The following is a 57,317-nucleotide window of genomic DNA, read 5'->3' on the forward strand; positions in this document are numbered from 1 at the left end:
GACCATCGAGACGAACCGGGACCGGCGGTCCCGGTGCTCCCGGAACGGAACGGGGGAATGGCCGTGAGTGATCTGGACCGTACCGGCCTCGCGACGGCGGGCCCTGCCGTACCGACCCAGGCGAGCGTCCCCGGCCTCGCCGCCAACGACGAAGCGCACCCGAAGGACGCCCACCGGATGAGCCAGCCGACCGAGCCGACGCCCGAGTCGTCGCCCGATCAGTCGCCCCCGCCCGTGCCGTCGGCCGCGGACCTCCCGCCGGCCGACCGCCCGGACGGGGGCCCGGACAGCGACGGCCCGGAGGACGGGACCGCCGCCGAGGCGGCCCGGGCGCTGCGCGCCGCGGTACCCGCCCAGGGTCCGCAGCGCAGCGGTGCCCCGGACCGCGAGGCGGCCCGGGCCCTGTTCGTCCGGCTGTCCGCGCTGCCCGAGGGCTCCCCGGAGCGCGTCGAGCTGCGCAACCAGCTGGTGCGGATGCACATCCCGCTGGTCGAGCACCTGGCCCGGCGGTTCCGCAACCGGGGCGAGCCGCTGGACGACCTCACCCAGGTCGCCACCATCGGGCTGATCAAGTCGGTGGACCGCTTCGACCACGAGCGCGGGGTCGAGTTCTCCACCTACGCGACGCCGACCATCGTCGGCGAGATCAAGCGGCACTTCCGCGACAAGGGCTGGGCGGTCCGGGTGCCGCGCCGCCTCCAGGAGCTGCGGCTGTCGCTCACCACGGCGACCAGCGAGCTCTCCCAGCGGCACGGCCGCTCCCCCACGGTGCACGAGCTGGCGGAGCACCTGGGGATCTCCGAGGAGGACGTGCTGGAGGGCCTGGAGTCCGCCAACGCGTACTCCACGCTGTCCCTGGACGTGCCGGACAACGACGACGAGTCGCCGGCCGTCGCGGACACCCTGGGCGCCACCGACGAGGCCCTGGAGGGCGTCGAGTACCGCGAGTCGCTCAAGCCGCTGCTCGCCCAACTGCCGCCCCGGGAACAGAAGATCCTGGTGCTGCGGTTCTTCCGGAACATGACGCAGTCCCAGATCGCCGCCGAGGTGGGCATCTCCCAGATGCACGTCTCCCGGCTGCTCGCCCGGACGCTCGCGCAGCTGCGGGAGAAGCTGCTGGTGGAGGAGTAGGACCGGGAAAGCAGGACCGACGGCCGCCGGGCGGCGGCCGTCGGTCGGTGCGGTACCGGAAGGCGGCGGCCCTCCGCGCTCAGCCCTCGTGCGGAGCGTAGAGGGCCGCCGTCGACTTCGGGCTGAGCAGCGCGCCGATGCCGACCAGGCCGAGCAGGCCGACGCCCACCCCGACGGCGGCCATGGTGCCGCCGCTCTGCCACATGTAGTAGGCCACCGGCAGGCAGATCGAGTTGGTCAGCACGGCCGGGCTGCGGCCCCAGCGGCGGCCCTGGAGCAGGGCCCGGGCGGCGAGCAGCGGCAGTACGCCGAGCAGCACGATCACCAGGCCGCCGAACTCGTTCAGGGCGAGTTGCTTGGACTGGCCGGACAGCGCGGCGACCATGTCCCAGACGCCCACGACGGCCAGCGCGGCGCCCGCGACGGCCGTGATGGCGGCGCCCACGGTGAGGGCGGTCGGACGGCCGGCACCGGGCGCGGGTACGGGTGCGGAGGATTCTGCGGTCACTCCAGCAGGGTAGCCGCCGGGAGGTCCGTACCGACCCGTAGGCTGAGCACATGCGCGCTCTCCTGGTCGTCAACCCGAAAGCGACCACCACCAGCGGCCGCACCAGGGACGTCCTGATCCACGCCCTGCGCAGCGACCTCAAGCTGGAGGTGGCGCAGACCCAGTACCGGGGCCACGCGCGCGACCTGGCCCGCGAGGCGGTGGAGGACGGCGCGGTCGACCTGGTGGTGGCCCTGGGCGGCGACGGCACCGTCAACGAGGCGGTCAACGGCCTGCTTTCGCACGGCCCGGGCGAGAAGGTCCCCCGACTGGCCGTGGTCCCGGGCGGTTCGACCAATGTGTTCGCCCGCGCGCTGGGTCTGCCGAACGACCCGGTGGAGGCGACCGGCGCACTGCTGAACGCCCTGGAGAGCCGGCGGGAGCGCCCGATCGGGCTGGGCAAGGCGATGACCGAGGGACTGCCGGACCGCTGGTTCACCTTCACCGCGGGACTCGGCTTCGACGCCGGGGTGGTCGGCCGGGTCGAGGAGCAGCGCCGGGCGGGGCGCAAGTCCACGCACGCGCTCTATGTCACCCAGGCGCTCCGCCACTTCGTCACCCAGCGTGAGCAGCGCAGATCAGGCCCGGTTTCCTTGCAACTGGCGGGCCGGGGGCCGGTGTCCGGCCTGGCGCTGGCGATAGTCAGCAACACCTCGCCGTGGACGTTCCTGGGCAACCGCCCGGTCTATCCCTCGCCGCTGGCGTCCTTCGACGCGGACCTCGACGTCTTCGGCATCACCCGGATGACGGCGTTCGGCACTGCTCGAACGGTCCGTCAGATCCTGCGGTCGCACGGGCCTTCGAGCGACGGCGCCGCGTCGCCGGGACCCTCCGGGAAGCACGTCGTCTCCTATCACGACGTCCGGCACTTCACCTTGGTTTCAGAGGAACCGGCCCCGTTCCAGGTCGATGGGGACCACCTTGGGTCCAGGAGTCGCGTCAGTTTCACAGGCGTACGGCGGGCACTGCGTGTGATTGTGTGACTAGAAGGGCCCTTCGCCCTTCTTCTCGAACGCACAAGCCCCCTTCACTCCATAGAAGTACTGGCTGTGAGCTAGGCGACACCGAAGAATCAAAAATTCCTCCCTGAAGGGGGTTGTATCCGGGCCCGAGGTTTGCGAACCTCTACATGGCGATCGGGACACATCGCAGCGACGGCAACCGCAGAACCTGTTGGATGCCGACCGCGGGGTGTCCCTCGAATCGCCGAATCCCTCCCCAGCACAGACCTCCCGGGCCCCATGGGCCTTTGGTCTCTTTTGCTGTTGCGGGATTCGTGAAAGCGTTCACATTCACAAGGACCATCGATGTGCCGTGCGGGCGACCCCCGTCGGCAGGAGGAGTTGGACGACCATGGACTGGCGCCACCGCGCTGTCTGCCGCGAAGAGGACCCGGAGCTTTTCTTCCCGATCGGGAACACCGGTCCTGCTCTGCTGCAGATCGAGGAAGCCAAGGCCGTGTGCCGCCGCTGTCCGGTCATGGAGCAGTGTCTCCAGTGGGCCCTCGAAACCGGCCAGGACGCCGGCGTCTGGGGCGGCATGAGCGAGGACGAGCGTCGCGCGATGAAGCGCCGCGCCGCCCGCAACCGCGCCCGCACGGCCTGACCAACAGCGGCTGATCACACGCCGTAGTACCGGCGGTAACCACCGCTCCGATCAACACATGATCAAAGGCTTCGCCTGCACTTCCTGGTGAAGCCTTCCGTACAAAGGGCCTTGCCCGACAAGGTTCTGCGACACTTGCCCGCCCAGCCACTTGATACTGTTCACTGAGAGCAATATTGTGGAGCTGTGGCGCTCACCGTGTGCAACGCACCGGCGAGTGGCGCGCTAATAGAGCCCCCGTTCCGGCCGACTCCCCCCGACGGCCGGAACGGGTTGAGAGGCCCTGTCGACCCACCCCCCCCGGTCGACAGGGCCTCGTTTTTGTCTTCCGCCGTCCTCACACCTCGGACGGTGGTGAAGGAGCGGGCCACCGGCGCTCACGCCAGTCGCACGCTCCCCCCGCACCCCGGTACGCCCTCGGACCCCTCAGCGAACCGGGATCTCCAGGACCACCTTGGTGCCGCCGTTCGGGCCCGCCACCATGTCGAAGGTGCCGCCCAGCTCCCCGGTGGCCAGCGTCCGGACGATCTGCAGCCCGAGATTGCCCGCCTGCTGCGGGTCGAAGCCCTCCGGCATGCCCTTGCCGTCGTCCTGCACGGTGATCAGCAGGTACTCCTCCGGCCGCACCCCGCCGTTCCAACTGTCCGACCAGCCCATACCGGTGGCCGGCGCCCGGCCGCGCAGCGCGCTGACCTCCAGGCTGCCGGAGGCGCTCGGCCCGAAGGCGTGCTCCAGCGCGTTCTGCAGCAGCTCGGTGAGCACCATCGCCAGCGGGGTGGCCACCTCGGCCGAGAGGATGCCGAAACTGCCGCTGCGCCGGGTCGCCACCCGGCCGTCCTGGGACAGCTCCACCACCATGGCCAGCACCCGGTCGGCGATCTCGTCGAAGGCCACCTTCTCGTCCAGCGCCTGGGAGAGCGTCTCGTGCACGATCGCGATCGAGCCGACCCGGCGGACCGCCTCGTCCAGGGCGGCCCGGCCGGCGTCCGACTCCATCCGGCGGGACTGCAGGCGCAGCAGCGCCGCGACCGTCTGCAGGTTGTTCTTCACCCGGTGGTGGATCTCCCGGATGGTGGCGTCCTTGGTCATCAGTTCGCGGTCGCGGCGGCGCAGTTCGGTGACGTCCCGGCAGAGCACCAGTGAGCCCGTCAGAGTTCCCTTGGGCTTGAGCGGGATGGCCCGCAGGGTCACCACTCCGCCCTGGACCTCCACCTCGGTCTGCCGGGGTGCCCAGCCGCTCGCCAGCTTGACCAGCGCCTCGTGCACGGCCGCCCGGGAGGGCGGCACCAGTTCGGCGGTCGCCCGGCCCAGGTGGCTGCCGACCAGGTCGGTGGTGAGGCCGAGCCGGTGGTAGGCGGAGAGCGCGTTGGGGCTGGCGTAGGTGACGACGCCGTCCGCGTCGAGGCGGATCAGGCCGTCCCCGACCCGGGGCGCGGCGTCCATGTCGGTCTGCTCGACCCCCGGGTAGGGAAAGGTGCCGGCGGCGATCATCTGGGCCAGGTCGGAGGCGCTCTGCAGATAGGTGAGCTCCAGCCGGCTGGGGGTGCGGACGGTCAGCAGGTTGGTGTTGCGGGCGATCACCCCGAGCACCTTGCCCTCGCGCCGCACCGGGATGGACTCGACCCGGACCGGCACCTCCTCGCGCCACTCCGGGTCGCCCTCGCGCACGATCCGGCCCTCGTCGTAGGCGGCGTCCAGCAGGGGGCGGCGGCCGCGCGGGACGAGGTGGCCGACCATGTCGTCCTGGTAGGAGGTCGGGCCGGTGTTGGGCCGCATCTGGGCGACCGAGACGTACCGGATGCCGTCCCAGGTGGGGATCCACAGGACCAGGTCGGCGAAGGACAGGTCGGAGAGCAGCTGCCACTCCGAGACCAGCAGGTGCAGCCACTCCACATCGGCACCGGTCAGGGTGGTGTGGCGGCGGACGAGTTCGTTCAGCGAGGGCACAGGGCGAGCGTAGCTCCAGGGGCGCGCGGCCGGGCGGGGCGCACCCCCGGGCGGCGGGTGTCCGCAGCCGCTCCCCAAGTTGTCCAGACCAATTTTGGGGTCGGCCTGGACAAGCCAGATTGGTCTAGTCCACAATGAAAGGGCACCAAGGAGAGGCCCTCCGCGCAACTGCCCTGACCGCGCGAGGCCCCTTCTCGGTCGGACGCCGCCGAGCGAGGACCCCGCACAGTTCTCGGTCATACACGGCGCCCGACGACAGCTCCGGGCTGCGGTGCCGCATGGGTTGAGGGTCCCGTGTCGGCGCCGTGGCCCGTAGTGCTTTCCAGGCCCGGGCTGCGGTGCCATGGGCCCCTCCTGCCCGCTGGCGGGCAAGGAGGGAGGGTTGAGGGTCCCGTGTCGGCGCCGTGGCCCGTAGTGCTTTCCAGGCCCGTTCCGCCCCGAGGGGCGACAACGCCGAGACCCCCGTCCACAGGCTGTGGACGGGGGTCTCGGCGTTGTCGCGTTGTCCGCGTCAGTGGGTCTCGGTGACCTTGGCGAGGGCGCGGGGGGCGTCCGGGTCCTGGCCCCGGGCGATGGTGACCTCGTAGGCCAGCAGCTGCAGCGGCAGGATCTCCAGGATCGGCTGGACCTCCTCCGGCACGCCGGCCGGCAGCGCGAAGCCCGCCGAGGCGGACTCCACCTGCGCCTGCTGGCCGACCACGACCAGGTCCGCGCCACGGCCGCGCAGGCGGTCCAGCACCGGCTGCAGGGCCTCGCCGCCCTTGCCGTCCGGGACGATCGCGATGACCGGGGAGACGTTGTCGACCATGGCCAGCGGGCCGTGCAGCAGGTCGGCGCCGGAGAACGGGGAGGCCGGGATGTAGGTGGTCTCCATGAGCTTCAGCGCCGCCTCGCGGGCGGTCGGGTAGCCGTAGCCGCGCGAGGTGATGACCAGGCGCTGGGCGAAGCGGTAGCGCTCGGCCAGCGCCTTGACCTCGTCCTGGCGGGCCAGGATCCCGGTGGCCAGCTCCGGCAGGCCCTTGGCGGCCGCGCCGTCGCCGCCGCGCAGGCCCTCGACCAGCAGGTAGAGGGCGAGCAGCTCGGCGGTGTAGGTCTTGGTGGCCGGCAGCGCCTTCTCCGGGCCCGCCAGCACGTCGATGTGGAACTCGGAGACCTCGGCCAGCGGCGAGCCCGGGTTGTTGGTGACGGCGAGGGTGATGGCCCCGGCCTCGCGGGCCGCCTTGGTGGAGGCGACCAGGTCGGGCGAGCCGCCCGACTGGCTGACGGTGATCACCAGCACGTCGGTGAGGTCCGGCCGGGCCCCGTACGCGGTGGTGGTGGACATCGAGGTGAGACCGGCCGGCTTGCCGAGCAGGATCTCGATCAGGTACTTGGCGTACAGCGCCGCGTTGTCGGAGGTGCCGCGCCCGGTCAGCAGGACGAAGCGCGGCTTGCGTGCGGCGATCTGCCCGGCGATCTCGAAGATCTTGGGGGCACCCTCGTCGAGGATGCGCTGCAGGACGGCCGGCTGCTCGGCCATCTCCGCCGCCATGATCCGGCCAGGGACGGTCTGCGTGTCGGACATCGTGGGGTGCCTCCGATGAGATGGTTCCACCCCGCCCGGGCGGGAATGCCCGGCGGGGACCTCTACGGCGGCGAGTCCGCACACTCGCTCCGGTGATTGCTGCGGCAATCCTACGGGGACCGCCCGGGTGCGGCACATCCGAGGAGGTGGCCGCGCCGGGTCCGGCGGTCGCCGGGGGTGCCCCCGGGACGGCGGAGCCCCTCCCGGCGGTGCGGGGAGGGGCTCCGGACCCGGGGTGGCGGCTGCTCAGCCGGCCTTGTTGATCAGCTGGTCGATGGCGGCGTCCGCCTCCTTGGTGGCCTGGTCCACCGACTTGCCCTTGAGGATGGCGGTCAGCATGTCCGGCAGGATCTTCTGCTTCTCCACCAGGCCCCAGCCGGGGGCCAGCGGGGTGAACCAGGCGTCCGGCACCGCGTTGGCCGCGGCGGCGGTGGCGGGCTTGCTCTTCAGCGGGTTCAGCTGGGTGAGGTTGTTCGGCAGGATGTCCTTGTCCGCCAGCGCCTGCTCGGACTTGGTGCTGGTGAACATCCGGACCCAGTCGGTGGCCAGGGCCGCGGCGGGCGACTTCGCGGTGACGCCGAGCGCCGAGCCGCCGATGAAGGTCGGCAGCGGCTTGCCGCCCGGTCCCGGCATCGTCGCCACCCTGACGGCGTCCTTGAGGCTCGGGTCGCCGGTGACCGGGGCGGTGACACTGGCGGCCTCGTAGCCGTTGCCGTAGAAGGCCGCCGCGTGGCCGCGGGCCATCGCCTCGTACTGGTTCTGCTCGTTGAGCGTCAGGTCGCCCTTGTTGTACTTGCGCACCAGGTCGACGAAGTGGCTGATGCCCTGCTGCGACTTGGGGTCGTTCAGGGTGCCGTGCCAGGTGCCGCCGCTGTCGAAGCGGGCGATGGCGCCGCCGTACGCGGAGACGTAGCTCATCGCGGCGTACCAGTACGGGCCGGGCAGGTAGAGCGCGGAGTAGGTGCGGTCGGCCTTGTTCTTGTCGGCGACCCGGTCCAGGACCGTGCGCAGCTCGTCCTCGGTCTTCGGGAAGTCGGCGCTGCCCGTCGCCTGCTGGAGGGCCGCCGAGTTGTAGACCGCGACCCGGGCGCCCGCGTAGTAGGGCACGCACCAGAGCTTGTCCTGGTAGGTGCAGGTGTTGGCGAGCGCCTTGATCCAGCTGTCCGCGTTGTCGAAGGTGTTCCGCTCGACCGGCGCCAGCGCGCCCGAGAGCACGTACTTCATGGTCTCGGTGTTGCCGAGCTCGACCACGTCCGGGGCGGTGCCGTCGGCGAGCGCCCGGTCGAGCTTGGCGACCTTGTCGGCCCAACCCTGGTAGGCCAGCCGCAGGGTGACCTTGGGGTACTTGGCCGCGAACTCGTCGTTGACCCGCTGGACGAGGTCGGGCCAGCTCTTCTGGGCATCGTCCATCAGCCAGACCGTGACGGTGCCGGTGGCGGACTGCGGGTCGGCCGAGGCCGACTTGCCGCCGGAGGCCGGACCGCCCGACGAACAGGCCGTCAGGCCCGCGGCCAGCGTCACGATGCCGACCGACGCCATGAACCGACGCTTTCCCACGCCATCCTCCGAGGTGTTTGAGCTGTACCCGCCGGCAGCGTGCTGGCGCCCGTCGGGACGGTGTCCGGGAAGGGCGGCGAAGAGCTTCGGGGTGGGCCGATACCACATCCGGTGAAATTGAAATTCGAACCGGATGGACTGGAGCCTGGCCTAGACCACTTCTGGTGTCAACGCCAAATGGCCTGGCAGGAACCGCCGTTGCAGACCTGTTGTACCCCGTGGGCGATCAGTTGCCCGGCGGTCACCCTCAGTAGGATTTAAGGGTGCCTTAAGGGAGATTTGAGGGAACACCGTCAGATCGGCCGAATCGGCGGGTCGGCCGGCCCACCGCGGTCCGGGGACGCCGACGGGCCCGCCATGCGCCATGCGCATGACGGGCCCGTCGGCGGGGCGCCTCGCGGCCCCGGTGTCGCGGTCCGGCGGGGACTCAGCCGACCGCCCCCGGCTGCCCGGTGAGCACCTCGACGGCGGCCAGGCCGCAGACCCGGGCCGCACCGTGGGTGGCGATGTGCAGCGCACCGACCGGCTCGGACTGCGGCAGGCCCATCTCGACCACCGCGGCGTCCGGCCGGGCCGCCACCAGGCGGGCCAGCGCGGCCGACATCCACTCGTGCCGGTGGGCGTCCCGGACCACCAGCACCAGGCGGCGGTCCGCGGCCGCGGCCAGCACCTCGGCCACCACCGCGTCCAGCACCTGCGGCGCGGCGGCCTCCGGGCCGACCTCACGGGTCCGGGTGCCCGGGAAGCGGTCGGCCAGCATGCCGGCCACGCCCCACGGGGTGACGTCGCCGACGGCGATGTTGGGCTCGGCGGAGAACGAGGCCACGAAGGGGCGCTCGGTCACCGGCAGGACCTCCCGGCCCGGCGCCCGGACCACCCGCAGCGCCCGGCGGGCCGCCCGCAGGCCGACCGCGAGGTCCGCCTCCGGCCGCTCGCCCTGGGCCGCGATCCGGCCCCAGCTGCCCAGCGCGCGCACCCGGTCGGCCGCGTCGGCGAGCCGCTCCTCCGGGAGCCGGCCGGACTGCACGCCCGCCACGATGGCGTCCCGCAGCATCAGCACGGTCGCCTCGTCGGCCAGCCCGCCGCCCACGCAGATCGCGTCCGCGCCGGCCGCCAGGGCCAGCACGGTGCCCTCGCCCATGCCGAAGGTGTCGGCGATGGCGCCCATCTCGATCGCGTCGCTGACGATCAGGCCCTGGTAGCCCAGGCCGCCGTCCTGCGGGGCCGCGCGCAGCAGGTCGCGCAGCACGGCGGGGCTGAGCGTCGCCGGCAGCTTCGGGTCGAGCGCCGGGATCATGATGTGGGCCGTCATCACGGCCTTGGTCCCGGCGGCGATGGCGGCCTGGAACGGCACCAGGTCGCGGGCCCGCAGCACGTCCAGGTCGACGTCGATGACCGGCAGCCCGTGGTGCGAGTCGACGGCGGTGTCGCCGTGGCCCGGGAAGTGCTTGGAACAGGCCGCGACGCCGGCCGACTGCAGTCCCTCGACCCAGGCGGCGGTGTGGCGGGCGCACAGCTCCGGGTCGGCGCCGAAGGAGCGGACGCCGATCACCGGGTTGCGCGGGTTGGAGTTGACGTCGGCGGTGGGCGCCCAGTTGTAGTTCACGCCGGCGGCGGCCAGGGCCCGGCCCAGTTCACGGGCGACGTCGCGGGTCAGCGCCGGGTCGTCGATCGCGCCGAGGGCGAGGTTGCCCGGCCAGGACGAGCCGGAGCCCGCCTCCAGCCGGGTGACGTCGCCGGACTCCTCGTCGATGGCGATCAGCAGATCGGGGTTCTCGGCCCGGAGCGCGGCGGTGAGGGCGGCCAGCTGCCCGAGGTCGGCCACGTTGCGGTCGAACAGGGCGACCGAGCCGAGGCCGGCCGCGAGGTGCCGGCGCAGCCACTCCGGCGGCTCGGTGCCGACGAAGCCGGGCTGGAGGACGGTCAGCGCGTCGCGGTGCAGCTGGTCGGAGGCCGGGAGGGTGGGAACGAGGATGCTCACGATGGGATCAGCCCTTCACGGCGCCGTCGGTGAGGCCACCGACCGCCTTGCGCTGCAGGAAGACGAACAGGATCAGCACCGGGAGGGCGAACAGCGTCGACGCCGCCATGGTGGCGCCCCAGTCGTTGCCGAAGGCGGTCTGGAACGAGGACAGCCACAGCGGCAGGGTCTGGCCGTCCGTCTTGTTGATGATGAGGACGAGCGGGAACTCGTTCCAGGCCGTGATGAAGCCGAACAGCGAGGTGGACATCAGGCCCGGCGCCAGCAGCGGGAAGATCACCTTCACGAAGGCCTGGGTGCGGGTGCAGCCGTCCACCATGGCCGACTCCTCCAGCTCCTTCGGGACCGCCGCGATGAAGCCGCGCAGGGTCCAGATCGTGAAGGGCAGCACCATCATCATGTAGAAGGCGGTGAGCGGGACGAGGCTGTTCAGCATCTCGTTGTCGCGGGAGATCAGGTAGACCGCGATGGTCATGACCTCCCAGGGCGCCATCTGCGCGGCCATGATGACCAGCACGAAGGCCTTGCGGCCGCGGAAGCGCATCCGCGCGATCGCGAAGGACGCCAGCGTGGCGATCACCAGCGAGAGCACCACCGCGAGGATGGTGACGATGAAGCTGTTGGCGGTGTACGTCCAGAACTTCGGCACGTTGACCGCGGTCTTGAAGTGCTCCAGGGTCGCGTCGAACGGCACGAACACCGGCGTCTTGCTGATGATGTCCTTCGTCGGCTTGAACGCCGTGCTGATCATCCAGTAGACGGGGAACGCGAAGAAGACGAAGAGGACGACCGCGACGACGTTCGGCCAGGTGCGTCCGATGAGCGAGCGCCTCACAGCTCGTCCTCCTGCTTGAGAATGATCCGGAAGTAGTACGCCATCAGGACGCCCAGGATCAGGATGGTGAGCACCGCGATCGCGGCACCGCTGCCGTAGTGCTGGCGGCCGGAGCCCTCCAGGAAGGCGTGGATCGGCAGGGTGCGGGTGAGCCCGTCGGGGCCGCCGGCCTTGATCGCGTAGATCTGGGTGAAGGCCTTGAAGATCCAGATGACCTCGAGGAAGGTCGTGGCCAGGAAGAACGGCTTGAGGTTGGGGAACATCACCGCGGTGAAGATCTTCACCGGCCCGGCGCCGTCCATCCGGGCCGCCTCGTAGAGCTCCTTGGGGATGGTGGTCAGCGCGGCGTACATGTTGAACGCCACGAACGGGATCGAGCCCCAGACCAGCAGCAGGAGGATCACGAAGAAGGTCGAGTACTGGCTGCCGGTCCAGTTGTAGGTGGCCATCGAGTGCCAGCCCAGGGCGTCCAGGAGCCAGTTGACGACGCCGAACCTGGTCTCGAACAGCCAGGTGTAGACCGTGGTCGAGGCGACCACCGGCATCGCCCAGGCGAACAGCAGGCCGATCGACAGCAGCAGCCGCATCTTCTTGCCGAGCCGGTTGAGCAGCAGGCCGACCAGCGCGCCGCCGACCATGATCAGGAAGACGTTCAGCGCGGTGAAGGCGACCGACCGGCCGGTGACGGCCCAGAACTGCGGGTCCTTGAGCTGCTCGGTGTAGTTCTCGAAGCCGTTCCACTCGGTCAGGTGCTGGACGAGCTGGCGCGCGTTCAGGTTCTGGAACGAGACCAGGACGGTCTTCAGCAGGGGCCAGCCCAGCAGACCCAGGGTGGCCACGGTGGCCGGCAGGAGCAGCAGGTACGGCGCGAGCCGGGCGCCGAGGCTCCGCCCGTCCGCCGGTCTGGCGCTCTTCTTCTTCGCGGTGCCGGCGCCGCCGCCACGGGCGGCGCTCGTCTCAATAGTGGCCACAGCGGCGTTCCCTGACTCCGGGGACTGTGTCTGCACCCGCTCCGAATGCACAGCCATCGTTCTCTCTTCCTGACAACCCGACCACGACGGACAGGCGTCGCTCACCGGCCCCCCGCCGGGGGCCGGTGAGCGACGCCGCTCGACTGCTACTGCTTGGCGTTGAGACGCTTGGCGATCTCGTCGTCCGCCTTCTTGGCCGCGGCGGCGTAGTCGCCGGTCAGGGCAGCGGTCAGGAACTCCTTGATCGGGTTCGGGTCGTTCTCGACGCTCGCCCAGTTCGGGGTGGTCGGCGTGATGCCACCGACACCCGCCGCCAGCTTCGCGGCCGAGGCGAAGTCGCCGACGACCTTGTCGTTCAGCGAGGCCTTGTTCGGGATGAGGCCCGTGGCGGCGACCGCGCCCTCGTTCTTGTCGTTGAGGGCGACCTTCAGGAAGTCCTTGGCCATGTCGGTGTTCTTGCTGGCCGAGGCGACGGCCAGGTTCGAGCCGCCGAGGAACACGCCGGAGGGCTTGTCGGCGGTCTTGCCCGGGAGCGGGAAGAAGCCGATCTTGTCCTTGGCCATGGCCTTCTCGTCCGGGAGCTCCCAGCCGAGGCCGATCATCGCGCCGACGTCACCCTTGCCGAAGACGTCCTTCTGCTGCGGCTTGGCCTCGTCCTTGTCCTTGGCACCCGTGATCGAGTAGCCCTGGAGCTTCTTGTAGGTCTCGAAGGCCTTCTGCGCCTCGGGGGACGACAGACCGCCGGCCCACTTGTCGCCGTCCTTCTTCGCCAGCTTGCCGCCCTCGCTGGTGAGGAGGCCGAAGTAGACGTACCACTCCTGGCCCGGCATGTAGATCGGGTCGGCGACGCCCTCGGTGGTCTTGAGCTTCTCCAGCGCCGTGTAGAACTCGTCCAGGGTCTTCGGGACGCTCAGGTTGGCCTTGGCCCAGAGGTCCTTGTTGTAGGAGACGACACGGTTGGTGACGTACCACGGGGCGGCGTACTGCTTGCCGTCCAGGATCGCGGACTCGCTCTGGTTGGCGGCCCAGTCGGCACCGCCGATGGCGGCCTTGTCCTTGGTGATGTCCAGCAGACCACCGGTGGCGGCGTAGCCCGCCGTCTGGGTGTTGCCGACCTCGAGGACGTCGACGGAGCCCTCGGAGAGCGCGGCGGTGACCTTGGGGCCGATGCCGGTCCACTCCTGGATCTGGAAGTCGACCTTGGAGCCCGGGTAGGTGGACTCGAACTCGGTCTTCACCGAGTCCTCCCAGCCCTTGGGGGCCGAGCCGGTCATCAGCCACACCTTGAGCGTCTTGCCGTTGTAGTCCTTCTTGCCGCCGGCTGCGGCGGACGAGCTGCCGGACGCGGAGTTGTTGCCGCTGTCGTCCTTCTTGGCGTCCGAGCCACAGGCCGCAAGACCAACAACCATGGCCGCGACGCCGACCGCCGCGATGAGCTGACGCTTCACGCCATCCTCCTGAGGGATGCCTGGTTACCCCCGTCGGGTGGCAGCGGCATACCCACACGAGGTGGGAGGAATGGTGCCGCGGACTCCAGCGAACGGGTGGGGGGATTCATAGTGACCGGCCTAGTGGTGTAGACCAGATGCCTGGAGCTTGGCCTAGACCAATGGGCCTGTCAACGGCTGTTCGACCGATCAGGACCACCCGTTATCAAGCCGACACCGCACATCGTTCATCGCGTGATGAGGTATTCGTTCCGTAGCCATACATGCAACGATGTGAGCCGTTAATGAAGTGGCGAGGCTCCCCAGGGGCCCCGCGAGAAGCGGGAGACACGTCCGATGAGCAGCGACGGGGGCAGCACGGCCCAGGTCAACGACCCCCAGGTGAAGAGCCTCGCCGCCCAGGGCGGAACGGACCCCACCACCAGGGTGCCGAAGTACTACGGCCTCAAGCGCCACCTGTTGCAGCTCACCGAGACCCAGCCCGCCGGTACCCCGGTACCGCCCGAACGGGCACTGGCGGCCCAGTTCGACACCTCGCGCACCACCGTCCGGCAGGCCCTGCAGGAGCTCGTCGTCGAAGGGCGGCTGGAGCGCATCCAGGGCAAGGGCACCTTCGTCGCCAAGCCCAAGGTGGCCCAGGCCCTCCAGCTGACCTCCTACACCGAGGACATGCGCGCCCAGGGGCTGGAGCCCACCTCCCGGCTGATCGAGATCGGCTACATCACCGCCGACGACCGGCTGGCCCCGCTGCTGGACATCAAGCCCGGCGGGCGGGTGCTGCGGATCGAGCGGCTGCGGCTGGCCAACGGCGACCCGATGGCCATCGAGGTGGCCCATCTGTCCGCCAAGCGCTTCCCGGCCCTGCGCCGCAACCTGGCCAAGCACAACTCCCTCTACACGGCGCTGCGCGAGGTCTACGGGGTGACCGTGGCCGAGGCCGAGGAGACCATCGAGACCACCCTGGCCGACCCGCGCGAGGCCGGACTGCTCGGCTCCGACCTCGGCCTGCCGATGCTCCAGCTGTCCCGGCACTCCTTCGACGCCGAGGGCGACCCGGTCGAGTGGGTCCGCTCGATCTACCGGGGCGACCGCTACAAGTTCATCACCCGCCTCCAGCGGCCCGAGCCGGCGTAGCGAACGCCCTCCCGCACCACCCCCACCGCTTCCGGGCCCCGGCGCACGCGCCGGGGCCCGTGGTGCGCCCGGGGCGCGCGGCAGGTCCGGATGGCGGGAATCTGCGCCGAATCCGGTGACATGGATCACCCGATGCTCTAGATTCCGCATCCATACTGACTGTCGATCACCAGTGGTGCTGCTCGGCGGGCCACGGGGCTGTGCGGTTTCCCGGGGCTGCGGCGCCGGCGAGGTGAGACCCTCCGGAGCGGAGCCGAACCATGTCGTCAGACCTTGACACCGACCGACCTGTCATGCCCGAGCCAGAAGAACCACCGGGCCGACCCCTGCCGGCGGTGACCCCCGAGCGGGTGCTGGCCGTGCTGGCCCTGCTGGTGCCGATCGTCGCGATGCTCTGGGTGGGCTCGTACGACAAGCTCGGCCCCGAGGCGGGCGGCGTCCCCTTCTTCTACTGGTACCAGCTGCTCTGGGTGCCGGCCTCGGCCGTCTTCACGGTCGCGGCCTACCTGCTGATCAACCGCGACGAGAAGGCCCGCCGGGCCGCCCGCGCCGGGAAGGCGGGTGAGGTCCGGTGAACGGGGTCAACGTGCCCGCGCTGGCGGTCTTCGTCCTCTTCTTCCTGCTGGTCACCGTGATGGGCTTCCTGGCCTCCCGGTGGCGGCGGGCCGACAACGCCCACCACCTGGACGAGTGGGGCCTGGGCGGACGCAGCTTCGGGACCTGGGTCACCTGGTTCCTGCTCGGCGGCGACCTCTACACCGCCTACACCTTCGTGGCCGTGCCCGCCGCGGTCTACGCGACCGGCGCGGCGGGCTTCTTCGCCGTCCCCTACACGATCGTCGCCTACCCGCTGGTCTTCCTCTTCCTCCCCCGGCTCTGGTCGGTCTCCCGGGTGCACGGCTACGTCACCCCCGCCGACTTCGTGCGGGGGCGGTACGGCTCCCGGCCGCTGTCGCTGATGGTCGCGCTGACCGGCATCCTCGCCACCATGCCGTACATCGCGCTCCAGCTGGTCGGCATCCAGGCGGTGCTGGACGTGCTGGGCGTCGGCGGCGGCGAGAACGCGAGCTGGTTCGTCAAGGACCTGCCGCTGTTCATCGCCTTCGGGGTGCTCGCGGCGTACACCTACTCCTCCGGGCTGCGCGCGCCGGCGCTGATCGCCTTCGTCAAGGACGCCCTCATCTACGTGGTGATCATCGTCGCGGTGATCTACATCCCGATCCGGCTCGGCGGCTACGGCCACATCTTCGACACGGTCGGCGAGCGGTTCGCCGCGCCCAAGTCCGGCGGCTCGCTCACCGTGCCGGAGAACAAGCAGTGGACGTACGCGACGCTGGCGCTCGGCTCGGCGATGGCCCTGTTCATGTACCCGCACTCGGTCACCGGCGTGCTGGCCAGCAAGTCCCGCAACACCGTGCGCCGGAACATGGCGATCATGCCCGCCTACTCGCTGATGCTCGGCCTGCTGGCGCTGCTCGGCTTCATGGCGATCGCGGCCGGCGTCGGCAAGGGCGACAAGGGCTTCAACACCCAGCTCTCGGTGCCGCAGCTGTTCGAGAACATGTTCCCCGACTGGTTCACCGGCGTCGCCTTCGCCGCGATCGGGATCGGCGCGCTGGTGCCGGCCGCGATCATGTCCATCGCGGCGGCGAACCTGTTCACCCGCAACGTCTACAAGGAGTTCCTGCGGCCCGCCGCCACCCCGGCCGACGAGACCCGGGTCGCCAAGCTGGTCTCGCTGCTGGTCAAGGTCGGCGCGCTGGTCTTCGTGCTCGGCATGGACAAGCAGGCGGCGATCAACCTCCAGCTGCTCGGCGGCCTGTGGATCCTGCAGACCTTCGTCTCCATCGTCGGCGGCCTGTTCACCCGCTGGTTCCACCACTGGGCGCTGCTCGCCGGCTGGGCGGCCGGCATGGTCTACGGCACCTGGAAGGCGTACGGGATCGCCAGCCCGAAGACCAAGCACTTCGGCGGCAACGCGGCCGAGATCCCCGGCATCGGCGAGTTCGGCTACATCGGGCTCACCGCCTTCGCGCTCAACCTGCTGGTCGCGGTGGCGCTCACGCTGGTCCTGCGCGCCCTCAAGGCGCCCGACGGGCCGGACGAGACCCGGCCGGGCGACTACAGCGCCGAGAGCGGCGACGTGGAGCCGAAGAACGCGCCGGAGCCCGTGGCAGCGCGCTGATACGTACTGTGCGCGCCCTGTGTTCGCGCCGTCCCCTCCGTCAACACTGGAGGGGACGGCGCGATCATATGTATGAACGGCCGCGTGATTTGGGCACCACACACCAGGGCACCAACCAGACCGGACCGACAGCCGGCCGGCAACTGATCGACCCATGGGGAGCGGCGGCAATGGCAGAAATCGGCACCACCCTCAACGGCCAGCACCACCACACCGACGGACGGCCCCGGACGGCCGCCCCGCACCGGCCCGCAGCTGCCACCGCGGCCCCCGGCCTGTCCTCCGTCCCCTCCGTCCTGATCGCCACCCGCCACGGCGAGTCCACCGCCAACGTCGAGTTCCAGCACGCCGAGGCGGCCGGCGCGCTCAGCGTCCCGATCAGCTGCCGGGACGCGGACATCCCGCTCTCGATGCGCGGCCAGCAGCAGGCGCAGGCCCTCGGCCGCTGGTGGGCCGGGCTGCCCAGCGCCGACCGGCCGCGCAGCGTCTGGTGCTCGCCGTACGTGCGCACCGCCGAGACCGCCCGGATCGCGCTCGCCCAGGCCGCCGGCCTCGGCGCCGTCCCGGTCTCGCTCGCCGTCCGCTACGACGAGCGGCTGCGCGACCGCGAACTCGGCGTGCTGGAGATGCTGCCCCGGGCCGCGATCGAGGCCGAGCACCCCGAGGAGGCGGCCCGGCGGCGGAAGATGGGCGAGCTGTACTACCGCCCGCCCGGCGGCGAGTCCTGGGCCGACGTGGCCCTGCGGGTGCGCAGCGTGCTGCGCGACGTCTGCGCCGAGGACGCCGGGCGGCCGGTCCTGCTGATCGCGCACGACTGCACGGTGCTCATGCTCCGCTACGCGCTGGACCGGCTCTCCGAGGAGCAGCTGATCGCGCTGGAGCCGGTGCGCAACTGCTCCACCAGCCTCTGGCGCGCCGAGGCCGGCCGGCTGCGGCCCGAGCACTGGAACGACACCGGGCACCTGGAGCACACGGGCTGAACGGGAGAGCTGAACGGAGGACCGAGCGGGAGGACCGAGCGGGAGGGCTGAACGGGAGCGGCGGGCCGTCCGGGCCGTCCGGAGCCGTCAGGCCCGGACGGCGACCCTGGCGGCCGGCTCGGCGAAGCAGCGCCGGTAGGCCAGCGGCGTGGTGCCCAGCCGGCGGCCGAAGTGGTGCCGCAGGGTGGCCGCGTTGCCGAAGCCGCAGCGGGCGGCGATCGTGTCCACCGGCTCGCTGGTCGACTCCAGCAGCCGCTGGGCGAACAGCAGCCGCTGCCCGATCAGCCAGCGGTGCGGGGTGGTCCCGGTCTCCTGGTGGAAGCGCCGGGCGAAGGTGCGCGGCGACATGTGGACCCGGGCGGCCAGCTGCTCGACGGTCGACTCCTCGTCCAGGTGGTGGCGCATCCAGTCGAGCAGCGGGGCGAGCGAGTCGCCGTCCCCCTCCGGCAGCGGCCGGTAGACGAACTGCGCCTGCCCGCCCTCCCGGTGCGGGGCCACCACCATCCGGCGGGCGATGCCCCGGGCCACTTCGGCGCCCTGCACCCGGCGGACCAGGTGCAGACAGGCGTCGATGCCGGCCGCCGTACCGGCGGAGGTGATCACCGGATCGTCGTCCACGTACAGGACGTCCGGCTCGACCCTGGTCCGCGGGTACCGGGCGGCCAGTTCGGCGCTGTACCGCCAGTGCGTGGTGGAGCGGCGGCCGTCCAGCAGTCCGGCGGCGCCGAGCACGAACGCGCCGCTGCAGATGGAGAGCACCCGGGCGCCCCGGGCGTGGGCCGCCCGCAGTGCCTCCAGCAGCGGCTCCGGGTACTCCCGGCTGATGGTGGTGGCCGTGACCACCACCAGGTCGGCGGCGGCGAGCCGCTCGGGGCCGTGCGGGACGTCGATGGTGAAGCCGGCGTGGGTGCGGTGCGGGCCGGGGCGGGCGCCGGCGATCGCGAAGTCGTAGCCGGGCAGTCCGTCCTCGGTCCGGTCGAGGCCGAACACCTCGCAGGCCACCCCGAGTTCGAAGGGGTGGACCTCTTCCATCACGACCGCGACCACGTTCTTGAGCATGCCCACAGGGTAGCCCCGGCGATGGCAGTTTTTCGATGCATTCGGGCATTCCTGCCACTCGTCCGGCGCGCGTGCCGACGGGAGAGTGGAGACATGGATTCCGACACGCTCGCCAGCGCACTGGCCCTGCTCGGGACGGTCGGCGGATTCGGCCTGCTCGGTGCCCTGATCGGACGCGAGGTGGCCGCGCAGAAGGCCACCGGACGCGACAACTGGCACCGTCCGGGGGGCTACCCCGTCGACCCCGCCCTGCCCGACCGGCTCCACGGCACCATGCCCGCCGCCTCGCTCCGCCCGTCCGCCGACCCCGCCACCGTCCGCACCGCCGCTTCCCCCGCCCCCACCGCCACCGCCCCCACCGGCGCCGATGCCGGACCCCCGCTCACCGTCCTGCCCGGCGGCTCCGGCAGACTGGCCGGATGGACATCGTCATCCGGCCGGCCCGGCCCGAGGAGTTCGAGGAAGCCGGCCGCATAACCGTCGAGGCCTTCGTCGGCGACGGCCACACCGCACCCGAGGGCGACTACGTCCACCGGCTGCGCGACGCGGCCCGCCGGGCCGAGGAGGCCGAACTCCTGGTCGCGGTCGACCCGGCCGCCGGCACCGTCCTCGGCTGCGTCACCTTCGCGGTCGGCGGCACCACCTGGGCGGACATCGCCGGGCCCGAGGAGGGCGAGATCCGGATGCTGGCCACCGCGGCGGCCGCCCGCGGGCGCGGCGTCGGCGAGGCCCTGGTCCGCGCCACGCTCGCCCGCAGCCGCGAACTCGGCCTGGCCGGGATGGCGTTCTCCACCCAGCCGGCGATGACCACCGCCCACCGGATCTACGAGCGGGTCGGCTTCGGCCGCGCCCCCGAGCGGGACTGGTCGCCGGTACCCGGGATCGATCTGATGGTCTACAGCATGCTGTTCTGAGCGTCCGTCCGGCTCCGGCCGGACGACTTTCGAGGCCGGGATGACGATCCACCATCGGGTATGACGATCGGATTTGGGCGCTGCTAGGATCCGCCGCATGACGACGGGGAACACGCCGGCTGGCTGGTACGACGATCCTTCCGGCCAGGCCGATACGGAGCGCTGGTGGGACGGTTCCGCATGGAGCGGCCGTACCCGGCCCAGGTCCGCGGCCGACGCCGCGACGGTGAGCTCCGGGCCCGCCGGCGCCGCCGGCCAGGGCGCTCCGGGCGCGTTCGGCCCCGCCCCCTCGCTCGCCGCGACGCCCACGGTGGTCACGCCCGCCGCCCCGGCCGCGCCGCGGCAGCCGTTCACGCCGACCCCGGTCGTGTTCGAGACCGTCGAGCCCAACACCGGCCGCCGCAAGCTGCTGCTCGGCGTCGGCGCCGTACTGCTCTCCGTGGTCATGGCCGGCGCCGGCTACTTCGTCGGCCACCGGAGCACCGACAAGATCGCCGGCCCGACGGCCGGCGGCAGCACCTCCCCGACCGCCACCGCCGACCCCAAGAGCCCCAACGGCTTCATGGGCGCCACCCTGACCGGCGGCCAGCAGTTCCCCGGCGGGAAGCAGGTGACCGGCCAGGAGTCGAAGATGAACTTCCTGCTGCCGGCCGACTGGCAGGTCCAGACCGACGCCAAGAACCCCACCGACGTGCGCTACGCGGTCTCCCCGTACGCCTGCGTCGGCCACGGCAGCGGCGCCTGCACCCGCGGCCTGGTGGTCCAGAACCTCCGGGTCTTCAACGGCGGCTGGGCCGACGCGAAGTCCATGGTCCTCGGCATGGGCCAGCTGCTCTACAACACCCGCTTCGGCTCCGACGCGCCCACGCCGCCCGAGCCGCTGAAGCAGTCCGCCGTCAAGATCCAGGGTATGGACGGCTACCTGGCGCTCTGGCACGTGCCGATGTCCAGCGGCTCCTCGACCCCCGACGCCTACTGCGGCGTCCTCGAGGTGACCCCGGCGGCCGGCGCCACCACCGTGCCGGTGCTGCAGATCTGCCTCGACCAGGCCGCCGAGGCCCCGGCCCTGACGCTGATGGACCAGATAGCCAACTCGGTGAAGATCACCCCCTGATTCGGAGACATCCGGACGAACAGAGTCCGGACATTGCCCCCGCCCCCCGGTGACCCGTCACCGGGGGGTGCCTTTATGCTCACTAGCGGCCACCGGGGCCCGCCGCCCACACGGCGGGCACCACGAACGCACCGGCCGGTACGAGAACGACCGCAGCCGCCCCGAGCACGGGACGGCCCACAACGGGGGATTGGACTGGTGGACTCCACCGACGAACGGACGACGCACACCGGCGGCCGACGCGGACGAGGACGCCACAGCAGGCGCCTCCCCGAGGCCCCGCACCAGCGGCGCGCGACCCGCAGCCAGTCCCGCAACGCCTCCGCCCGGCGCAACTACCTGGCCTGCGCCGAGGCCACCGGCCCGCTGCTGGACGGCGAGGGCGTCGACACCGTCCGCTACCGCGCCGTGTCCTCGCTCGGCGTCAAGGTCGTCCTGACCCTGCTGGTCGCCCTGAACGCGGTGGCCGGCCTGGTGTTCGTAGGCTGGCTGCTGCTGCCCTCGCACATACCCGGGCCGGGCGTCGGCTGGTCCCCGGACTGGCGGATCAACGTCGCCCGGCTCTGCTTCTGCGCCGTGGTCACCGTCGAACTGGTGCGGCTCGTCCAGAACCTCGCGGTCTGGGTGTTCGCCTTCCGCGCCAAGGACCCGATACCCGTCACCGCCCGGCCCGGCCTCAAGGTCGCGGTGCTCACCACCATCGTGCCGTCCAAGGAGCCGATCGAGATCGTCGAGCAGACCCTCGCGGCCATGCTGGAGATCGAGTACGACGGCGAGGTGGACGTCTGGATCCTCGACGAGGGCGACGACGACCGGGTGAAGGCGATGGCCGCCCGGCTCGGCGTGCACCACTTCAGCCGCAAGGGCCGCCCCGAGTACAACCGGGCCGAGGGCGAGTTCCGGGCGAAGACCAAGTCCGGCAACCACAACTCCTGGCGGGCCGAGCACGAGCACAAGTACGACGTGGTGGCCCAGATGGACCCGGACCACGTCCCCCTGCCGTGCTTCCTCGAACGCACCCTCGGCTACTTCCGCGACCCCGACACCGCCTTCGTGGTCGCCCCCCAGGTGTACGGCAACATGTACGACAACTGGGTCGCGCACGGTGCCTCCGTGCAGCAGTACCTCTTCTCCGGCCTGGTCGAGCGCGGCGGCAACGGCCTGGACGCCCCGCTGCTGATCGGCACCAACCACCTCTACCGGCCCGCCGCCTGGCAGCAGATCGGCGGCTACCAGGACTCGATCATCGAGGACCACCTGACCAGCATGCGGGTGCAGGCCACCGAGAACCCGGCCACCGGACGCCGCTGGAAGGGCGTCTACACCCCCGACGTCCTGGCCGTGGGCGAGGGCCCGACCTCCTGGACCGACTACTTCAACCAGCAGAAGCGCTGGGCGTTCGGCATCTGGGAGATCCTGCTCAGGACCCGGCTGCGCAAGGGCATCCGGCTGCGGACGCGCCAGCGGGTGCTGTACGGGCTGGTCCAGTTCTACTACCCGAGCGTGGCCGTGACCACCGTCCTGGGCAGCCTCGCCACCGCCGTCTACCTGGCCTGCGGGATCACCTCGATCCAGCTCGACACCGTGCTCTGGGCCTCGCTCTGGGGCGCCAGCATGGGCAGTTGGTTCCTGCTCTGGCTCTGGCTGCGGCGCTTCAACCTGGCCGCCCACGAGCGGCGCGAGATCGGCATGGCCGGCATGGGCCTGGCCCTGTTCGCCGGACCGGTGTACCTCGCGGCCGCGATCGCCGCGCTGCTGCGCCGCCCGCTGGCCTACGCGGTGACCGCCAAGGGCGACCTGCGCAGCGCCGAGCGGCTGTCGACCTTCCGGCTGCACCTGCTGTGGGCCGCCGTCGCGGCCGGGCTGCTCGCCGCGAGCTTCACCCTGCACCACGGCATCTGGCTGCTGCGGTTCTGGGCGGGCGTCAGCATGTTCACCGGCATCGCGCCGCCGGTCATCTCCTTCGTCAGCGCGCGCCGGATCGCCCGGGCCGAGCGCCGGGCCGCCGCCGGGCTGCCCGCGCCGCGCCGCGCGGACGACGACGCCCGGGCCGACGACGCCCACGCCAGGGCCGACGACGCCGACACTCGGGCCGACGAGGCCGCGGACGACGAGGCCGGGCCTCTCGGACCGGACGAGGCCGGAACAGCCGCCGCGGGCCCCGGGACGGGCCCCGACGAGCGGGAACTCGCGAAGCTGCTGGAGCCGGCCCCGGCCGGCGGCGGCCGGAAGGGCGGTCGCTGATGCTGCGGATCACCGTGCCCCGGGTCGTCGGCCTGCTCGCGCTCACGCTGCTGGCCGCCTACGCCTTCGTACTGGCGCCGAAGTACAACGCCCGCCACGCGCCCGAGCCGTACGCCTTCTCCGGCAAGGCGCCGACCGCGATGCCGGACTGGCTGGTCGCCGCACTGGCCGCGCCGGCCCCGACCGCCGACACCACCACCGGCACCGCGACGCCCACCGACACCCCCGCTCCCGTCCCCACCCCCGCTCCGACGGGCGGCGAGGACGCCGGCAGCCCCGCCCCGGCCCCCGTCGAACCGGCCCCGGCCCCGTTCCCGGCCCCCGGCGGCGCCTTCATGGGCCTGATGACCAAGGCCGGCCCGTACGACCTCGAGCCGGTCGAGGAGTTCGCCGCCGCCGTGAAGCACAACCCGAACGTGCTGGAGTTCTCCGTCGGCTGGTGGGACAAGCGGTTCGACCGCCGGGTCTTCGACACCGTGGCCGAACGCGGCATCATGCCGATGGTCGCCTGGGAGCCCTGGGACTTCCACAAGGAGTCCAAGGTCGACAAGCTCCGCGGCGAACAGCCCGACTACGCGCTGAGCCGCATCATCGGCGGCGAGTTCGACCCCTACATCAAGCAGTGGGCGGAGGGCGTCAAGAGCCTCGGCTACCCGATCGCCCTGCGCTTCGCCCACGAGATGAACGGCTACTGGTACCCGTGGGCGGAGCAGGCCAACGGCAACCGCCGCGGCCAGTACGTCCAGGCCTGGAAGCACGTCCACGACCTCTTCCGGCAGGCCGGCGCCGACAAGGTGGTCTGGGTGTGGAGCCCGAACATCGACTACGAGAACGCCACCTCGCTGGACTCGCTCTATCCCGGTGACGACTACGTCGACTGGATCGGCCTGTCCGGCTACTACGGCACCGTCGGCCTGGAGAAGTACGCCTCCTTCGAGCAGATCTTCGAGCCGACGCTGAAGAAGCTGCGGACCTTCAGCCAGAAGCCCGTGGTGATCACCGAGACCGCCGCCACCGACAGCTCCGGCCAGAAGGCCCGCTGGATCACCGAGATGTTCGAGCAACTGCCCCGGCACCCGGACATCATCGGCCTGATCTGGTACGAGGCCGTCAAGGAGGTCGACTGGCGGGTCACCGCCTCCGACGCGGCCGGCGCGGCGTACGCCGCCGGGGTCGCCGCGCCCCGGTACGCCGGTCAGTGGACCGTCCGCTCGCAGCCGCTCCTCACCGTGCCGCCGCCCCCGCCGCCCGCCGCGCCGCCCGCCGGCACGGCCTCGCCCTCGGCCCCGGCGACACCCTCGCCGAGCGCCAAGCCGACCGGCGGCACCGGCACCCGGCCGTCCGGGGTGAACTCCCCGACCCGGAAGCCGACCGCCACCAAGCCCCGGAGCTCCCCGTCGGCCGCCGCCGGATAGCCTCGACCGACCGCGGGCCCGTCCGCCCGCGGAAGGCCGCCGGGGCACCGGCCGGCCCGCAGACCGAACACCAGTACCCCGTTGGGAGGCGAAGAGCATGGTCCGCCCGTTCCTGCCCGGTCCCGGGCGTCCCCGGCCGCGCGCCTGGTGGTGGCTCGCGCCCACCGCCCTCCTGGTGCTCTGCCTGTGCGCCGTGCTGATCCCGCGCGAGAGCGCCCCCTCGACCGCCGCCGCCGCCCCGCCGCCCCCACCGCCGCCGCTGACCTCGGCCGAGCCGGGCGAGCTGTGCTCCACCGCGCAGAACCGCTACCCCTCGCAGCCGGTGGACTCCGGGCGCTACGTCATCAACCCCAACGAGTGGAACGCCACCGGCGGCCTGTGCGTGCACGGCGGCAACGACAGCGCCGCCTTCGCCGTCACCCGCAGCGCCGTCGCCCGCGGCAACCTCACCGACCCGGCCCGCGGCCCCGGCGCCTACCCCCACATCAGCACCCCGCTCGGCGGCGACGGCGTCAGCCCGCTGCCCATCGCCGTCGACAACCTGCGGTACGCCACCAGCACCTGGCGCACCACCCAGGTGGACGGGGGAGTCTGGAACGCCTCCTACGACCTCTGGTACAGCACCACCCGGGGCAGCTGCTCGTTCACCGAGAGTGCCGAGGTGATGATCTGGCTGCGCGGCAACGGCACCTCGCCGTTCGGCAAGCAGTCCGGCGAGCTGCGCACCGGCGGCCAGGCCTACCGGGTGTACGAGGCGCCGAAGAAGAGCAGCCACACCCTGATCACCTACGAGGCGGCCTCCGCCACCAACGTCGTCACCGGCCTCGACCTGCGCGCCTTCACCCGCGACGCGGTCCAGCGCGGCTACGTCCCGGCCGGCTCGTACCTGTGCGCCGTCCAGGCCGGCTTCGAGATCTGGGAGGGCGGCGCGGGCCTCGGCACCGACGCGTTCTCGTTCGAGGTCGCCGCGGGCCGCCCCAGCGGCGCGATCACCTCCGCGGTGCCCGGCTACTGCCTGGACAGCCGGGTGGCCGGCGACCCGGCCGCGGTCGGCGCCGCCACCTGCGACGGCTCCCCGGCGCAGAGCTGGACCATGGGCGAGGACGGCTCCGTCGGCCAGGCCGGACGCTGTCTGGAGGACCCCGACATCGGGTTCCCGGTCCTCACCGGCTGCACCCGCCGGCCCGACCAGCGCTGGCGCTCCACCGACGGCGGGCAGCTGGTCAACGAGGAATCCGGGAAGTGCGTGGAGAACCCCGCGACCGGCCCCACGGGCACCGGGAACGGCCCCCAGGTGCGGATGCGGCTGTGCGCCGCCAAGCCCGCCCAGGAGTGGCACAGACCGGTCTGAGGGCGCCGAAAAGCCCCCGCAGCCTATCGCACCCGACCCACGACACGCAGCCTCGCGACACTACATGTGGGGCTTCGTCGGACGAGCGCCACTAGATGTATGCTCACTCCTGCTGTCGAAGCAGGGGAACCCGGTGTGAATCCGGGACTGCCCCGCAGCGGTGAGCGGTCGCCTCCCCAGGGGGCCCGCGAGTCCGAGTACCTGCCGACGGCGTGCCGGCGCCTCCCCGCAGAGGCCATGCGCACCAGCACCATTTCCGGGCCTCGCGGGCGGGCCGGGGACGAATCGCGCGCGGCGCCCACGGGCCCGCGCGGCGTACTCCCCTGCCCCGAACGGCCCGGCCCCCGATCCACCGCCGTCGACCGCCGCCAGGAGAGAAGCGCCTTGACCACCGCTGCCTCAGTCGTCCTGCCCGCCCAGGGTTCCAGCTCCGCCCCCGCCGACCCGACGGTCGCCGATCCCGGCGGTGCGCTCCTGCGCATTCTCACCGACCGCAGCGCCGACCTCCCCCAGGTGGACCCCGGTCATGTCGCCGCCGCCGCGCTGCGCGGGCGCCACGCCGGCTCGGACTTCGCCGAGCTGCGCGGACTGGCCGTCGACGCCGCCGCGTCGATGATCGCCGAGGACCCGCAGTACTCCAAGCTCGCGGCCCGACTGCTCGCGCTGGAGATCGTCGACGAGGCGGCGGGCCAGCACGTGGTCTCGTTCTCCACCTCGATCGCCGTCGGCCACGCCGAGGGCCTGATCGGTGACGCCACCGCCGCCTTCGTCGCCAAGCACACCGCCACCCTGGACGCGCTGATCGACCCCCAGGGCGACGACCGCTTCGAGTACTTCGGCCTGCGCACCGTCCAGAGCCGCTACCTGCTGCGCCACCCGATCACCCGCAAGGTCGTCGAGACCCCGCAGCACTTCCTGCTCCGTGTCGCCTGTGGCCTGGCGGTCGGCGACACCGAGCAGTCGGTGCGCGAGGTCGCCGAGCTGTACCGCCTGATGAGCCGGCTGGAGTACCTGACCTCCTCGCCGACCCTCTTCAACTCCGGCACCCGGCACCCGCAGATGTCCAGCTGCTACCTGCTGGACTCGCCGCTGGACAACCTGGACTCGATCTACTCCCGCTACGCGCAGATCGCCCGGCTGTCCAAGCACGCCGGCGGCATCGGCCTGTCCTACTCCCGGATCCGCTCCCGCGGTTCGCTGATCCGCGGCACCAACGGCAAGTCCAACGGCATCGTGCCGTTCCTGCGCACCCTCGACTCCTCGGTCGCCGCCGTCAACCAGGGCGGCCGCCGCAAGGGCGCGGCCTGCGTCTACCTGGAGACCTGGCACGCGGACATCGAGGAGTTCCTGGAGCTGCGCGACAACACCGGTGAGGAGGCGCGCCGCACCCACAACCTGAACCTGGCGCACTGGATCCCGGACGAGTTCATGCGGCGGGTCAACGCCAACGCCGACTGGTCGCTGTTCTCCCCCGCCGACGTCCCCGAGCTGGTCGACCTGTGGGGCGCCGAGTTCGACGAGGCGTACCTGAAGGCCGAGCTGGCCGGCAAGGCCGTCCGCACCATCCCCGCGCAGACCCTCTACGCCCGGATGATGCGGACCCTGGCGCAGACCGGCAACGGCTGGATGACCTTCAAGGACGCCTCCAACCGCGCCGCCAACCAGACCGCGCTGCCCGGCCGCACGGTGCACAGCTCCAACCTCTGCACCGAGATCCTGGAGGTCACCGACGACTCCGAGACCGCGGTCTGCAACCTCGGCTCGGTCAACCTCGGCGCCCACGTCGCCGCCGGTGCCACCGCCGCCGACCTGCTGAACGCGATGGACTGGGACCGGCTGGACAGCACCGTCCGCACCGCCGTCACCTTCCTCGACCGCGTGGTGGACATCAACTTCTACCCGACCCCCGAGGCCGGCGCCTCCAACTCCCGCTGGCGCCCGGTCGGCCTCGGCGTGATGGGCCTCCAGGACGTCTTCTTCCAGCTGCGGATCGGCTTCGACTCCGCCGAGGCCAAGGCCCTCTCCACGCTGATCGCCGAGCGCATCATGCTCACCGCCTACGAGCGCTCCGCCGACCTGGCCGAGCAGCTCGGCCGGCACGAGGCGTACGGCGAGACCCGCGCCGCCCGCGGCGAGCTGCACATCGACCACTTCCCGAGCGCCGCGCCCGAGTGGGCCGACCGCTGGGACGCGCTGCGCGCCCGGATCGCCACCACCGGCCTGCGCAACTCGCTGCTGCTCGCCATCGCGCCGACCGCCACGATCGCCTCGATCGCCGGCGTCTACGAGTGCATCGAGCCGCAGGTGTCCAACCTGTTCAAGCGCGAGACCCTCTCCGGCGAGTTCCTCCAGGTCAACCCGTACCTGGTGCGCGAGCTCAAGGAGCTCGGCGTCTGGGACGAGCAGACCCGGGACGCGCTGCGCGAAGCCAACGGCTCCGTGCAGGAGCTCGGCTGGCTGCCCGCCGAGGTCCGTTCGCTGTACCGCACCGCCTGGGAGCTGCCGCAGCGCGCGCTGATCGACCTGGCCGCCGCCCGGATGCCGTACATCGACCAGAGCCAGTCGCTGAACCTGTTCATGGCCGCGCCGACCATCGGCAAGCTCAGCTCGATGTACGCCTACGCCTGGAAGGTCGGTCTGAAGACCACCTACTACCTGCGTTCGCGCCCGGCCACCCGGATCGCCCAGGCCGCCTCGGGCACCACCCGCACCGCCGCGCCGGTGCCGGCCCAGACCGTCACCGTGGGCGCCCCGACCCTCACCCCGGAGGAGGAGGCCGCGCTGGCCTGCTCCCTGGAGAACCCCGAGTCCTGCGAGGCCTGCCAGTGAGCACCCCCGACCGCGAGAAGATGCTGCTCGACCCCGGGTTCGAGCTGACGCTGCGCCCGATGCGCTACCCGTCGTTCTACGACCGGTACCGGGACGCCATCAAGAACACCTGGACGGTGGAGGAGGTGGACCTGCACTCGGACGTCGCCGACCTGGCGAAGCTGAGTGAGGGCGAGCGGCACATGATCGGCCGGCTGGTCGCGTTCTTCGCGACCGGCGACTCGATCGTCTCCAACAACGTGGTGCTGAGCCTGTACAAGCACATCAACTCCCCGGAGGCGCGGCTGTACCTGAGCCGTCAGCTGTTCGAGGAGGCGGTGCACGTCCAGTTCTACCTGACGCTGCTGGACACCTACCTTCCGGACCCGGAGGACCGCAACGCGGCCTTCGCGGCGGTGGAGAACATTCCGTCGATCCACCAGAAGGCCCAGTTCTGCTTCAAGTACATGAACGCGGTCGACCACATCGACTCGCTGCAGAGCAAGGACGACCGGCGGGCGTTCCTGCTGAACCTGATCTGCTTCGCGGCGTGTGTCGAGGGGCTGTTCTTCTACGGCGCGTTCGCCTACGTGTACTGGTTCCGGAGCCGGGGCCTGCTGCACGGCCTGGCGACGGGGACGAACTGGGTGTTCCGCGACGAGTCCATGCACATGGACTTCGCGATGTCGGTGGTCGACACCGTGCGCGAGGAGGAGCCCGACCTCTTCGACGAGAAGATGGCGCAGCAGGTGACGGAGATGCTGGAGGAGGCCGTCGAGGCCGAGCTCCAGTTCGCCCAGGACCTGTGCGGTGAGGGTCTGCCCGGGATGAACACCGCGTCGATGCGGGAGTACCTGCAGGCCGTGGCCGACCAGCGGCTCGCCCGCCTGGGCATGCCGATCCGGTACGGCTCGACCAACCCGTTCGGCTTCATGGAGCTCCAGAACGTGCAGGAGCTGACCAACTTCTTCGAGCGCCGGGTGTCGGCGTACCAGGTCGCGGTCGAGGGCTCGGTCGCCTTCGACGACGACTTCTAGGAGCCCCGGTCCGGAGGGGGGAGCACCGTTCGGTGCTCCCCCCTCCGTCGTCAGACGGGCCGTCGAACGCCGTCAGGATCACGGAGCCACACCCACTGCCGCTCCGGTGTGACGGTGATGCCGAAGTCGTACGGTGTCGGTCGGCCGCGCGCCTCCCATCGCGATCGGGCGGTCAGCAGTTCGTCACCGATGCGGCGCGGGCCGCCCTGGTGCAGCACGGCGCTGTTGTCGCCGCGCGCCGACAGGGCCGCCCACGAGGCGTGGCCGTCGTGGATCCAGGCGTTGACGCCGTCCTCGTCCCGGCCGGTGATCACCACCGCGTCCGGGACGGCGACCCGCACCGCGAAACGCAGGTCCCAGTCGTCGGCGAGCGGAGCGAAGTCGCCGACGACGATCCGCTCGGCGGCGGGGTCGGCGGTGCCGCGCACTTTCGCGTAGCCGTCGTGGCCGGCTACCGGCGGAACGGGACCGGACCGGTCGGCCATGAACTGCCCGAGACCCTGGACCCGACCGCTCGCGCCACGGCCGTCGGCGGCCACCGTGAGCGCGACGTGCCCGAGCCGTCCCCACGGGTAGACGATCCGGCCGCCCGGCTTGGTGGCCTCGATCCAGGTGCGGGGGACGGTCTCGACGGCATAGGTCGCGTGGATCCGGTCGAACGGGCCGCCGGGCGCCATGCTGCTCGTGGCGTTGCCGACGACCACCTCGGCGTCGACTCCGGCGGCGGCGATCCGCGCGCGTGCGAGCAGGGCCAGATCCTCGTCGATCTCCGTGGAGACGACCAGGCCCGGCCCGGCGCGCCGGGCGGCGAGCGCGCAACTCCAGCCCTGGCCGGTGCCGATGTCCCACACGGTGTGGCCGGGCTCCAGCAGCAGGCTGTCCAGCATGTCCGCGACCACGGCGGGCGCCGAGAGGCTGGAGGAAGGGAGCCCGCCGGTGACCTGGGTGACCGCCGCCGCGTCCGGGCCGGCGTACAACTCGTCCGCCCAGGCGGCCGGAGAGGTTGGGCGGTCGATCGGCGCGTAGGCGCGGCCGTCCCAACGCCACAGCCGGTCCGGCGCGAACGCGTCGCGGGGCAGCGCGGCCATGGCCTCGCGCAACCACGGCGAGTCCTTGGGCCACGCGTTGCGCTGCTCCATCACCGCGTCCAGCCGGGTGCGGCGGTCGGTTAGGTCACGGCTCACTTCCGGTGCTTCCCGTCGCCCGGCGGCGGAGGCGGTACCTGCCCGTCGGCATTGCCCGGCGGCGGGTCCCCCTGCCCCGGGTCCGGCGGCGGCTTCTCGTGCTCACCCATGCGCTCGTTCCCTTCGTCGGACTCGCGATCCATCCTTGCGCGGCACCGCTCTTCGGTGACAGACGCGCGCAGGCGCACAAGAGGCTGTAGGTGTCAGCGGTGCGCGCCGGTACGAACGACGATGCCCCGCCCGGCCAAAGCCGGGCGGGGCACCGTCGGTTGGTTCAGTAGGTCGGAAACTCCCCGCCCCTTACCGCTCCCACGAAGGCTGCCCACGCATCCGCAGGGAACATCAGCGCGGGCCCGTCCGGGTCCTTGGAGTCACGGACTGCCATTCCACCCAGCTTCGGCTGCCTGGTCTCCACGCACTCGTTCGCCTGAGCGCTGTAGCTGCTCTTGCACCACTCGTCTCCGGCGGCCTCGGCGGGGACCGCCTCGGCCACCTCAACACAGTTGCTCTGAGCGCCGGAGTACGAGGACTTCCGCCAGGCCAGGTCAGCAGTGGCCGAGTCGTGGATGCTACTCATCGCTGTGATGTCCCTTCGCGATGCGCTTGATGAGCGCAATTGATTCCTTGCGCGGCAGGGCTTCGGCCAGCGCCCGCCGGAACAGGTTGGAGTAGTTGAAGACTTCTCCCGGCTCCTCGATGTAGAGCGTGCTGAGGAGGCTGTCCACATAGACGACGTCCGTCTCGGTGCTCTCAGGAAAGCTGAGGATCACCAGCGGACCGAAAAGGGCAGCATGAACGTCCGATTCCTCCGGCAGCACCTGGATGTTGATGTTCGGCTGGTCCGCCATGGTGACCAGGTAGTCGAGTTGCTCCCGCATCACCGCCCGCCCGCCGATCTGGTGTTTCAGAGCGGACTCCGACAGCACGACCCACAGCCGCAGGGGAGGTTCGCGCGTAAGCACCGACCGCCTCTCCAGCCGAACCTTTGTCAGCCGCTCTACCTGCTCAACGCTGGCATCCTCTATCTGCGCGCGGACCACAGCCCGGGTGTAGTCCTCGGTCTGCAAGAGGCCTGGGATCAGGAAGGTCTCCACACTGTAGGCATCGGAGGCATCGGCTTCCAGCGAGATGTAGTCCGCATACAGAGGCGACAGGGTGTCGGAATACCTGTCCCACCATCCACGCAGACGCCCTTCCCGGGACAAGTCCTCCAGTTGGCTGCGCTTCGACTGCTCCATCACTCCGTAGAGGTCGAGCAGCAGTCTGAGGTCCACCAGCCTGATTCCGGACTGAGCGGCCTCGATCCGACTGATCTTGCTCTCGGCGCAGGCCAGTTGCCTCGCCGATTGAGCGATTGTCATACCTACAGCAAGCCGCATCTCCTTGAGAGTTCGAGCGAGCCGCCGCTGTCGGACCGTCGGATTCCTGTTCACCGGCACGCGTGACCTCCCAGCATCTGTGCGCTGTCAGTCTGCCGCCCTCGGCCCGCGACAACAATCTTTGATCACTTCCAAAGTAGGGACTTGCACTTTGGAAGTCACCAGGAGCATGCTACTCAACGTAGCTCGCTGGTGGACACGTTGTGATCACAGTGGGCCGCTCACCGGGCATCCCATGCCTGCTTCAGCTGCTGTCACCCAGACCGACCAGAGGTGGCCCCGCCATGCCTGAATCCGTTTCCGCCACTCCCCCCTCCCCCGCCGAACACGCCTGCTGGCTCCCCCGGCACCGGAAGTCCCCCGGCGCGGCCCGCCGGGAGCTGCGTTCCTTCCTCGCCGACCACCCCAGCAGCGAAAACCTGCTCCCCACCGGCGAGTTGCTGCTCTCCGAGCTGGTCACCAACTCCGTCCAGCACGCCCGCACCGCCCGGGGGCGCCTGATCCAGATCCGCTTCGGACTCGCCGACAGCCTCCTCCGTATCGAGGTCCACGACGCCGACAGCGAGAAGCCCGCCCTCCGCGACGCCTCCGACTCCGACGAGGCCGGCCGAGGACTGCTCCTCGTCCACGAGTTGGCCACCCAGTGGGGCTGCTGCCCCCGCGCCGGCGGCATCGGCAAGTTCGTCTGGTGCCACATCTCCGCCGAGGCCGCCGCATAACGCACGCGCCCCCGCCCGGACCACCGGGCGGGGGCGCCTCTTCCTGCCTGGCCGCCCCGCGCGCCGCCCGTCCGGATGAACTCCCGGGCCGCACCGGCGGCACACGTCCGCACACGATCCGCCCCCGGCTACGGTCCGCCGCACAGCCGAACGAAAAGGGGCCCACCGTGACGACCGGAATCCGTGACTACGAGAGCGACGCGATCGTCCAGCTCATGAACATCGCCGAGGAGGACTGGACCGAACAGGAGCTCAAGGACGCCCTCCAGCGCGCCATCATGCTCGAACTCTCCACCGTCCCGCCCTACGCCACCGCCCTCTGGTCGATCACCGACCCGGACAACAGCAAGCCGGTCCGGCACACCATCCGCGAGATCGTCTTCGACGAGATGTCGCACTTCGGCCTCGTCTGCAACATGCTCACCAGCATCGGCGGCACCGTCGTCCTCACCGACCCCGCCACCGTCCCCAAGTACCCCGGTGAGCTGCCCGGCGGCGTGAACCCCGGGCTGGAGGTGTTCCTGAGCGGGCTGACCCGGGACTCCGCCGCGCTCTTCGCCGACATCGAGAAGCCCGAGCACCCGCTCGGCTTCGCGGCGGACGGCAACACCATCGGCGCCTTCTACCAGCGGATCGCCGACGTCTTCCCCAAGTTCGCCCACCTGCTCACCGGTCAGCGGCAGGTGAGCTTCCCGCTCGGCTCCAGCCACGGAGCCGGCAACAACATCGTCCCGATGAACACCGTCGACGACGTCCTGAACGCCATCCACATCATCCAGTCCCAGGGCGAGGGCACCGACGCCTCCCCGGAGAACCCCTTTCCCGGCGTCCCGGGCGAACTCGCCCACTACTACGCGTTCAAGGAGATCGCCGTCGGCAAGGAGTTCGTCCTCGACGAGCAGACGGGGAAGTTCGACTTCATCGGCCCCGACGTGCCGCTGCCGGACACCTCCCCGGTCGGCCGGGTCCCGCGGGGCGGCTGGGCCAACTCCCCCGGCAACGAGCCCGACGCCACCACCGCCGACCTCCTGCACACCTTCAACCAGCAGTACAGCGACATGCTGCGAGCCCTGGAGGACGCCTGGAGCCCCAGCGCGGCGGACATCTTCCCGGCCATCGGCCTGATGGGCGACCTGCGCCGCACCGCCCAGCAGATCAACGCCGTCAAGCTCCCCGCCGACCCCCGCTTCACCTACGGCCCGGAGTGGCTGTTCGTCCAGTAGCCCGCGAACACCGCGAAGGCCGGTGCGGGCACCCTGCCCGCACCGGCCTTCGCCGTTGTCCTGTCCGACTACACGTTCGGGACGGTCGCGTAGCGCGCCGTGCCCTCGCCCATCTGCTTCAACGCGTCCTTGCGGTCGCGCTTCGACAGCTTGTCGATGTAGAGGAAGCCGTACAGGTGGTCGGTCTCGTGCTGGAGGCAGCGGGCGAAGAAGCCGGTGCCCTCGACCCGGATCGGGTTGCCGTCCTTGTCCTGGCCGGTCACCGCGGCGTACTCGGGGCGCGGCAGCTCGGCGTAGGCGGTCGGCACCGACAGGCAGCCCTCGTTGCCGTCGTCCAGGACCCGCTGGCGGTCCTTCGGGAACTCCTCCAGCACCGGGTTGATCATGTGCCCGACGTGGCGCACGCCCTCGTCGTCCGGGCAGTCGTAGACGAAGACCTTCAAATCGACGCCGATCTGGTTGGCGGCCAGGCCCACGCCCTCCGCCGCGTACATCGACTGGAACATGTCGTCGATCAGTGCGGACAGCTCGCCGTCGAAGGCGGTCACGTCCTTCACCTCGCGGTGCAGCACGGGGTTGCCGAAAACCGTGATCGGACGCGCGGTGCCCTTGGTCAGGTCCGGCTCCGCTCCGACCACCTTCACCGGCGCCTCGGGCGCCGCCCCCTCCACGTCGTGTTCGTGCTCGTGGTCGTGCTGCTCGGCCATGTCTTCCGCTTCCATAGGTCTACGCGTACCTCACCAGGGTACTCAGCAGACCTCTTCGAGATCCCGGTACGCCCGGGTCCCGGGGGCGGCCGCGGCCCAGCGGTCCAGCAGGGTCCGCACCAGGTGCGCGGGCGCGGCGATCCCGCACTCGCGTTCGGCCAGCCAGGACATCCCGCCCGCGCCCGGACTCAGATGGCTGAGGTGTCCCGGGTGCGCGGCGTCCCCGTCGTCGTGCGGGTCGTGGTGCGCGGTGTGCCCGTCGTCCGTGGCCATCCGGCTCTCCGAACAGGCCCGGCACAGCAGCCGCACCGAGGACGTCCAGTCCTCGGCCGCGTAGCCGGCGTCCGCGACCAGCCGCTCCAGCGCGTTCCGGTCCGCCTCGGTCGCCGCCTGGAGCAGCACCACGTAGGTCGGCACCGGCGACGGTGCCCACAGCTCGATCTCGTCGAACACCGGGTACGCCACCCCGTCGGCGACCCGCTCCCCGTGCGGGGCGCCGTCGTGCAGCACGACCTCGCCCCAGCGTCTGCCGGAGGACGGCAGCGGGATCGACAGCACCTCGATCCTGGCCGGGTCCAGCCGCCGGCCCCACACCACCTCGGACTCGCCCTCCGGGGAGAGCCGCACCGGGGTGGTGCCCAGGTCCAGGCTGACCGGGCCGTCCCCGTGCGTACCCTGGCCGCCCGGCAGCCGCAGCCCGTACGCCTGCCAGGACCGGCGGGCCAGCGGCCAGTCCTGCAGCGCGGTCGCGGTGATGCCGAGGTTCCACCAGTCGGGGGCGCCCTGCTCGCGGTCCAGCAGCGCCACCGCGCGCAGGCCGGCCGCCCGGGCCTGCTCCCAGTCGCGGCGGAACTTGTGCAGCAGCGCCAGGTTGAACCACGAGTCCGACAGCCACGGTTCCAGGTCGGCCGCCATCACCAGCAGCGCGCCGGCGTCCTCGTAGCGTCCGTCGCCGATCAGCGTGAAGGCCCGATCGGTCGTCTGCCGCCAGGTGGCGGACGGCCGGTGCCGTGCCCGGTGGAAGATCCTCACGTTCGTCCCTGCCGTCGTCGTCCGCTCAAGTCCGGTGTCCGCTCCCGTGTCCGCTCCCGCGTCACGGGCCCGGCGCCCCGGGTCGGTGTTCCACGCTACGACCGCATCCAACCACGACGGCCGCCGCCCGCGCTCCCCACCGCCGAGGTTGCCCGTAACCGGCCCCCACCCCAGCCTGCCTGCCCCGCCCCGGCTCCTCAACCCCGGGCCGGAACGGGCCGGACCGGGCTCCGGCCCGCTCCGGGTCCGCCCCGCGCGCGCCGTGTCGCCGCCCGACGAGCGCCCGACGAGCGCTGCGGACGCCGCCGAGCGCCCCCGCGGTGCCCTCGGCCTTTCAGCCGCGGACCCGGACCAGCGCGTCCACCACCCGGGCGTCGTACAACCGGCCCCGCCCCAGCCGCAGCACCTCCAGCGCCTCCAACCGGCCCACCGCCTCCCCCAGCCCACGCCCCCGGGCCGCCGTCAGCAGGTCGTCGTGCGCGTTCGCCACCCGGATGATCCGCGCCGCCAGCGGCACCGCCCGCCCGCCGCCCTCCGGCCCGGGGTGCGGATCGGCCAGCCGGGCGACCTGCTCGGCCACCTGCCGGGGCACCCCGGTCCGCCGGATCACCTCACTGCCCAGCCGGGCGATCCGCTGCTGCTCCGCGTCCGGCAGCAGCGCCGTCGCCCCGCCCGGCACCGGCTCCACCAGCGACAGCTGCCCCACGTCGTGCATCAGCGCCGCGTACTCGAGCAGGGCCAGCTCCCGGGTGCCCAGGCCCAGCTCCCGGCCGACCGCGCAGGCCGTGTCGGCCACCCGGCGGGCGTGCCCCGGCGGCGTGTAGCCCGCCACCTCGGTGGCCTTGGCCAGACTGGCGATGGTCTGCCCGGTGGTGGCCCGCACCGCCGCCGCCCGGCGGAACGACACCTGCGCCAGCAGCAGCGGCGCGCAGAACAACGGCAGCGCCCACAGGCCCACCTCCCCGGCGGCCAGGCTGACCAGCATCCCGGTGGCCGCGATCGCCGAGCCGATCCCGAACAGCGAGCGCAGCTCGTCCTCCAGCCCGGCCGGGAACCGCAGCCCGCTGCGGGCCCGCCGCAGCACGGCCGCCAGTACCGCGTCGCACAGCGCGGCCAGTGCGGCCACGGCGGTCAGGAACGCCCCGTACGCCGGACCGTCGGCGGAGAACCGGTCCACCACCCCGCTGTTGTAGAGCGGCTGGAACACGGCGGCCGCGAACGCCGCCCCGAGCAGCCGCCGCGCCGCGCCGTCCCGGCGGGCCCGCTCCCGCCAGGGCGCCCGCACCCGCCGGCGGACCCCGTGCCTCGGCCCCAGCGCCGGCGCCAGCGCCCCCGGCAGCAGCGCCAGCAGCAGGCCCGCGCCGGTCACCGCCACCACCTGGAGCACTCCGTGCCCGGTCGGCAGCCCGCGCAGCGGACCGAGCAGCGCGTACGCCAGCGCCCCCGCCGCCCCGATCGGCGCCTGCTCGCGATCGCCCGGAAGGGTGATCCGGACGCACTCGCCGAGCGCGATCAGCGCCATGAACGCCAGCGCCACCCCGGGCGCGGACAGCCCCCGCACCGCGACCGCCCCGAGGGACGCCGCCAGCAGCGCGAGCGCCGCGCCGTGCACCGCGCACACCACCCCGGTGCACCCCTCGGAGTCCCCGCCGCGCCCGGCGCCCGCCGTCGGACCCGCGCCCCGCCGCGCGCTCACGACGGCCCGGCCGTCGGCACGGAGCCGCCGCCCTGGGCGGGCACCCCGCGCGGCGCGGCCCGGACCGGCTCGGGGACGCCCAGCGGGATGTCCGGCACCGCCCTGATCGTGTCGGGCGGCGGCAGCACCGGCTGCCAGTCGTGCACGGCCAGCGCGTCGACCAGCGCCCGCACCATCACCGGGTCGAACTGGCTGCCCGAGCAGCGCTCCAGCTCGGCCACCGCCTCGGTGACCGGCCGGCCGCGCCGGTAGGAGCGGGTCGAGGTCATCGAGTCGAAGGCGTCGGCGACCGAGATGATCCGGGCGAACTCGGGGATCTGCTCCCCCGCCAGCCCGCTCGGATAGCCGCGCCCGTCCATCCGCTCGTGGTGGTGCAGGATCCCCGCGTGCGCCTCGCCGAGGAAGGAGATCCCGCGCACCAGCTCGTAGCCGTGCACCGGGTGCACCTCGACCGCCCGCCGCTCGGCCTCGGTGAGGGGACCGTTTCTGCGCAGCAGTTCGGTGGCGACGCCGAGCTTGCCGACGTCGTGCAGGACGCCCGCGTACCGCAGCGTGCGCAGCCGCTCGGCCTCCATGCCGAGCTGGCCGGCGATCAGCACCGAGGCCCGGCCGACCCGTTCGCTGTGCCCCCGGGTGTAGGAGTCCTTGATCTCCACCGCCTGGACCAGCGCCTGGACGGTGGCCTGGTGGGCGTCGCGCTCCCGGTGCCCCTGGGCGAACACCCAGGCCGAGATGGACAGCGGGAGCAGGGCCAGCAGCGCCGCGAACGCGCCGTACGGCCCCTGCCACAGCACCGCCACCATCAGCCCGCCGGCCGCGTGCACCAGCACCGGCAGACCGGGGACGGCGGCCGCGCGACGGTGTGCGGAGGGGCGCCGGGGCCCCTCGGCCAGCAGCCGCATGGCGCCCACCAGCACCCCGTTGACCAGGCAGAACGCGGCGAGCGCGGCGCACCCGGGCAGCAGTGCGGCGGGGAACCGGGAACCGAGCAGCAGCTGCGGGCCGGCCAGCCGGTGGAACACCACCGAGGCCGTGAAGGCCGACAGCGCGAGCTGCGAGCCGTTCCACACCTGACGGCGCCGGCAGGTCGGGTCGGCGGCGCCGAGCAGCGCGGCCGGCGCCGCGACCAGCGCGGCGGCGGCCGGCGGCAGCATCAGCACCCCGGCGAAGAGCACCGGGAAGAAGGCGTTGACATCGGGCCTGGCCGGCGGGCGGCCGGGCGGCCCCGGGCGGCGCAGCAGCAGCCGGAACAGTCGCAGGCAGGGGCTGGGCAGCCCCTGGGCGAGCGACTCCCAGCAGCCGTGCAGGAAGGCCAGCAGCCCGACCTTCGGCCAGTCGACCGGGGCGCCGAGCCAGTGCGCCCCGGCCACCGGGGCGGGCAGCGGCAGTAGCGGCAGCAGACAGCAGAGCGCCGCCACCGGCACCGCCACGAGGTAGCCCGCGGCGCCCCGCGGCAGGTCCGGGTCCACGCTGTCGGTAGCGATCTCGACCTCCCCGCGTCCTGGCCCGCGCCGTCCTGGCCCGTCGGCCGGTCGCGCGCCGGAGGGGCGGCGGACGGGCGACGGTGAGCGTCCGTCAGGAGGATAGGGCGCCACCCCGGCACGGGGACGCATGATCGCGCAATGCCGCTGCTGGCACACCACCAACTCACTCGAACGAGTGACGGCGCATCCGGGTGGAAGGGAAGCGGACACGGAGCGGCCCCGGGAGCGGATGCTCCCGGGGCCGTCCGGTGTACGCCGTTCGTCGCGCGGCAGGCACGACAGCTGCGACAGGTGCGGCAGCTGTGCCTACCGCTGGGTGCGCCTACCGCTAGGTGCCGGCCGCCGCCTGTGCGGCGCGGTCGGGTTCGTCGGCCGGTTCGGCGCACACCTCGACCGTCGTCTCGACCGAGACCACCAGTGCCTCGCCCGTCCGCTGCCCGGCCCGGATCGAATCGATCCTGGCCAGCACCTTGCCGCGCAGATCGGCCGGGGTGTCGTCACAGCCGCAGGAACGCTTGATCAGCGCCTTGATCGCCTGCTCCAGCCCGTACTGCTTCAAGCAGGGCGAGCACTCCTCGAAGTGCACCCGCAGCTTGGCGCAGTCACCCTCGGCCATCTCGTTGTCGAGGAATTCGTAGAGGTGGTCGAGGACCTCGCCACACTCGGTGTCGTGCGGATCGCCGCAACTCATGAACCCGAGCCCTTCGCTTCCTGCCCTGCCCCGCTACCGGCCGGGACCAGCCCGCGCTCACGGGCGTAGTCCTCCAGCATGCCGCGCAACTGGCGGCGGCCGCGGTGCAGTCGGGACATCACCGTACCGATGGGAGTACCCATGATGTCCGCGATCTCCTTGTACGCAAAGCCCTCGACGTCCGCGAGATAGACGGCGATGCGGAACTCCTCCGGAATGGCCTGGAGGGCGTCCTTCACATCACTGTCCGGAAGGTGGTCCAGGGCCTGGGTCTCCGCCGAGCGCAGACCGGTCGACATGTGCGACTCGGCCCGGGCCAGCTGCCAGTCCTCGATCTCCTCGGCGGCGGTGCGCTGGGGCTCACGCTGCTTCTTGCGGTACGAGTTGATGAACGTGTTGGTGAGGATGCGGTACAGCCAGGCCTTGAGGTTGGTGCCCTCGCGGAACTGGTGGAAGGACGCGTACGCCTTCGCGAACGCCTCCTGGAGGAGGTCCTCCGCATCGGCCGGGTTGCGGGTCATCCGCAGCGCCGCCGAGTACATCGGGTCCAGGAAGCCCAGGGCGTCGCGCTCGAAGCGCTCCCGCCTGGTCTCCTCGGTCTCCTCGGCCGACACCCGGAAGGTGTCCTCACCGATCGCCTCGGCCAGCTCCTCACCGGTGAGCGCCTCGCCCGCGGGCAGACTCTCCTCCGGGCCCCGGCCCGGCTCGGCCTCGTGCTCGGTCCCGACGACCGGACCCACCTCCTCGGCATGACGGACACGGCCCACGGCGGGCCGCCCCGGAAGCGAGGATATCGGGCCGACGGGCTTCTCGCCCGCGGCGATCCAGTCCGACCACGAGGGGGCGAACGCCGACTCGGCCTCGCGCTCCTCGAGCCGCTCGGGGCACGCGATCGAACCCATCTGCCCTGCCTTCCACCGGGAGTCATGCTGACAAGGGCGTCAACCACGCCGGTCCCGCCCGCATTCCCGGCCCCCACGGGCGGATCCGGGCCACCTCCGTGCGGGCCGCCGCACGCCGCACGCCGCACGCCACGCGCACCGCCCGTCCGCACCGCCCGTCCGCACCGCCCGTCCGCACCGACCCGCCGGGTCCGCCTCACACCAGCCGCAGCACCCAGTCCCCCACCGCGGCGACGATCAGCTCCAGCAGTTCCTCCTGCCCCACCGGCGCCCGCCTGGGCACCTCGAAGCCGTGGTTCCCGTACTCCAGCGCCACCAGCTCGTGCGAGGCGGGCAGCTCGGGGAACTCGGCCGGACCGCCGAACGGGTCCGCCGCCCCCTGCACCACCAGCGTCGGCAGCCCCGTGCCGGACAGCTCCTCCGCCCGGCTGCGCTCCGGCTTCCCCGGCGGGTGCAGCGGGAACGCCAGTGCCACCACCCCCGCCGCCCCGGTCGCCGCCCCGGTCCGGCAGGCCACCCGCGCGCCCGCGCTGCGGCCGCCCACCACCAGCGGCGGACCGGCCGCCGCCAGCCGCTCGGCCACCGGCGTCCACCCGGTGTCCAGGGTGCGCGGCGCGGGCGCCACCTTCTTCCCCGCCACCCGCCACGGCTGCTCCACCAGCGCCACCGACACCCCGCGGGCCGGCAGCCCGGCGGCCAGCGCCGCCAGATCCCGCGCCTCGACCCCGCCGCCGGCGCCGTGGCCCAGCGCCAGCACCGCCCGCGGCACGACCGCCGGGTGCAGGGTGATCCGGGCGTCCCCGGCGGGCGTGGGCACGAGCTCCCGGCTCACGGGGGCGGTGTCGGCGGTCACGGCGACTGCGGTCCTCTCGGGTCGGCGGCGCGCACCGGATGCGCGCGGGGTCGGAACAGCTCAGGGGTCAGCGCGGGAGTCAGAACGCGGGAGTCAGAACAGCGCGGTCTCGTACTCGACCTCCACCCAGGGCTCGGTCAGCCCCGCGTGGTTGTTGCGGACGCTGCCGACGTCCGGCGACACCGGCGTCACCCGCAGCGCGCCAGGCGGCGGGGGTACCAGCAGCCGCCGCGCCTCCTCCGGCTCGTCCAGCCCCGGGTCCAGCCAGGCGTCGAACGACCCCCGGTCCAGGAACAGCGGCATCCGCTCGTGGATCGGCGCCAGCAAATCCTCCGCCTCCGTCGTCACCACGGTGAACGTCACCAGCCAGCCCTCCGGGTGGTCCGAGGGCACCGTCCGGTTGCGCCAGAACTCGTACAGCCCCGCCAGCGCCAGCGGCGCGCCGTCCGCCCGGGACACGAAGAACGGCTTCTTCCTCGGCCGGCCCCGCTCCGCCGGCACCGTCTGCCACTCGTAATAACCGTCCACCGGCAGGATGCACCGGCGGGCCGCGAACGCCTGCCGGTAGGAGGGCTTCTCGTGCACCGTGTCCGCCCGCGCGTTGATCATCTTCACCGCCGCCTCCGGCGACTTCGCCCACTGCGGCACCAGCCCCCAGCGCAGCGCCCGCAGCTGCCGCACCGGCCGCGCCGCCCCCTTCGGCAGCCGCTCCAGCACCACCAGGGCGCTCTGGGTGGGGGCGACGTTCCAGCTCGGGTCCAGCGTCTCGGCCGGATCCCACTGCTGCACGCCGAACAGCTCGACGATGTCCTCGGGCCTGCTACTCGCGGCGAAGCGACCACACATGCCGTCAGCTTGCCACGGCCCCGTCCGCCCCCGAGAACCACCCGCCCCGGGACCGCCGTCCCCTCCATGACAGGCTGCCGTACCGCAGCAGCGGCCGAACCGAGGCGGAGGAGACCCATGGACGCCAGGACCCTCGACGAGCTGTGGACCGCCGTCACCGGCACCCAGCCCGACCCGCCCGGCTGGCTCGTCCTCGCCGCCGGTGCCGCCGCACTGCTCACCGTGCTCGCCCGCCCGCTGTGGCGGATCGCCCGCAACGCCGTCACCATCGCCCACGAGGGCGGCCACGGCCTCGCCGCCCTCGCCACCAACCGCAAGCTGGCCGGCATCCGGCTGCACTCCGACACCTCCGGCCTCACCCTGTCCTGGGGCCGCCCCACCGGCCCCGGCATGGTCCTGACCGCCGCGGCCGGCTACCTCACCCCCGCCCTGCTCGGCCTCGGCTGCGCCGCCCTGCTCGCCGCCGACCGGATCACCCTGCTGCTGTGGCTGGCCATCGCCCTGCTGCTGGCCCTGCTGGTACGGATCCGCAACGCCTTCGGCTTCCTCAGCGTGCTGCTCACCGGCGGCGCGTTCTTCCTGGTCACCTGGTTCGGCTCGGCCGAGGTCCAGGCCGGCTTCGCCTACCTCGGCACCTGGTTCCTGCTGTTCGGCGCCGTCCGCCCGGTCCTGGAACTCCAGCGGCAGCGCCGGCACGGCCAGGCCGACGACTCCGACGCCGACCAGCTCGCCCGGCTCACCGGCGTCCCCGGCCTCGCCTGGGTCACGCTCTTCCTCGTCACCGCCCTCGCCGCCCTCGCCCTCGGCGCCGACTGGCTGCTGCGCCCGCTCTGAGCCCCGGGCCCGACCCCCGGGCCCGACCCCCGCGCGCCGACCCGTACCGCCCCGCGCCGCCCGCGCCGGGCCATCCCGGGCCACCCCGGTCCGCCCGTCGGAGGCGAACGGGCGAGCCCCACCACGGCCCCTAGACTGGCGGCATGACCGAGACCCTGTGGCCCGCCCCCGTCGCGACCGACCCCGTGGACGCCACCGTCACCATCCCCGGCTCCAAGTCGGTCACCAACCGGGCCCTGGTGCTGGCGGCGCTCGCGGACGGACCGGGCTGGGTGCGCCGCCCGCTGCGCAGCCGCGACTCCCAGCTGATGGCCGACGGCCTGCGCGCCCTCGGCGTCACCATCGAGGAGCAGGTCAACAACGACACCGGCGGCACCGGCGGCGGCGAGGCCTGGCGGGTCATCCCCGCGCCCGCGCTGCGCGGCCCCGCCTCGGTCGACGTCGGCAACGCCGGCACGGTCATGCGCTTCCTGCCCCCGCTCGCCGTCCTCGCCGACGGCCCGGTCCACTTCGACGGCGACCCGCGCAGCCACGAGCGCCCCCAGCACGGCGTGATCGACGCCCTGCGCGCGCTCGGCGCCCGGATCGACGACGGCGGCCGCGGCACCTTCCCGCTCACCGTGCACGGCACCGGCGCCCTCGACGGCGGCACCGTCCAGCTCGACGCCTCCGCCTCCTCCCAGTTCGTCTCCGCCCTGCTGCTCTCCGGCGCCCGCTACAACAACGGGGTCGAGGTCCGGCACGTCGGCGGCCCCGTCCCCTCGCTGCCGCACATCCGGATGACGGTCGACATGCTGCGCCTGGCCGGCGCCCAGGTCGACGCCCCCGAGGACGGCGGTGAGAAGGACGTCTGGCGGGTCACCCCCGGCGCCCTGCTCGGCCGCGACCTGGTGGTCGAGCCCGACCTCTCCAACGCCGCGCCGTTCTTCGCCGCCGCCCTGGTCACCGGCGGCCGGGTCACCGTCCGCGACTGGCCCCGGCACACCACCCAGCCCGGCGACCAGCTGCGCGAGCTGTACACCAGGATGGGCGGCAGCTGCGAGTTCACCGACGAGGGCCTGCGCTTCACCGGCGGCGACCGGATCCACGGCATCGAGGCCGACCTGCACGACGTCGGAGAGCTCACCCCGGTGATCGCCGCCGTCGCCGCCCTCGCCGACTCCGAGTCCCACCTCTACGGCATCGCCCACCTGCGGCTGCACGAGACCGACCGGCTCGCGGCGCTCGCCAAGGAGATCAACGGCCTCGGCGGCGACGTCAGCGAGACCGAGGACGGCCTGCGGATCCGCCCGCGCAAGCTGACCGGCGGCGTCTTCCACACCTACGAGGACCACCGGCTGGCGACCGCCGCCGCCGTGGTCGGCCTCGCCGTGCCCGGTGTCCAGGTCGAGAACGTGGCCACCACCGCCAAGACCCTGCCGGACTTCACCGCCATGTGGGAAGAACTGCTCACCCGGCCGGTGGCGGGCGGCTGAGCGGGGACTGGGCACATGCGCCGCTACGGCAAGGACGCCGACGAGGACGACATCCGCAACCGCCCCGCCCGCCGGGGCTCCCGGCCGCGGACCCGGATCCGGCCCAAGCACGACGACGCCGACGAGGCGATGGTCCTCACCGTCGACCGGGGCCGGGTGACCTGCCTGGTCGACCCGGGCACCAAGCAGGAGCGCCAGGTACTCGCCATGAAGGCCCGTGAGCTGGGCCGCAAGGGCGTGGTCGTCGGCGACATCGTCTTCCTGGTCGGCGACCTCACCGGGGACGCCGACACGCTGGCCCGGATCGTCCGGGTCGAGGAGCGCACCTCGGTGCTCCGTCGCACGGCGGACGACGACGACCCGTACGAGCGGATCGTCGTCGCCAACGCCGACCAGCTCGCCATCGTCACCGCGCTGGCCGACCCGGAGCCCCGCCCCCGGCTGATCGACCGCTGCCTGGTCGCCGCCTACGACGCCGGCATGGAACCGCTGCTCGTCCTGACGAAGGCCGACCTGGCCCCGGCCGAACCGCTGCTGGAGTCCTACGCCCCGCTCGGCATCGAGTACGTGGTCACCCGCAGGGACGAGCTGGAGGGCGCCGGCGCCGAGGCCGTCCGGGAGCACCTGCGCGGGCTGAGCACGGTGTTCATCGGCCACTCCGGCGTCGGCAAGACCACCCTGGTCAACGCGCTCGTCCCGGAACGGCAGCGGGTCACCGGCCACGTCAACGCCGTCACCGGCCGGGGCCGGCACACCACGGTGTCGGCGCTCGCACTGCGGCTGCCGCCGCCGCCCGGCGCCAAGCCCGGTTCGAAGAAGGCGCTGGACACCGGCTGGGTGATCGACACCCCCGGCTTCCGGTCCTTCGGGCTCTCCCACATCGACCCGTCCCGGGTCATCCTGGCCTTCCCCGACCTGGAGCCCGGCACCGCCGAATGCCCGCGCGCGTGCAGCCACGACGAGCCGGACTGCGCGCTGGACGCCTGGGTCGCCGACGGCCACGCCGACCAGGCCCGGCTGTACTCGCTGCGCCGGCTGCTCGCCAGCAAGGAGGCCCGGGAGGACGACTGACGGCCGGTACGGCGGCCCGGTTCCGGTGTTCGAGGTGTCGGAGCGCCCACTCGTGGTGATCATAGGAATGTCGGGCCGGATCACGGTCCACCCGGCACCCGGTCCCGCCGACCGGTCCCGCCCGGTCCAGACTCGTCCCGACCGGTCTCCGATCGACCCCCCGATCGACCCCCGACCGACAGGGAGAGCACGCGATGGCATGGGCCCTGGTGATCCTGGCCGGACTGCTGGAGACCGGCTTCGCGATCAACCTCAAGCTCAGTGAGGGCTTCACCAAGCTCTGGCCCACCGTCAGCTTCTGCGTCTTCGCCCTGGGCAGCTTCGGCCTGCTGACCCTCTCGCTGAAGACGCTCCCGGTGGGCCCCGCCTACGCGGTGTGGACGGGGATCGGGGCCGCCGGAACCGCGATCTACGGCATGCTCTTCCTGGAGGAGACCTCCTCGGTACTCAAGCTGGTCTCGATCTCCCTGGTCATCGCCGGGGTGATCGGTCTCCAGCTCAGCGGCTCCGCCCACTGACGGACACCCGTCCCCACCGACGGACACCCGCCGGGGGGCCGGAACCCGGGTCCGGGGACGGGTCCGCGCTAGGGTTTCCGGCATGGCCGACTACCACGACGATCTCCGACTCGCCCATGTCCTCGCCGACTCGGCCGACTCGGTCACCCTGGAGCGTTTCCGCGCACTCGACCTGCGGGTCGAGACCAAGCCCGACCTGACGCCCGTCAGCGACGCCGACAAGGCCGCCGAGGAGCTGGTGCGCAGCATCCTGCAGCGGGCCCGCCCGCGCGACGCGGTGCTCGGCGAGGAGTTCGGCCTCCAGGGCTCGGGGCCGCGCCGGTGGGTGATCGACCCGATCGACGGCACCAAGAACTACATCCGCGGCGTCCCGGTCTGGGCCACCCTGATCGCGCTGCTGGAGGACGGCCCGGACGGCGTGGAGCGCCCCGTCGTCGGCATCGTCTCCGCCCCCGCGCTGCACCGCCGCTGGTGGGCGGCCAAGGGCCTCGGCGCGTACACGGGCCGCAGCCTCGCCAAGGCCTCCCGGATCCACGTGTCCGGCGTCTCCCGGATCGAGGACGCCTCGTTCTCCTACTCCTCGCTGTCCGGCTGGGAGGAGCGCGGCCGGCTGGAGCCGTTCCTGGACCTCACCCGGGCCTGCTGGCGCACCCGCGCCTACGGGGACTTCTGGTCCTACATGATGGTCGCCGAGGGCGCGGTGGACATCGCCGCCGAGCCGGAGCTGTCGCTGTGGGACATGGCGGCGAACAGCGTCATCGTCGAGGAGGCCGGCGGCCGCTTCACCGGCCTGGACGGCATCCCGGGCCCGGGCGGCGCCGACGCCGTCGCCTCCAACGGCCTGCTCCACCAGGAGGCCCTGGACCGGCTGAGCGTCTGACCCCCCTGCCCGGCCCGTACGGCGCGGGCCCCGGATGCCGGTTCTCCTCGGCATCCGGGGCCCGCCGCTCGGCGGAGCCCCTCACCGGGCCCCGCCGCGCGGTGCGTCAGCGCTGCTTGCGCAGCTCCCGCACCGCGGCCTCCAGCCGCCGGCCGTAGTCGGCGTCGGCCTTGCGGAAGTTCTCGACCGCCCGCTCGACGATGTCGTCGCGGTCGGCCGAGACCTTGGCTATGAAGCCGGCCAGGTTGGCGACCAGCCGCTGCTTCTCCTCCTCGGAGAACAGCCGGTAGAGGTTGCCCGCCTGCACGAAGTCGTCGTCCTCGGTGTGCAGGGGCGCCTCGTGGGTGCCGGTGGCCCCGGTGAGCGGGGTCGACGCCCACAGCGGGCGGCCGGTCTGCACCGGGCCGCCGAAGCTGTTCGGCTCGTAGTTCTTGCGGCGGCCGTGGCGGCCGTCGTAGAGGTGGCCGTCCCGGCTGTTGTTGAGCGCCTCGGTGGCGTGCGGGCGGTTCACCGGCAGGTGGTCGGCGTTGATGCCGACGCGGTAGCGGTGGGCGTCCGCGTAGGCGAACAGGCGGCCCTGCAGCATCTTGTCCGGGGACGGGCCGATGCCGGGCACGAAGTGCGCCGGGGAGAAGATCGACTGCTCGACCTCGGCGAAGACGTTGTCGGGGTTGCGGTTGAGCTCCAGCTTGCCGATCTCGATCGGCGGGTAGTCCTCGTGCGGCCAGACCTTGGTCAGGTCGAACGGGTTGAAGCGGTAGTTCGCCGCGTCCTCGGCCGGCATGACCTGGACCTGCACCGTCCAGGTCGGGAACTCGCCGCGCTCGATGGCCTCGCGCAGGTCGCGCTGGTGGCTGTCCGGGTCCTCGCCGGCGAGCCGGTTGGCCTCGTCCTGGGTGAGGTTCTTGATGCCCTGGTCCGTCTTGAAGTGGTACTTCACCCAGAAGTACTCGCCGGCCTCGTTCTGCCACTGGTAGGTGTGCGAGCCGTAGCCGTTCAGGTGGCGGTAGGACGCGGGGATGCCGCGGTCGCCGAACAGCCAGGTCACCTGGTGGGTGGACTCGGGCGACAGGCCCCAGAAGTCCCAGACGTTGTCCGCCTCCTGCGAGCCGGTGTACGGGTCCCGCTTCTGGGTGTGGATGAAGTCGGGGAACTTGGTGGCGTCCTTGATGAAGAACACCGGGGTGTTGTTGCCGACGAGGTCGTAGTTCCCCTCCTCGGTGTAGAACTTCAGCGCGAAGCCGCGCGGGTCGCGCACCGCGTCCGCCGAGCCGAGGTTGCCCGCCACGGTGGAGAACCGCAGGAAGGTCTCGGTCTGCTTGCCGACCTCGGAGAGGAAGGCCGCCCTGGTCCAGCGCGAGACGTCGGCCGTCAGCGTGAAGGTGCCGTAGGCGGCCGCGCCGCGGGCGTGCACCACTCGCTCCGGGATGCGCTCGCGGTTGAAGTGCGCGAGCTTCTCGAACAGCTGCTGGTCCTGGATCAGCGCCGGGCCGCCGACACCGGCGGTCTCGGTGTTCTGGTTGTCGGCGACGGGGGCACCCGCCTCCGTCGTGAGGGTGGGGCGCAGCTCGTCCTGGGTAGTCATGTGAGGGGCCTCCGCGTGATCCGGTCGTGACGAACCGATCCTAACTTGGACTTTGTCCAAGTCAATACTGGAACCAGACTCGGAGTCTCACTTACCCTTGCTCCATGAGTGACCTGCTGGAACGACTTCGCGGACGTGGATGGCGGCTGACCGCGCAGCGCCGCGTCGTGGCCGAGGTCCTCGACGGCGAGCATGTCCACCTGACCGCCGACGAGGTGCACGCCCGCGCGGCGGAACGGCTTCCCGAGATCAGCCGCGCCACCGTCTACAACACGCTCGGCGAACTCGTCTGCATCGGCGAGGTGCTGGAGGTCGCCACCGACGGCCGCGCCAAGCGCTACGACCCCAACGCCCACCACGCCCACCAGCACCTGATCTGCTCCGGCTGCGGCGCCATCCGCGACGTCCAGCCGCTGGGGGACCCACTGGCCGCGCTGCCCGAGGCCGAACGGTTCGGCTTCACCGTCTCCGGGGCCGAGATCACCTACCGCGGCCTGTGTCCGCAGTGTACGAACAGACCCTGAGCGGAACCGCCCCTCCCAGTACCGTCCCCGCCCCCGCCCGGCCCGGGACCGCTAGGCGCTGAGTTCCGCGTGCAGCGCGCCCAGCAGCCGGCCCGCCCGCTCCGCGACCTCCGCCGGGCCGTAGTCCGCGGCCCGCCGGCACCAGCCCTCCGCCTGCACCGGCTCCCCCCGGCGCAGCGCCAGCAGGGCCAGCCGCAGCGCCGCCCGCCCGTGCCCGGCGTCCGCCGCCCGGGTGTACCAGAGCATCGCCTCGGCCTCGCTGTCCTGCCGCGCGAGCAGCAGCCCCAGGTTGAACGCCGCGCTGCGGCTGCCCGCCTCCGCCGCCCGCCGGTACCAGCTCTCCGCGATCTCCAGCGCCCCCCGCTCGGCCGCCCGCACCCCCATCCGGACCTGCGCCCGCCGGTGCCCCGCGGCCGCCGCCGACGCGTACCAGTGCTCGGCCTCCGCGTCCGCGTCCCCGCGCCGGTCCAGCACCGAGGCCAGCCGGAACGCGCCCTCCGCCGAACCGCCCGCCGCCGCCTGCCGGTAGCGCTCCAGCGCGCCCGCCGCGTTGCCCCGCTGCTCCTGCGCGACCGCCAGTTGCAGCGCCGCCTCGCCGTGCCCCGCCGCGGCGGCCCGCGCGTACCACTCCTGCGCCTGCCGCTGCTCGCCGCGCCCGGCGTGCAGCACGCCCAGGTTGAACGCGCCGTCCACGCTGCCGGCCTCGGCCGCCCGGGAGAACCACGGCTCGGCGCCCGACTCGTCACCGCGCTGCAGCAGCACCACGGCCAGCGCGTTGCAGGCTTCCCGGTGCCCGGCGTACGCGGCCCGGCGGTACCACTGCTCGGCCTGCTGGTCGCGGCCCGCCCCGGCGCACAGCAGTCCGAGGTTGAACGCGCCGTTGTGGTCGCCGGCCTCCAGCGCGCTGCGGTACCAGCGCTCCGCCTCGGCCGCCGCGCCGCGCGAGGCGTGCAGCGCGCCCAGGGCGTTCGCGGCGTTGCCGTCGCCCGCCTCGGCGGCCTCCTGCCACCACTCGGCCGCCGCGCCGAGGTCCCCGGAGTCGCGCAGCAGGTAGCCCAGCGCGCACGCGGCCCGCGGCTCGCCGTTCTGCGCCGACTGCCGGTACCAGCGGGCGGCCTCGTCCAGCAGCGGCGACTCCCCGCCGGACCGGTCCTCCAGCAGTACGCCCAGCCGCAGCGCGGCCCGGGCGTGGCTGCGGGCGGCGGCGATCCGGTACCAGGCCTCGGCGGTCTCCTTGTCCCCCGCCGCCTCGCGCATCCGGGCCAGCCGGTAGGCGCCCTCCCGGTGCCCGGCGTCCGCGGACACCTTGAACCAGCGCTCGGCGCGGACGTCCCGGCGGTGCTCCATGAGGTCGCCCAGCGCGTAGGCGCCCAGCGGGTGGCCGTGGTCGGCGGCGAAGTGCAGCCAGTACTCGGCCGCCTCCTCCTCGCCCTGGTCGCGCAGCTGCAGGCCGAGCGCGTGCGCGGCTGGCGCGCTGCCGGCCACCGCCGCCTGGCGCCACCACTGGGCGGCCTCGGCCCGGTGGCCCCGCTGGTGCAGCAGCACGCCCAGGTTGTTGGCGGCCGAGCGCAGGCCCGCCGCGGCGGCGGCCCGCAGATAGGGTTCGGCGTCCGCCAGGTCGCCGCGGCGCAGCAGCAGGGTGCCGAGCCGGGCGGCCGCGTCCGGGTCGCCGTCGTCGGCGGCGCGCCGGTGCCGGGCCTCCAGGGCGGCCTGCTCGCGGGCGGCGAGCGCGGTCTCGAAGCTGGCCGAGTCGAAGCCGGGGTCGCCCTCCACGTCCGGCCCGGGCCGGCCCTCGGGCGCGCCGTGGGCGCCCAGCGCGGCGGCGAGGCCGCCGGCCGGGACGTGCACCAGGGAGTCCGGGCCGTAGCCGCCCGCGGGCCGGCGCTCGGCCAGCCCGCTGGTGCGCTGCGCGGGCAGGGCGCCGGGCCGCCGTTCGGGGCTCTCCGCCCAGGTCTCGGTGTCCGCCTCGGTGGTCGCCGCCGGCCCTGCTCCCGTCCCGTTCCTGCCGATCAGCCTCATGCCGACTCCCGCTCCCCCAGAGTGTCGCGGCGTCGTCCTCCGGCCCTGGGCCGGGGGCGCTCCACGGGGGCCGCATCGACCCGACGGCCGGTCAGCGACCGTGCGGCGTCCCCCATGTGTCCCATCGTCGCATCACCCGCAACCCGCGTACACCTGCCTCGGCCGATTTCGGCGAGGCGGACCTGAGCCGACGAGATTGCTTCGGCGCTTTGTCGATTTCCCGACACTCGCCCCTCACAAACCCCGTTGCCGTCGTCCTTGGCGACGCTCGATGGTACCGGAGCGTTCCCGGCCGGCCCGGAGGACGAACGACGAAGGCCCGGAGGACGAGTCCTCCGGGCCTTCGTTGCTACTGAGTAGCGGGGACAGGATTTGAACCTGCGACCTCTGGGTTATGAGCCCAGCGAGCTACCGAGCTGCTCCACCCCGCGTCGGTAAATGAACCATAGCACGGGCGCGGGGTGGAGCCGAAATCGGTTACCTCGGGATCAGCACAGCTCAGGGGCCGCCGGTCGGTCCGGCCGACGGGCCCGCGGTCGCCGACGGGCCGCCGGACGGCGTCGCCGCCGGGGCGCCCGCCTTCTGCTGGGCCGCCGCCAGCTCCTTGGCGGCCTCGCTCTGGGCCTTCTGAGCCTGGCCCAGGGCCACCCAGTCACCGGCCTTGGCCGCGGCGTCCGCGTCGGTCTGCGCCTTCAGCACGTCCCCGATCGCCTTCTGCAGCTCGGGCGTGAGGATGCCGCCCGGCGTCGGCGTGGTCGGGGTGGTGGGTGCCGTCGGCGTGGTGCCCGGCACCGTGGGCGTGACCGGCGCACCGGCCACCGCGCCGCCCAGCACCTTGGCCAGCGCCTTCTCCAGGTTGTCCTCCACCGCGACGACGGCGTTCTCGTTCCCGTACGTCGCCAGCACCTTCTTGAGCACCGGCACCTTGGCGCTGCGGCCGATCAGATAGACCGGCTCGACGTTCAGCAGACCGCCGCCGACCGGCAGGGTCAGCAGGTTGCCGTACTCGATGTCGGAGTCCGTACCGGTCTTCAACAGGGTCAGCTGGTTGGCGACCAGGGGGTCCGAGTTGAACTTCGCCTGCACCTGCTTGGGGCCGAGCGCCCCCGAGCCGGTGGGGATCTTGGCGATCCGGATCTTCCCGTAGTCGGGGCCCGGGTCCGCGCTCACCGACATGAAGGCGGCGAGGTTGTCCCGGCCCTGCGGCGAGAAGGTGGTGGTCAGCGAGAACGACGCCGCCTGCGCGTCCGGCATCCGGACGGTCAGGTAGTACGGCGGCTGGACCTCGTTGGAGTTCGTGGTCGGGTCGGTCGGCACCTGCCAGATGTCGGTGCCGTTGAAGAAGCCGCCCGCGTCGGTCATGTGGTACTCGGCCAGCAGGTCGCGCTGCACCTTGAACATGTCCTGCGGGTAGCGCAGGTGCGGCGCCAGGGCCTTCGGGATGTCGGCCTTCGCCTTCACCGTGCCCGGGAACGCCTTCATCCAGGTCTTGAGCACCGGGTCGGCCTCGTCCCACTGGTAGAGCGTCACCTCGCCGGTGTACGCGTCCACGGTGGCCTTGACCGAGTTGCGGATGTAGTTGACCTGGTTGGCGGCGGTCAGCAGCTCACCGCGCTGGTTGGTCAGCGAGTCCTTGGTGACGTCGCCCAGCGTCGTCTTCGAGGAGAACGGGTAGCCGTCCGAGGTCGTGTAGCCGTCCAGCACCCACACCACGCGGCCGTCCTCGACCACCGGGTAGGGGTCGGCGTCGATCGACAGCCACGGGGCGACCTTCTCGACCCGCTCCTTGGGGGTGCGGTCGTAGATGACCTTCGCGCCGTCCCGGATCGCGCTGGAGTAGAGGATCTGCGGCTCGGCGAACTTCACCGCGTACGCGGCCCGGGTCAGCGGGTTGCCGAGGTCCACACCGCCCTCGCCGTCGTAGGAGAAGTGCACCGGGGTGCCGTTCTCCGCGGTGTAGTCGATGTCCTGGTAGCCGCCGCCGACGATCGAGTACGTCGTCGTCTTCTCGCCGTAGTAGATCCGCTGCTGGTAGTCGCCGAAGGAGCCCTTCGTCGGCAGCGCCGACTCGGTGTAGACCGGGTTGCCGTTGCCGTCCACCTGGTTGCCCTTGGCCGCGATCACGCCGTAGCCGTGGGTGTAGTTGAAGTGGTCGTTGATCCAGTTCCGCTGGATGCCGTTCAGGTCCAGCTCACGCACACCGAGCACGGTGTCCTGGTCGCCGTAGCGGTCCACGTCCAGCGACTTCGGGAACGCGTAGTACTTGCGCAGCGCCTCGTTCTGCTGGAACGTCGGGCCCACCACGTTGGGGTCCAGCAGCCGGATGTCCGAGATGGTCTGGGCGTCCGGCTTCAACGCGTCCGCGTTGGTCGCGTTCCCCGGCTCGTACTGCATGACCTGGCTGTCCGCGATCCCGTACGCCTGCCTGGTGGCATCGATGTTCTTCTGGATGTACGGCGTCTCCTTGGCCTGCTCGTTCGGCTTGACCTGGAACTGCTGCACGATCGCCGGGTACACCCCGCCGATCAGCACCGCCGACAGCACCATCAGGCCCAGGCCGATCAGGGCCGGCGCCCAGGTGCGGCGCACCGGGGTCAGGAAGAACAGCACCGCGCAGATCACCGCGACGAAGAACAGGATCGTCTTCGCCGGCAGGAACGCGTTCGCGTCCACGTAGCGCAGGCCCGTCCAGCCGGTGACGCCCTTGTACGAGCCGGTCTTCACCGCCAGCGCGTACCGGTCCAGCCAGTACGCCACCGCCTTCAGCAGCACGAACACGCCCAGCAGCACCGCCAGGTGCCCCTGCGCGCCCGTGCTCGCCCGCCGGCCGGGACCCTGCAGCCGCAGCCCCCCGTACAGGTAGTGCACCAGCGCCGAGGTCAGCAGCGAGACGATCACCGCGCTGAACGCGAAGCCCAGCACGAACTCGTAGAACGGGAGGTCGAAGGCGTAGAACGAGACGTCCTTGCCGAACTGCGCGTCCTTCTCGCCGAAGGAGGTCCCGTTCGTCCACAGCAGCCAGGTCCGCCACTGGCCCGAGGCCGCGGCACCCGCCACCAGCCCGATCACCAGCGACACCCCGAGCAGCGCCCAGCGCTTGAACGGCGCCAGCCCCGAGCGGTACCGGTCCAGGCTCTGCTGCTCGACCGACATCGCCGACAGCGGCGGCCGCAGCCGGTGCGCCAGCCACACGTTGAAGCCGACGATCACGGCCATCAGCAGGCCGAAGACCGCGAACAGGCCGATCTTCGTCCACAGCTGGGTGGTGAACACCGAGGAGTAGTGGACCGACCTGAACCAGAGCCAGTCTGTCCAGAAACCCGCGAACATGACGAACAGCAGGAAGAGCACCGCGAGTACGCCCAGGGTCAGCAGGAGCACCCGCGCCCGCCGGGAGGGCGGGCCTACCCTGCGCCGGAACCCCGGCCCTGAACGTTCCGGCATCTGGAACACCACGGTGGCACCTCAGTTGTGTCGTCTGGAGTCGGTCGGTCTTCAGTGCAACTTAACCAGTCTTCGGTCGAGTTCCCACCGTTAGCAGACGGTTACGACAGCCCCGCCCGGCGCGGGCCCTCCCCCGGCGCTCCGCCCCCGGCCCGGCGCCGCGCCCGCGCGCACCCTCCGGCGTGTGAGGATTGAGGCATGTCCGATGGATCCAACCTCCCCGACGACGTCTCCACCCTCCCGGCCGGCAACCCGCTGACCCGGGCCGCGCTGGAGATCGACGAGTACGCCGCCACCCTCGGCTGGGACCTCCCGGCCCGCCTCTTCGCCCTGGTCGACAGCGCCGCGCTGCGCAAGGCCGACCCCCGCATCGCCGAGCAGCTCGGCCTCGCCGACAGCGACCAGCCCGGCCTCACCCCGGTCGAGCAGGACGAGCTGCCCGCCGGCATGGAGCTGGACAAGTTCCTCGGCACCATCGCCTGGCCCGCCGCGGTGGTCGGCTGCGCGCTGGTCGTCGAGCGCCTGATGCTGCCGCCGGGCGCCGAGCAGTCCCGCCCGCGCAACGCGAACGACGCCCAGCTCGCCGAGTGGGTGGCCAACCACCCCAAGCGCGAGGAGGTGCGGATCACCGCGGCGGTGCTTCGCGGCGGTAAGCGGGAGGTCGCGCTGCGGCTCCGCTCCAAGGACGTCGCGCGCGAGGTGCTCACCGGCCCCGACCTGGTGCCGGGCCTCACCGAGGCGCTGCTGGCGACCTTCTCCTGACGGACTTCCCGGCCGGGGCTCCGTCCGGGAGCCCCGGGGCCCGGGCGCCGGGCCCGACGGGCGCGGGAGCCGGTTCCTACGCGGTGCTGCCGGTTCCTACGCGGGTGCCGGTTCCTAGGAGGCGCAGGACGGCAGCGCCGAGGTCTGCCCGGAGCGGACCTGCTCCAGCGCCTTCAGCGCGCCGTCCAGCGTCTCCGCCTTGACCAGCCGCAGCCCGGACGGGGTGTTCTTGGCGGCCTCCGCGCAGTTCGCCGCAGGGGTGAGGAAGAACTCGGCGCCGGCCTCCCGGGCGGCGATCAGCTTCATCGAGATGCCGCCGATCGGCCCGACCCGGCCCGCGTCGTCGATGGTGCCCGTGCCGGCCACGAACCGTCCGGCGGTCAGGTCGCCGGGGGTCAGCTTGTCGATGATGCCGAGCGAGAACATCAGGCCCGCGCTGGGGCCGCCGACGTCCTGGAGCCCGATGTCGATCCGGAACGGGTAGGTGTGCCTGAGGCCCGGACGGATGCCGACCATCGCGGTGCCGGTGTCCGGGGCCTTCACGGTCGGCACGCTGATGTCGGTGCGGGTCCCGGGATCGACCGAGCCCTCCTTGACCCGGGGCGCCACGGTGAAGACCGCCGGCTCGCCGGGCTGGTGCTTGGTGACCGCCTTGGCGACCGCGTCCGCGTCGGCCACCGGGGTGCCGTCGACCGCGACGATCTGGTCACCGGCGTGCAGCCGGCCCTCCGCCGGGGCGCCGGCGGTGACGGCCTGGACGATCAGCTCGCTGCCCATCGGGATGCCGAGCTGGCTCAGTGCGGCGGTGCGGGCGTGGTCCTCGGAGAGCGCGAACTCCTCGGCGTTCTGCCGCTTGGCGTCGGCGTCGGACTGGCCCTTGGGGTAGACGTTGTCGTGCGGCACCACCAGCACGTCGTCGCGCAGCCAGCCGACCACCGCGTTGACCAGGCTCGGCTCGTACTTGGCGCCGGTGACCTGGACGGTGGTCATGTTGAGGTGGCCGCTCGCCGGGTACGACTCGTGGCCGGTGATGGTGATCACCGGCGTGCCCGTCTTCTCCTGCACCCCGAGCGTGTTGTACGTCGGGCCCGGGCTCATCTCGGTGTACGGCACCTTCATCAGCACCGAGGCACAGAGCAGCGCTATGAGCAGCAGGGTGGCGGCGAGCATCGTCGCAGAGCGGCGTGGCATGCCTCGACAGTACGGGACGCCGGTGACCACGCGCCCGGCGGGTCGTCGGACCTCCGACGGGGGCGTCAGCGGCCGGAACGCTCCTCGGGGCCGCCCCCGGCGGTGGTGCGCTGCATCGCGGCCATGAACCGCTGGTGCTCGGCCAGCGAGGCCGGGTCCCCCGTCGCTCTCGGGGCCCGCTGGGCCCAACCCGCCCACACGGCGGCCAGCACCGCGGCGACGCAGGGAATGATCAACCAGGCGAGCACAGCCATCTCAGTACTCCCAGCTCGTCGTGTCTATGAGCAGATTAACCATCCCGACGGACAACGCCGCGGGCGCCGTCCGGGTTACGGCACGGCCGATCGGCTCACTGCCAGGGAGTATCCGGCGCAGCGGCCCACACCCGTTCGAGTGAGCGCCCGGCGCGCCTGCGCGTCGCGGGGGCCGACGGGTGTCCGGGCGGATGTCCGGGCAGGTGTCCGGACGGCT

General features: G+C 72.3%; 49 protein-coding genes, 1 tRNA gene and 1 riboswitch. Of the genes, 24 read left to right on the forward strand and 26 right to left on the reverse strand.

The window, feature by feature from the left end; all coding sequences use genetic code 11:
- The first annotated feature begins 63 nt into the window (after positions 1-63).
- A complete protein-coding gene (locus SM793_RS11615; protein WP_320438030.1) occupies positions 64-1,131 on the forward strand; it encodes a SigB/SigF/SigG family RNA polymerase sigma factor in 1,068 nt (355 codons plus the stop codon).
- Between the two features lie 79 nt (positions 1,132-1,210).
- Here the strand turns inward: SM793_RS11615 and SM793_RS11620 are convergent, their stop codons facing one another.
- Complete coding sequence (locus tag SM793_RS11620; protein WP_045939125.1) at positions 1,211-1,639, reverse strand: hypothetical protein; 429 nt, start codon at positions 1,637-1,639, stop codon at positions 1,211-1,213.
- Between the two features lie 50 nt (positions 1,640-1,689).
- On the opposite strand from SM793_RS11620, the gene SM793_RS11625 reads away from it, so the two are divergent.
- Both SM793_RS11625 and SM793_RS11630 read left to right on the forward strand, forming a co-directional pair.
- Positions 1,690-2,661, forward strand: a complete 972-nt coding sequence (locus SM793_RS11625; protein WP_320438031.1) for a diacylglycerol/lipid kinase family protein — start codon at positions 1,690-1,692, stop codon at positions 2,659-2,661.
- Between the two features lie 370 nt (positions 2,662-3,031).
- Positions 3,032-3,283, forward strand: coding sequence for a WhiB family transcriptional regulator (locus SM793_RS11630; RefSeq protein WP_014138019.1), 252 nt, complete (start codon positions 3,032-3,034; stop codon positions 3,281-3,283).
- 426 nt (positions 3,284-3,709) lie between these two features.
- On the opposite strand, the gene SM793_RS11635 is transcribed toward SM793_RS11630, so the two are convergent.
- From SM793_RS11635 to SM793_RS11665, 7 genes are all read right to left on the reverse strand, one after another.
- Entirely contained in the window at positions 3,710-5,230 is a 1,521-nt protein-coding gene (locus SM793_RS11635; RefSeq protein WP_320438032.1) for a PAS domain-containing sensor histidine kinase, read from the reverse strand.
- Between the two features lie 511 nt (positions 5,231-5,741).
- Positions 5,742-6,794, reverse strand: a complete 1,053-nt coding sequence (locus tag SM793_RS11640) for an SIS domain-containing protein (protein WP_320438033.1) — start codon at positions 6,792-6,794, stop codon at positions 5,742-5,744.
- 246 nt (positions 6,795-7,040) lie between these two features.
- Positions 7,041-8,333: an extracellular solute-binding protein gene (locus SM793_RS11645; RefSeq protein ID WP_413815936.1), complete on the reverse strand. Its 1,293-nt coding sequence runs from the start codon at positions 8,331-8,333 to the stop codon at positions 7,041-7,043.
- 445 nt (positions 8,334-8,778) lie between these two features.
- Positions 8,779-10,332 (reverse strand): glycoside hydrolase family 3 protein, encoded by a 1,554-nt coding sequence (locus SM793_RS11650; RefSeq protein ID WP_320438035.1) that lies wholly within the window; start codon positions 10,330-10,332, stop codon positions 8,779-8,781.
- A 7-nt stretch (positions 10,333-10,339) separates the two neighbouring features.
- Positions 10,340-11,167 carry a carbohydrate ABC transporter permease gene (locus SM793_RS11655; RefSeq protein WP_320438036.1) on the reverse strand — a complete coding sequence of 276 codons (828 nt, stop codon included), beginning with the start codon at positions 11,165-11,167 and terminating at the stop codon, positions 10,340-10,342.
- Positions 11,164-12,195: a carbohydrate ABC transporter permease gene (locus SM793_RS11660; RefSeq protein WP_413815928.1), complete on the reverse strand. Its 1,032-nt coding sequence runs from the start codon at positions 12,193-12,195 to the stop codon at positions 11,164-11,166. The genes SM793_RS11655 and SM793_RS11660 overlap by 4 nt, the downstream gene beginning before the upstream one ends.
- 89 nt (positions 12,196-12,284) lie before the next feature.
- Complete coding sequence (locus SM793_RS11665; protein WP_320438038.1) at positions 12,285-13,586, reverse strand: extracellular solute-binding protein; 1,302 nt, start codon at positions 13,584-13,586, stop codon at positions 12,285-12,287.
- Between the two features lie 336 nt (positions 13,587-13,922).
- Between SM793_RS11665 and SM793_RS11670 the strand changes: the two genes are divergently transcribed.
- From SM793_RS11670 to SM793_RS11685, 4 genes are all read left to right on the forward strand, one after another.
- Positions 13,923-14,720, forward strand: a complete 798-nt coding sequence (locus tag SM793_RS11670) for a GntR family transcriptional regulator (protein ID WP_320438039.1) — start codon at positions 13,923-13,925, stop codon at positions 14,718-14,720.
- A 293-nt stretch (positions 14,721-15,013) separates the two neighbouring features.
- Positions 15,014-15,295, forward strand: coding sequence for a DUF3311 domain-containing protein (locus SM793_RS11675; RefSeq protein ID WP_320438040.1), 282 nt, complete (start codon positions 15,014-15,016; stop codon positions 15,293-15,295).
- 59 nt (positions 15,296-15,354) lie between these two features.
- Positions 15,355-16,905, forward strand: a complete 1,551-nt coding sequence (gene mctP, locus SM793_RS11680; RefSeq protein WP_413815937.1) for a monocarboxylate uptake permease MctP — start codon at positions 15,355-15,357, stop codon at positions 16,903-16,905.
- Positions 16,906-17,075: 170 nt separating this feature from the next.
- Complete coding sequence (locus tag SM793_RS11685) at positions 17,076-17,885, forward strand: histidine phosphatase family protein (protein WP_320438042.1); 810 nt, start codon at positions 17,076-17,078, stop codon at positions 17,883-17,885.
- 87 nt (positions 17,886-17,972) lie between these two features.
- Here SM793_RS11685 and SM793_RS11690 read toward each other — a convergent pair whose 3' ends face one another.
- Positions 17,973-18,944, reverse strand: a complete 972-nt coding sequence (locus SM793_RS11690; protein ID WP_320438043.1) for a helix-turn-helix domain-containing protein — start codon at positions 18,942-18,944, stop codon at positions 17,973-17,975.
- A gap of 93 nt (positions 18,945-19,037) precedes the next feature.
- On the opposite strand from SM793_RS11690, the gene SM793_RS11695 reads away from it, so the two are divergent.
- The 8 genes from SM793_RS11695 (at position 19,038) to SM793_RS11730 (ending at position 29,827) form a co-directional block, all read left to right on the forward strand.
- Positions 19,038-19,421 carry a hypothetical protein gene (locus tag SM793_RS11695; RefSeq protein ID WP_320438044.1) on the forward strand — a complete coding sequence of 128 codons (384 nt, stop codon included), beginning with the start codon at positions 19,038-19,040 and terminating at the stop codon, positions 19,419-19,421.
- Complete coding sequence (locus SM793_RS11700; RefSeq protein ID WP_320438045.1) at positions 19,364-19,858, forward strand: GNAT family N-acetyltransferase; 495 nt, start codon at positions 19,364-19,366, stop codon at positions 19,856-19,858. The genes SM793_RS11695 and SM793_RS11700 overlap by 58 nt, the downstream gene beginning before the upstream one ends.
- 97 nt (positions 19,859-19,955) lie before the next feature.
- Positions 19,956-20,972: a DUF2510 domain-containing protein gene (locus SM793_RS11705; protein ID WP_320438046.1), complete on the forward strand. Its 1,017-nt coding sequence runs from the start codon at positions 19,956-19,958 to the stop codon at positions 20,970-20,972.
- Between the two features lie 198 nt (positions 20,973-21,170).
- The gene (locus tag SM793_RS11710) at positions 21,171-23,216 is read left to right on the forward strand and encodes a glycosyltransferase family 2 protein (RefSeq protein WP_320438047.1); all 2,046 of its coding nucleotides are present in this window, start codon (positions 21,171-21,173) and stop codon (positions 23,214-23,216) included.
- Positions 23,216-24,631, forward strand: a complete 1,416-nt coding sequence (locus SM793_RS11715) for a glycoside hydrolase family 26 protein (protein WP_320438048.1) — start codon at positions 23,216-23,218, stop codon at positions 24,629-24,631. The genes SM793_RS11710 and SM793_RS11715 overlap by 1 nt, the downstream gene beginning before the upstream one ends.
- A 97-nt stretch (positions 24,632-24,728) precedes the next feature.
- Positions 24,729-25,982: a GH12 family glycosyl hydrolase domain-containing protein gene (locus SM793_RS11720; protein ID WP_320438049.1), complete on the forward strand. Its 1,254-nt coding sequence runs from the start codon at positions 24,729-24,731 to the stop codon at positions 25,980-25,982.
- Between the two features lie 61 nt (positions 25,983-26,043).
- Positions 26,044-26,206, forward strand: a riboswitch (cobalamin riboswitch).
- A 184-nt stretch (positions 26,207-26,390) separates the two neighbouring features.
- Positions 26,391-28,811, forward strand: coding sequence for a ribonucleoside-diphosphate reductase subunit alpha (locus SM793_RS11725; RefSeq protein WP_320438113.1), 2,421 nt, complete (start codon positions 26,391-26,393; stop codon positions 28,809-28,811).
- Between the two features lie 20 nt (positions 28,812-28,831).
- Positions 28,832-29,827: a ribonucleotide-diphosphate reductase subunit beta gene (locus SM793_RS11730; RefSeq protein WP_320438114.1), complete on the forward strand. Its 996-nt coding sequence runs from the start codon at positions 28,832-28,834 to the stop codon at positions 29,825-29,827.
- A gap of 50 nt (positions 29,828-29,877) precedes the next feature.
- Here SM793_RS11730 and SM793_RS11735 read toward each other — a convergent pair whose 3' ends face one another.
- From SM793_RS11735 to SM793_RS11745, 3 genes are all read right to left on the reverse strand, one after another.
- Positions 29,878-31,011 carry a protein-L-isoaspartate O-methyltransferase family protein gene (locus SM793_RS11735; protein ID WP_320438050.1) on the reverse strand — a complete coding sequence of 378 codons (1,134 nt, stop codon included), beginning with the start codon at positions 31,009-31,011 and terminating at the stop codon, positions 29,878-29,880.
- Positions 31,012-31,285: 274 nt separating this feature from the next.
- The gene (locus SM793_RS11740; RefSeq protein WP_320438051.1) at positions 31,286-31,588 is read right to left on the reverse strand and encodes a DUF397 domain-containing protein; all 303 of its coding nucleotides are present in this window, start codon (positions 31,586-31,588) and stop codon (positions 31,286-31,288) included.
- Positions 31,581-32,450: a helix-turn-helix transcriptional regulator gene (locus SM793_RS11745; protein WP_320438052.1), complete on the reverse strand. Its 870-nt coding sequence runs from the start codon at positions 32,448-32,450 to the stop codon at positions 31,581-31,583. The genes SM793_RS11740 and SM793_RS11745 overlap by 8 nt, the downstream gene beginning before the upstream one ends.
- Positions 32,451-32,674: 224 nt before the next feature.
- Here SM793_RS11745 and SM793_RS11750 point away from each other — a divergent pair, with 224 nt between their 5' ends.
- Positions 32,675-33,109 carry an ATP-binding protein gene (locus tag SM793_RS11750; RefSeq protein WP_320438053.1) on the forward strand — a complete coding sequence of 145 codons (435 nt, stop codon included), beginning with the start codon at positions 32,675-32,677 and terminating at the stop codon, positions 33,107-33,109.
- A gap of 167 nt (positions 33,110-33,276) precedes the next feature.
- Complete coding sequence (locus tag SM793_RS11755) at positions 33,277-34,332, forward strand: ferritin-like protein (protein ID WP_320438054.1); 1,056 nt, start codon at positions 33,277-33,279, stop codon at positions 34,330-34,332.
- Positions 34,333-34,400: 68 nt separating this feature from the next.
- On the opposite strand, the gene def is transcribed toward SM793_RS11755, so the two are convergent.
- The 8 genes from def to SM793_RS11795 all read right to left on the reverse strand — a co-directional run bounded on the left by def (position 34,401) and on the right by SM793_RS11795 (position 42,543).
- Positions 34,401-35,039: a peptide deformylase gene (gene def / locus SM793_RS11760; RefSeq protein WP_320438055.1), complete on the reverse strand. Its 639-nt coding sequence runs from the start codon at positions 35,037-35,039 to the stop codon at positions 34,401-34,403.
- Between the two features lie 42 nt (positions 35,040-35,081).
- On the reverse strand, positions 35,082-36,071 hold the full coding sequence (locus tag SM793_RS11765; RefSeq protein ID WP_320438056.1) for a hypothetical protein: 990 nt from the start codon (positions 36,069-36,071) through the stop codon (positions 35,082-35,084).
- A 334-nt stretch (positions 36,072-36,405) separates the two neighbouring features.
- Positions 36,406-37,683: an HD-GYP domain-containing protein gene (locus SM793_RS11770; protein ID WP_320438115.1), complete on the reverse strand. Its 1,278-nt coding sequence runs from the start codon at positions 37,681-37,683 to the stop codon at positions 36,406-36,408.
- Between the two features lie 80 nt (positions 37,684-37,763).
- Positions 37,764-39,236, reverse strand: a complete 1,473-nt coding sequence (locus SM793_RS11775; RefSeq protein WP_320438057.1) for an HD-GYP domain-containing protein — start codon at positions 39,234-39,236, stop codon at positions 37,764-37,766.
- A 343-nt stretch (positions 39,237-39,579) separates the two neighbouring features.
- Positions 39,580-39,942, reverse strand: coding sequence for a mycothiol system anti-sigma-R factor (gene rsrA, locus SM793_RS11780; protein ID WP_320438058.1), 363 nt, complete (start codon positions 39,940-39,942; stop codon positions 39,580-39,582).
- Complete coding sequence (locus SM793_RS11785; protein ID WP_413815938.1) at positions 39,939-40,682, reverse strand: sigma-70 family RNA polymerase sigma factor; 744 nt, start codon at positions 40,680-40,682, stop codon at positions 39,939-39,941. The genes rsrA and SM793_RS11785 overlap by 4 nt, the downstream gene beginning before the upstream one ends.
- 358 nt (positions 40,683-41,040) lie before the next feature.
- The gene (locus SM793_RS11790; protein WP_320438059.1) at positions 41,041-41,697 is read right to left on the reverse strand and encodes an alpha/beta family hydrolase; all 657 of its coding nucleotides are present in this window, start codon (positions 41,695-41,697) and stop codon (positions 41,041-41,043) included.
- Positions 41,698-41,790: 93 nt separating this feature from the next.
- Complete coding sequence (locus SM793_RS11795; RefSeq protein ID WP_320438060.1) at positions 41,791-42,543, reverse strand: SOS response-associated peptidase; 753 nt, start codon at positions 42,541-42,543, stop codon at positions 41,791-41,793.
- Positions 42,544-42,660: 117 nt separating this feature from the next.
- Here SM793_RS11795 and SM793_RS11800 point away from each other — a divergent pair, with 117 nt between their 5' ends.
- The 5 genes from SM793_RS11800 to hisN all read left to right on the forward strand — a co-directional run bounded on the left by SM793_RS11800 (position 42,661) and on the right by hisN (position 47,321).
- Positions 42,661-43,377 (forward strand): M50 family metallopeptidase, encoded by a 717-nt coding sequence (locus SM793_RS11800; protein WP_320438061.1) that lies wholly within the window; start codon positions 42,661-42,663, stop codon positions 43,375-43,377.
- Between the two features lie 143 nt (positions 43,378-43,520).
- Complete coding sequence (aroA, locus tag SM793_RS11805) at positions 43,521-44,852, forward strand: 3-phosphoshikimate 1-carboxyvinyltransferase (protein ID WP_320438062.1); 1,332 nt, start codon at positions 43,521-43,523, stop codon at positions 44,850-44,852.
- A 15-nt stretch (positions 44,853-44,867) separates the two neighbouring features.
- On the forward strand, positions 44,868-45,923 hold the full coding sequence (rsgA, locus tag SM793_RS11810; protein ID WP_320438063.1) for a ribosome small subunit-dependent GTPase A: 1,056 nt from the start codon (positions 44,868-44,870) through the stop codon (positions 45,921-45,923).
- 194 nt (positions 45,924-46,117) lie between these two features.
- On the forward strand, positions 46,118-46,441 hold the full coding sequence (locus tag SM793_RS11815; protein ID WP_320438064.1) for a multidrug efflux SMR transporter: 324 nt from the start codon (positions 46,118-46,120) through the stop codon (positions 46,439-46,441).
- 82 nt (positions 46,442-46,523) lie between these two features.
- The gene (gene hisN / locus SM793_RS11820) at positions 46,524-47,321 is read left to right on the forward strand and encodes a histidinol-phosphatase (RefSeq protein WP_320438065.1); all 798 of its coding nucleotides are present in this window, start codon (positions 46,524-46,526) and stop codon (positions 47,319-47,321) included.
- A 106-nt stretch (positions 47,322-47,427) separates the two neighbouring features.
- Here the strand turns inward: hisN and SM793_RS11825 are convergent, their stop codons facing one another.
- Positions 47,428-48,906: a catalase gene (locus SM793_RS11825; protein WP_320438066.1), complete on the reverse strand. Its 1,479-nt coding sequence runs from the start codon at positions 48,904-48,906 to the stop codon at positions 47,428-47,430.
- 104 nt (positions 48,907-49,010) lie between these two features.
- On the opposite strand from SM793_RS11825, the gene SM793_RS11830 reads away from it, so the two are divergent.
- Positions 49,011-49,430, forward strand: a complete 420-nt coding sequence (locus SM793_RS11830; protein ID WP_320438067.1) for a Fur family transcriptional regulator — start codon at positions 49,011-49,013, stop codon at positions 49,428-49,430.
- A 51-nt stretch (positions 49,431-49,481) separates the two neighbouring features.
- Here the strand turns inward: SM793_RS11830 and SM793_RS11835 are convergent, their stop codons facing one another.
- The 3 genes from SM793_RS11835 to SM793_RS11845 form a co-directional block, all read right to left on the reverse strand.
- Positions 49,482-51,449 (reverse strand): sel1 repeat family protein, encoded by a 1,968-nt coding sequence (locus tag SM793_RS11835; protein WP_320438068.1) that lies wholly within the window; start codon positions 51,447-51,449, stop codon positions 49,482-49,484.
- A 357-nt stretch (positions 51,450-51,806) separates the two neighbouring features.
- A tRNA-Met gene (locus SM793_RS11840) sits at positions 51,807-51,880 on the reverse strand.
- A 67-nt stretch (positions 51,881-51,947) separates the two neighbouring features.
- Positions 51,948-54,893, reverse strand: coding sequence for a UPF0182 family protein (locus SM793_RS11845; RefSeq protein WP_320438069.1), 2,946 nt, complete (start codon positions 54,891-54,893; stop codon positions 51,948-51,950).
- Positions 54,894-55,091: 198 nt separating this feature from the next.
- On the opposite strand from SM793_RS11845, the gene SM793_RS11850 reads away from it, so the two are divergent.
- A complete protein-coding gene (locus SM793_RS11850; protein ID WP_320438070.1) occupies positions 55,092-55,655 on the forward strand; it encodes a PPA1309 family protein in 564 nt (187 codons plus the stop codon).
- Positions 55,656-55,769: 114 nt separating this feature from the next.
- Here SM793_RS11850 and SM793_RS11855 read toward each other — a convergent pair whose 3' ends face one another.
- Both SM793_RS11855 and SM793_RS11860 read right to left on the reverse strand, forming a co-directional pair.
- Positions 55,770-56,846 (reverse strand): PDZ domain-containing protein, encoded by a 1,077-nt coding sequence (locus tag SM793_RS11855; protein ID WP_320438071.1) that lies wholly within the window; start codon positions 56,844-56,846, stop codon positions 55,770-55,772.
- A 65-nt stretch (positions 56,847-56,911) separates the two neighbouring features.
- The gene (locus tag SM793_RS11860; RefSeq protein WP_266271379.1) at positions 56,912-57,100 is read right to left on the reverse strand and encodes a hypothetical protein; all 189 of its coding nucleotides are present in this window, start codon (positions 57,098-57,100) and stop codon (positions 56,912-56,914) included.
- Between the last annotated feature and the right edge of the window lie 217 nt (positions 57,101-57,317).

Origin of the sequence: Kitasatospora purpeofusca (assembly GCF_034043715.1) — a bacterium.
GTDB lineage: Bacteria > Actinomycetota > Actinomycetes > Streptomycetales > Streptomycetaceae > Kitasatospora > Kitasatospora purpeofusca_A.

What these genes read in the sequence shown, in the direction of transcription:
- SM793_RS11730 (WP_320438114.1), top strand. Translation starts at nt 28,832, where the DNA reads ATGCTGCTCGACCCCGGGTTCGAGCTGACGCTGCGCCCGATGCGCTAC.
- SM793_RS11670 (WP_320438039.1), top strand. Translation starts at nt 13,923, where the DNA reads ATGAGCAGCGACGGGGGCAGCACGGCCCAGGTCAACGACCCCCAGGTG.
- SM793_RS11855 (WP_320438071.1), bottom strand. Translation starts at nt 56,846, where the DNA reads ATGCCACGCCGCTCTGCGACGATGCTCGCCGCCACCCTGCTGCTCATA.
- mctP (WP_413815937.1), top strand. Translation starts at nt 15,355, where the DNA reads ATGGGCTTCCTGGCCTCCCGGTGGCGGCGGGCCGACAACGCCCACCAC.
- SM793_RS11835 (WP_320438068.1), bottom strand. Translation starts at nt 51,449, where the DNA reads ATGAGGCTGATCGGCAGGAACGGGACGGGAGCAGGGCCGGCGGCGACC.
- SM793_RS11690 (WP_320438043.1), bottom strand. Translation starts at nt 18,944, where the DNA reads ATGCTCAAGAACGTGGTCGCGGTCGTGATGGAAGAGGTCCACCCCTTC.
- def (WP_320438055.1), bottom strand. Translation starts at nt 35,039, where the DNA reads ATGGCCGAGCAGCACGACCACGAGCACGAACACGACGTGGAGGGGGCG.
- SM793_RS11825 (WP_320438066.1), bottom strand. Translation starts at nt 48,906, where the DNA reads ATGACTACCCAGGACGAGCTGCGCCCCACCCTCACGACGGAGGCGGGT.
- SM793_RS11860 (WP_266271379.1), bottom strand. Translation starts at nt 57,100, where the DNA reads ATGGCTGTGCTCGCCTGGTTGATCATTCCCTGCGTCGCCGCGGTGCTG.
- SM793_RS11705 (WP_320438046.1), top strand. Translation starts at nt 19,956, where the DNA reads ATGACGACGGGGAACACGCCGGCTGGCTGGTACGACGATCCTTCCGGC.
- SM793_RS11845 (WP_320438069.1), bottom strand. Translation starts at nt 54,893, where the DNA reads ATGCCGGAACGTTCAGGGCCGGGGTTCCGGCGCAGGGTAGGCCCGCCC.
- SM793_RS11625 (WP_320438031.1), top strand. Translation starts at nt 1,690, where the DNA reads ATGCGCGCTCTCCTGGTCGTCAACCCGAAAGCGACCACCACCAGCGGC.
- SM793_RS11750 (WP_320438053.1), top strand. Translation starts at nt 32,675, where the DNA reads ATGCCTGAATCCGTTTCCGCCACTCCCCCCTCCCCCGCCGAACACGCC.
- SM793_RS11645 (WP_413815936.1), bottom strand. Translation starts at nt 8,333, where the DNA reads ATGGCGTCGGTCGGCATCGTGACGCTGGCCGCGGGCCTGACGGCCTGT.
- hisN (WP_320438065.1), top strand. Translation starts at nt 46,524, where the DNA reads ATGGCCGACTACCACGACGATCTCCGACTCGCCCATGTCCTCGCCGAC.
- rsrA (WP_320438058.1), bottom strand. Translation starts at nt 39,942, where the DNA reads ATGAGTTGCGGCGATCCGCACGACACCGAGTGTGGCGAGGTCCTCGAC.
- SM793_RS11675 (WP_320438040.1), top strand. Translation starts at nt 15,014, where the DNA reads ATGCCCGAGCCAGAAGAACCACCGGGCCGACCCCTGCCGGCGGTGACC.
- SM793_RS11740 (WP_320438051.1), bottom strand. Translation starts at nt 31,588, where the DNA reads ATGAGTAGCATCCACGACTCGGCCACTGCTGACCTGGCCTGGCGGAAG.
- SM793_RS11720 (WP_320438049.1), top strand. Translation starts at nt 24,729, where the DNA reads ATGGTCCGCCCGTTCCTGCCCGGTCCCGGGCGTCCCCGGCCGCGCGCC.
- SM793_RS11685 (WP_320438042.1), top strand. Translation starts at nt 17,076, where the DNA reads ATGGCAGAAATCGGCACCACCCTCAACGGCCAGCACCACCACACCGAC.
- SM793_RS11815 (WP_320438064.1), top strand. Translation starts at nt 46,118, where the DNA reads ATGGCATGGGCCCTGGTGATCCTGGCCGGACTGCTGGAGACCGGCTTC.
- SM793_RS11700 (WP_320438045.1), top strand. Translation starts at nt 19,364, where the DNA reads ATGGACATCGTCATCCGGCCGGCCCGGCCCGAGGAGTTCGAGGAAGCC.
- SM793_RS11640 (WP_320438033.1), bottom strand. Translation starts at nt 6,794, where the DNA reads ATGTCCGACACGCAGACCGTCCCTGGCCGGATCATGGCGGCGGAGATG.
- SM793_RS11800 (WP_320438061.1), top strand. Translation starts at nt 42,661, where the DNA reads ATGGACGCCAGGACCCTCGACGAGCTGTGGACCGCCGTCACCGGCACC.
- aroA (WP_320438062.1), top strand. Translation starts at nt 43,521, where the DNA reads ATGACCGAGACCCTGTGGCCCGCCCCCGTCGCGACCGACCCCGTGGAC.
- SM793_RS11660 (WP_413815928.1), bottom strand. Translation starts at nt 12,195, where the DNA reads ATGGCTGTGCATTCGGAGCGGGTGCAGACACAGTCCCCGGAGTCAGGG.
- SM793_RS11830 (WP_320438067.1), top strand. Translation starts at nt 49,011, where the DNA reads ATGAGTGACCTGCTGGAACGACTTCGCGGACGTGGATGGCGGCTGACC.
- SM793_RS11695 (WP_320438044.1), top strand. Translation starts at nt 19,038, where the DNA reads ATGGATTCCGACACGCTCGCCAGCGCACTGGCCCTGCTCGGGACGGTC.
- SM793_RS11795 (WP_320438060.1), bottom strand. Translation starts at nt 42,543, where the DNA reads ATGTGTGGTCGCTTCGCCGCGAGTAGCAGGCCCGAGGACATCGTCGAG.
- rsgA (WP_320438063.1), top strand. Translation starts at nt 44,868, where the DNA reads ATGCGCCGCTACGGCAAGGACGCCGACGAGGACGACATCCGCAACCGC.
- SM793_RS11630 (WP_014138019.1), top strand. Translation starts at nt 3,032, where the DNA reads ATGGACTGGCGCCACCGCGCTGTCTGCCGCGAAGAGGACCCGGAGCTT.
- SM793_RS11715 (WP_320438048.1), top strand. Translation starts at nt 23,216, where the DNA reads ATGCTGCGGATCACCGTGCCCCGGGTCGTCGGCCTGCTCGCGCTCACG.
- SM793_RS11850 (WP_320438070.1), top strand. Translation starts at nt 55,092, where the DNA reads ATGTCCGATGGATCCAACCTCCCCGACGACGTCTCCACCCTCCCGGCC.